Origin of the sequence: Collinsella sp. SGI.241, assembly GCF_050312955.1 — a bacterium.
Taxonomy (GTDB): Bacteria; Actinomycetota; Coriobacteriia; order Coriobacteriales; family Coriobacteriaceae; genus Collinsella.
This window is the reverse complement of record NZ_JBNPKM010000015.1, coordinates 1-49414: the sequence shown is the minus strand read 5'-3', so window position 1 is coordinate 49414 and position 49414 is coordinate 1. Positions and strand designations below refer to the sequence as shown.

40 protein-coding genes, 1 tRNA gene and 1 other RNA gene are annotated in these 49414 nt (G+C 59.1%); 14 read left to right on the top strand and 28 right to left on the bottom strand.

The window, feature by feature from the left end; genetic code table 11:
- Nucleotides 1-236: 236 nt before the first annotated feature.
- The 6 genes from bilS to tadA all read right to left on the bottom strand — a co-directional run bounded on the left by bilS (nt 237) and on the right by tadA (nt 8951).
- A complete protein-coding gene (gene bilS, locus ACQQ92_RS07385; protein WP_427727654.1) occupies nt 237-788 on the bottom strand; it encodes a flavodoxin family protein BilS in 552 nt (183 codons plus the stop codon).
- 111 nt (nt 789-899) lie between these two features.
- On the bottom strand, nt 900-2756 hold the full coding sequence (locus ACQQ92_RS07380) for an ABC transporter ATP-binding protein (RefSeq protein ID WP_427796156.1): 1857 nt from the start codon (nt 2754-2756) through the stop codon (nt 900-902).
- Nucleotides 2757-4640, bottom strand: coding sequence for an ABC transporter ATP-binding protein (locus ACQQ92_RS07375; protein ID WP_427796155.1), 1884 nt, complete (start codon nt 4638-4640; stop codon nt 2757-2759).
- Nucleotides 4641-4984: 344 nt separating this feature from the next.
- Nucleotides 4985-5076: signal recognition particle sRNA small type (gene ffs / locus ACQQ92_RS07370), an RNA gene on the bottom strand.
- Nucleotides 5077-5281: 205 nt separating this feature from the next.
- Nucleotides 5282-7021: a vWA domain-containing protein gene (locus ACQQ92_RS07365; RefSeq protein WP_427796154.1), complete on the bottom strand. Its 1740-nt coding sequence runs from the start codon at nt 7019-7021 to the stop codon at nt 5282-5284.
- A gap of 148 nt (nt 7022-7169) precedes the next feature.
- Nucleotides 7170-8951 carry a tRNA adenosine(34) deaminase TadA gene (gene tadA, locus ACQQ92_RS07360; RefSeq protein WP_427796153.1) on the bottom strand — a complete coding sequence of 594 codons (1782 nt, stop codon included), beginning with the start codon at nt 8949-8951 and terminating at the stop codon, nt 7170-7172.
- A 51-nt stretch (nt 8952-9002) separates the two neighbouring features.
- Here tadA and ACQQ92_RS07355 point away from each other — a divergent pair.
- Nucleotides 9003-9092: transfer RNA gene (locus tag ACQQ92_RS07355), tRNA-Ser, on the top strand.
- A 2-nt stretch (nt 9093-9094) separates the two neighbouring features.
- On the opposite strand, the gene ACQQ92_RS07350 is transcribed toward ACQQ92_RS07355, so the two are convergent.
- On the bottom strand, nt 9095-9679 hold the full coding sequence (locus ACQQ92_RS07350; protein WP_195838605.1) for a TetR/AcrR family transcriptional regulator: 585 nt from the start codon (nt 9677-9679) through the stop codon (nt 9095-9097).
- Nucleotides 9680-9890: 211 nt separating this feature from the next.
- On the opposite strand from ACQQ92_RS07350, the gene ACQQ92_RS07345 reads away from it, so the two are divergent.
- On the top strand, nt 9891-10442 hold the full coding sequence (locus ACQQ92_RS07345) for a LemA family protein (protein WP_427719860.1): 552 nt from the start codon (nt 9891-9893) through the stop codon (nt 10440-10442).
- A gap of 549 nt (nt 10443-10991) precedes the next feature.
- Here ACQQ92_RS07345 and ACQQ92_RS07340 read toward each other — a convergent pair.
- Nucleotides 10992-12044, bottom strand: coding sequence for a branched-chain amino acid aminotransferase (locus ACQQ92_RS07340; protein ID WP_427728837.1), 1053 nt, complete (start codon nt 12042-12044; stop codon nt 10992-10994).
- Between the two features lie 333 nt (nt 12045-12377).
- Here ACQQ92_RS07340 and ACQQ92_RS07335 point away from each other — a divergent pair, with 333 nt between their 5' ends.
- From ACQQ92_RS07335 to ACQQ92_RS07325, 3 genes are all read left to right on the top strand, one after another.
- Nucleotides 12378-12830 (top strand): helix-turn-helix domain-containing protein, encoded by a 453-nt coding sequence (locus ACQQ92_RS07335; RefSeq protein WP_138340479.1) that lies wholly within the window; start codon nt 12378-12380, stop codon nt 12828-12830.
- Nucleotides 12831-12962: 132 nt separating this feature from the next.
- The gene (locus tag ACQQ92_RS07330) at nt 12963-14606 is read left to right on the top strand and encodes a serine/threonine-protein kinase (RefSeq protein WP_427728836.1); all 1644 of its coding nucleotides are present in this window, start codon (nt 12963-12965) and stop codon (nt 14604-14606) included.
- A gap of 110 nt (nt 14607-14716) precedes the next feature.
- Nucleotides 14717-15565, top strand: a complete 849-nt coding sequence (locus ACQQ92_RS07325; RefSeq protein WP_427728834.1) for a hypothetical protein — start codon at nt 14717-14719, stop codon at nt 15563-15565.
- 147 nt (nt 15566-15712) lie between these two features.
- Here the strand turns inward: ACQQ92_RS07325 and ACQQ92_RS07320 are convergent, their stop codons facing one another.
- Nucleotides 15713-16360: a VTT domain-containing protein gene (locus ACQQ92_RS07320; protein ID WP_427728832.1), complete on the bottom strand. Its 648-nt coding sequence runs from the start codon at nt 16358-16360 to the stop codon at nt 15713-15715.
- A gap of 223 nt (nt 16361-16583) precedes the next feature.
- On the opposite strand from ACQQ92_RS07320, the gene cysE reads away from it, so the two are divergent.
- Nucleotides 16584-17288 (top strand): serine O-acetyltransferase, encoded by a 705-nt coding sequence (gene cysE / locus ACQQ92_RS07315; RefSeq protein ID WP_370450655.1) that lies wholly within the window; start codon nt 16584-16586, stop codon nt 17286-17288.
- Nucleotides 17289-17396: 108 nt separating this feature from the next.
- On the opposite strand, the gene ACQQ92_RS07310 is transcribed toward cysE, so the two are convergent.
- The 4 genes from ACQQ92_RS07310 to ACQQ92_RS07295 all read right to left on the bottom strand — a co-directional run bounded on the left by ACQQ92_RS07310 (nt 17397) and on the right by ACQQ92_RS07295 (nt 22098).
- On the bottom strand, nt 17397-19412 hold the full coding sequence (locus ACQQ92_RS07310) for an ABC transporter ATP-binding protein (RefSeq protein ID WP_427728830.1): 2016 nt from the start codon (nt 19410-19412) through the stop codon (nt 17397-17399).
- 1 nt (nt 19413) lies between these two features.
- The gene (locus ACQQ92_RS07305; protein ID WP_427728840.1) at nt 19414-21138 is read right to left on the bottom strand and encodes an ABC transporter ATP-binding protein; all 1725 of its coding nucleotides are present in this window, start codon (nt 21136-21138) and stop codon (nt 19414-19416) included.
- On the bottom strand, nt 21138-21626 hold the full coding sequence (locus tag ACQQ92_RS07300) for a MarR family winged helix-turn-helix transcriptional regulator (RefSeq protein ID WP_427796152.1): 489 nt from the start codon (nt 21624-21626) through the stop codon (nt 21138-21140). Before ACQQ92_RS07300 ends, ACQQ92_RS07305 begins: the two co-directional genes overlap by 1 nt.
- Nucleotides 21627-21807: 181 nt before the next feature.
- Nucleotides 21808-22098: a CDP-alcohol phosphatidyltransferase gene (locus ACQQ92_RS07295; protein WP_427728825.1), complete on the bottom strand. Its 291-nt coding sequence runs from the start codon at nt 22096-22098 to the stop codon at nt 21808-21810.
- Nucleotides 22099-22391: 293 nt separating this feature from the next.
- Between ACQQ92_RS07295 and ACQQ92_RS07290 the strand changes: the two genes are divergently transcribed.
- The gene (locus ACQQ92_RS07290; protein WP_427796151.1) at nt 22392-22913 is read left to right on the top strand and encodes a nitroreductase family protein; all 522 of its coding nucleotides are present in this window, start codon (nt 22392-22394) and stop codon (nt 22911-22913) included.
- A 239-nt stretch (nt 22914-23152) separates the two neighbouring features.
- Here ACQQ92_RS07290 and ACQQ92_RS07285 read toward each other — a convergent pair whose 3' ends face one another.
- The 3 genes from ACQQ92_RS07285 to ACQQ92_RS07275 form a co-directional block, all read right to left on the bottom strand.
- Entirely contained in the window at nt 23153-23572 is a 420-nt protein-coding gene (locus tag ACQQ92_RS07285; protein WP_427794361.1) for a hypothetical protein, read from the bottom strand.
- A gap of 239 nt (nt 23573-23811) precedes the next feature.
- Nucleotides 23812-25029, bottom strand: a complete 1218-nt coding sequence (locus tag ACQQ92_RS07280) for a helix-turn-helix domain-containing protein (RefSeq protein WP_427796150.1) — start codon at nt 25027-25029, stop codon at nt 23812-23814.
- Nucleotides 25030-25295: 266 nt separating this feature from the next.
- Nucleotides 25296-26330, bottom strand: coding sequence for a YeiH family protein (locus ACQQ92_RS07275; RefSeq protein WP_427796149.1), 1035 nt, complete (start codon nt 26328-26330; stop codon nt 25296-25298).
- Between the two features lie 193 nt (nt 26331-26523).
- Here ACQQ92_RS07275 and ACQQ92_RS07270 point away from each other — a divergent pair, with 193 nt between their 5' ends.
- On the top strand, nt 26524-27225 hold the full coding sequence (locus ACQQ92_RS07270; protein ID WP_427719781.1) for a GntR family transcriptional regulator: 702 nt from the start codon (nt 26524-26526) through the stop codon (nt 27223-27225).
- Between the two features lie 112 nt (nt 27226-27337).
- Here the strand turns inward: ACQQ92_RS07270 and glmS are convergent, their stop codons facing one another.
- Nucleotides 27338-29185, bottom strand: a complete 1848-nt coding sequence (gene glmS, locus ACQQ92_RS07265; RefSeq protein ID WP_427794357.1) for a glutamine--fructose-6-phosphate transaminase (isomerizing) — start codon at nt 29183-29185, stop codon at nt 27338-27340.
- Nucleotides 29186-29514: 329 nt separating this feature from the next.
- Between glmS and ACQQ92_RS07260 the strand changes: the two genes are divergently transcribed.
- Complete coding sequence (locus tag ACQQ92_RS07260) at nt 29515-30627, top strand: LacI family DNA-binding transcriptional regulator (RefSeq protein ID WP_427794356.1); 1113 nt, start codon at nt 29515-29517, stop codon at nt 30625-30627.
- A 112-nt stretch (nt 30628-30739) separates the two neighbouring features.
- On the opposite strand, the gene ACQQ92_RS07255 is transcribed toward ACQQ92_RS07260, so the two are convergent.
- Nucleotides 30740-31393, bottom strand: coding sequence for an HAD family hydrolase (locus ACQQ92_RS07255; RefSeq protein WP_427796148.1), 654 nt, complete (start codon nt 31391-31393; stop codon nt 30740-30742).
- Between the two features lie 167 nt (nt 31394-31560).
- Between ACQQ92_RS07255 and ACQQ92_RS07250 the strand changes: the two genes are divergently transcribed.
- Together ACQQ92_RS07250 and ACQQ92_RS07245 are read left to right on the top strand one after the other, a co-directional pair.
- Nucleotides 31561-32439, top strand: a complete 879-nt coding sequence (locus tag ACQQ92_RS07250) for a hypothetical protein (RefSeq protein WP_427796147.1) — start codon at nt 31561-31563, stop codon at nt 32437-32439.
- 203 nt (nt 32440-32642) lie between these two features.
- Nucleotides 32643-33626, top strand: coding sequence for a DNA/RNA non-specific endonuclease (locus tag ACQQ92_RS07245; RefSeq protein WP_427728804.1), 984 nt, complete (start codon nt 32643-32645; stop codon nt 33624-33626).
- Nucleotides 33627-33753: 127 nt separating this feature from the next.
- Here ACQQ92_RS07245 and ACQQ92_RS07240 read toward each other — a convergent pair whose 3' ends face one another.
- The 4 genes from ACQQ92_RS07240 to ACQQ92_RS07225 all read right to left on the bottom strand — a co-directional run bounded on the left by ACQQ92_RS07240 (nt 33754) and on the right by ACQQ92_RS07225 (nt 38582).
- On the bottom strand, nt 33754-35829 hold the full coding sequence (locus tag ACQQ92_RS07240) for an elongation factor G (protein ID WP_154517778.1): 2076 nt from the start codon (nt 35827-35829) through the stop codon (nt 33754-33756).
- 297 nt (nt 35830-36126) lie between these two features.
- Complete coding sequence (locus ACQQ92_RS07235; RefSeq protein ID WP_427719752.1) at nt 36127-36891, bottom strand: amino acid ABC transporter ATP-binding protein; 765 nt, start codon at nt 36889-36891, stop codon at nt 36127-36129.
- A 38-nt stretch (nt 36892-36929) separates the two neighbouring features.
- Nucleotides 36930-37568 carry an amino acid ABC transporter permease gene (locus ACQQ92_RS07230; protein ID WP_427796146.1) on the bottom strand — a complete coding sequence of 213 codons (639 nt, stop codon included), beginning with the start codon at nt 37566-37568 and terminating at the stop codon, nt 36930-36932.
- A 153-nt stretch (nt 37569-37721) separates the two neighbouring features.
- Nucleotides 37722-38582 (bottom strand): transporter substrate-binding domain-containing protein, encoded by an 861-nt coding sequence (locus tag ACQQ92_RS07225; RefSeq protein ID WP_427719754.1) that lies wholly within the window; start codon nt 38580-38582, stop codon nt 37722-37724.
- 349 nt (nt 38583-38931) lie between these two features.
- On the opposite strand from ACQQ92_RS07225, the gene rlmD reads away from it, so the two are divergent.
- A complete protein-coding gene (gene rlmD, locus ACQQ92_RS07220) occupies nt 38932-40380 on the top strand; it encodes a 23S rRNA (uracil(1939)-C(5))-methyltransferase RlmD (RefSeq protein WP_427748231.1) in 1449 nt (482 codons plus the stop codon).
- 63 nt (nt 40381-40443) lie between these two features.
- Here rlmD and ACQQ92_RS07215 read toward each other — a convergent pair whose 3' ends face one another.
- The 5 genes from ACQQ92_RS07215 to tilS form a co-directional block, all read right to left on the bottom strand.
- Nucleotides 40444-41265 (bottom strand): phosphatase, encoded by an 822-nt coding sequence (locus tag ACQQ92_RS07215; RefSeq protein WP_154517764.1) that lies wholly within the window; start codon nt 41263-41265, stop codon nt 40444-40446.
- Between the two features lie 165 nt (nt 41266-41430).
- The gene (locus tag ACQQ92_RS07210; protein WP_427748229.1) at nt 41431-42615 is read right to left on the bottom strand and encodes a pyridoxal phosphate-dependent aminotransferase; all 1185 of its coding nucleotides are present in this window, start codon (nt 42613-42615) and stop codon (nt 41431-41433) included.
- A 189-nt stretch (nt 42616-42804) separates the two neighbouring features.
- Entirely contained in the window at nt 42805-44952 is a 2148-nt protein-coding gene (gene ftsH / locus ACQQ92_RS07205; RefSeq protein ID WP_427748228.1) for an ATP-dependent zinc metalloprotease FtsH, read from the bottom strand.
- Between the two features lies 1 nt (nt 44953).
- A complete protein-coding gene (hpt, locus tag ACQQ92_RS07200; protein WP_154517754.1) occupies nt 44954-45502 on the bottom strand; it encodes a hypoxanthine phosphoribosyltransferase in 549 nt (182 codons plus the stop codon).
- Between the two features lie 148 nt (nt 45503-45650).
- Entirely contained in the window at nt 45651-47189 is a 1539-nt protein-coding gene (gene tilS / locus ACQQ92_RS07195) for a tRNA lysidine(34) synthetase TilS (RefSeq protein WP_427748226.1), read from the bottom strand.
- A 48-nt stretch (nt 47190-47237) separates the two neighbouring features.
- Between tilS and ACQQ92_RS07190 the strand changes: the two genes are divergently transcribed.
- The gene (locus tag ACQQ92_RS07190) at nt 47238-48047 is read left to right on the top strand and encodes an MBL fold metallo-hydrolase (RefSeq protein WP_427796145.1); all 810 of its coding nucleotides are present in this window, start codon (nt 47238-47240) and stop codon (nt 48045-48047) included.
- Nucleotides 48048-48190: 143 nt separating this feature from the next.
- On the opposite strand, the gene ACQQ92_RS07185 is transcribed toward ACQQ92_RS07190, so the two are convergent.
- Nucleotides 48191-48622: an Hsp20 family protein gene (locus tag ACQQ92_RS07185; protein ID WP_427728790.1), complete on the bottom strand. Its 432-nt coding sequence runs from the start codon at nt 48620-48622 to the stop codon at nt 48191-48193.
- A 274-nt stretch (nt 48623-48896) separates the two neighbouring features.
- Here ACQQ92_RS07185 and ACQQ92_RS07180 point away from each other — a divergent pair, with 274 nt between their 5' ends.
- Complete coding sequence (locus ACQQ92_RS07180) at nt 48897-49367, top strand: hypothetical protein (RefSeq protein ID WP_427796144.1); 471 nt, start codon at nt 48897-48899, stop codon at nt 49365-49367.
- Nucleotides 49368-49414 lie beyond the last annotated feature (47 nt).

Genomic DNA, 49414 nt, shown 5'->3' with positions numbered 1-49414 from the left:
GCGCCGATTCTGGGACACACTTCCCGAAACCCTGCCCATCTGGAAAGCCCGTCCCACGCTCAATACATCCAGCGGATGCAGGAGAGCGTGTCGTTCAGGACGGCCTCGTCATCGGGGTGATGGAAAATGTCGCCCCACACGCTTGCCACGGTTGCTCCCGCGAGTGTCAAGAAAAAGCCTCGAGAATTTCGGGGCTTACGCTTCTGTATTATTTCGCACGCGCGGCAGCGATAGACCTACTCGCCCAGCACGGCCTTCTTGGCGGCTGCCGCCATGTTGTCCAGATCTTCCTTGGTCGGATGGTCCTTCGCGGCAACCCAGTTGTCGAGCAGCAACTTAGCGCGGGCGTTGTCGGAATCTTGCTCGAGCATGGCCTCGTAGCGCTGCTTGACCGCAGGGCCCATCTTGCCCTGGCACATCGCCCAACCTACAAGCTCGGCATCATTGGCCAAATTGGAGGTCACGCGATCGATAATCTGCTGATAATAGCTCTGGTCGGCGCCAAAACCGCAGGTGCCAAACAAAAAGACGCGCTTGCCGTGCAAGGTGGAGAGCAACGCCGCGACCGAAGGCGTGCACGCGCCCTTGTCACACCAAAAACCGACGAGCACCGTGTCGGCCGCGCAGGCGCCCTGCGCCTCGAGCGCAACCTGATCTGCATCCGCATCGTCGCTCAACGCCGCGGCATGGACAAACTCAACACCCGCAGCCTGCAGAGCGCGCTTGATCGCGCCCGAAACCATCCTGGTATTACCGCTCTTGCTGTTAACCACCAAAGAGCACGTCATAGTCACGTTGCCTCGTTTCCCCCAAAACTAAAGCCACTAATGCAATTTATTAGATGAATATCTTAGTACCAACGTGACAGATGTAAACCACCTGCCGCTAATCGGTGGCCCCTACTGGGCAAACTGACTGCGGTAAAGATCGGCATAGAAGCCGTCTGCCGCCAGCAGCTCGTCGTGTGTGCCGCGCTCGATAATCTCGCCGTCGCGCATCACCAAAATGCAGTCGGCGTTGCGAATGGTGCTCAGGCGGTGCGCCACCACAAAGCTTGTGCGACCGGCCATGAGCTCGTCGAATGCCGCCTGTACCTGCAGCTCGGTGCGGGTATCGATGCTCGAGGTCGCCTCGTCCAGCAGCAAGATCGCCGGATCGGTGAGCATGACGCGCGCGATGCACAGCAGCTGTTTTTGACCCTGGCTAAACGTGCCGCCGTCCTCGCCAATCACCGTGTCGTAGCCCTGCGGCAGCTGCACGATAAACTTGTGCGCATGCGCGCGCTTGGCAGCTTCGATAACCTGCTCGCGCGTGGCATCGGGACAGCCGTAGGCGATGTTATCTGCCACCGTGCCCTCGAACAGCCATGTATCCTGCAACACCATGCCAAAGGCACGGCGCAGGCTTGCGCGCGTGTAGTCACGCGAGGAACGGCCATCGACCGCAATGCGGCCGGCATCGATATCATAAAAACGCAGCAGCAAATTGATGAGCGTTGTCTTGCCACAGCCCGTAGGGCCGACCAGGGCAAAGCGCATGCCGGGCTTGGCCTCGATGCAGATATCCTGCAGCAGCTTGCGGTCGGACACGTAGCTAAAGTCCACATGCTCAAAGGCGACCTCGCCCTGCGGTGCGGCAAGCTCTACAGCGTCCGACGCGTCGGGCTCCTGCTCGCGCGCATCGAGCAGCGCAAACATGCGGCGCGCCGAGGCATACGCCGTCTGGATCTGCGTAATGACGTTGGTGACCTCGTTGAACGGCTTGGTGTACTGGTTAGCATAGGACAGAAAGATCTGCACGCCGCCCACCGTAAGCGCCGCCGGCACGCCCGTGATCACGCCCACGCAGCCGATCACAGCGACCACGGCATAGATGATGTTATTGATAAAGCGCGTGCCGGGGTTGGAGAGCGAACCCATAAACTGCGCGCGCTCGCCCGCGGTGTAGAGCTCGGCATTGAGGGCATCGAAGCTCGCTTGCGCGTTGGAGCCATAGGCAAAGGCGTCGACAAGCTTCTGCTCGCCCACGTATTCCTCGATATGACCACCGAGCTGGCCTTGGATGCGCTGCTGTGCCGTAAAGCTTTTGTTGGAGAGCTTGGCAATAGCACCGGCTGCAAAAATGGAAAGCGGCGTGACGAGCACCACCACGAGCGTCATGGTCAGGTTGATGGAAAGCATAAACGCGAGCGTGCCCACGATGGTGATAACGCCGGTGAAAAGCTGGGTAAACCCCTGCAGCAGGCCATCGCCCACCTGATCGACGTCGTTAACCACGCGGCTCATGAGGTCGCCGTGGGCGTGGCTGTCGATAAAGCTGAGCGGCATGCGGCTGAGCTTGTCGCTCGCCTCCACGCGCATGTCGCGCACCGTCTCGTAGGACAGGCGGTTTACGCAGTAGCCCTGCAGCCACTGGAAAGCCGCAGCACCTACGACGACAATCGCGAGCTTGGTGACAAGCGGCAGCAGCGCGTCGAAGTCCACCTGCCCGGCGGCGATCAGGTCGATGCCCTCGCCGATGAGGATGGGCGTGTAGAGCTGCAAGATCACCGAAGCGGCGGCACTCAGAAACGACGCTACAAACGAAATGCGGTGCGGACGAACATAGCCCAACAGGCGGCGGGTCACCGCACCCACAGGATAGCGCTCGGGATCGCCGGGCTGGCGCGGACCGTCGCCCAGGTCGTTGAGGTTATCGTTGCCGGACACGTTGGCCGTCATCGTGGCGACCGAACCGGAAGAAGTGTACGGATTCATTTAGCAGCCCTCCTTTGCGCAGACGGATGCGGGGGCGGTCGGGGCGCCTGGGACGGGCGCGGGGCTTGGAGCGGGCGTGGGCGCCGCACCCCCCTGCTGACCCTCGAGCTCCTCGCGGCGAAGCTGCGACTGGCAAATCTCTCGGTAGAGCTGGCAGCTTGCATACAGCTCATCGTGCGTGCCCAGGCCCGCGACCGAGCCATGGTCGAGTACGCAGATCATGTCCGCATCGCGCACGGTCGAGACGCGCTGGCTCACGATGATGGTCGTCAGCGGCAGCCCGCCCTCGGCGGCACCGCACACGCTTCGTTCACGAATGGCACGGCGAAGCGCTGCGTCGGTCTTAAAGTCGAGCGCCGAGGCGGAGTCATCCATAATCAGAACCTGCGGCGAGCCCACTAAGGCACGCGCGATAGTCAGGCGCTGACGCTGGCCACCGCTAAAGTTCTTGCCGCCCGCCTCGACCGGGGCATCGAGGCCCTGCGGCTTGTTGCGCACAAACTCGCTGGCCTGCGCCATATCGAGCGCCGCCCAAAGCTCCTCGTCGGTTGCCGCCTCATCGCGCCAGGTCAAGTTGCTGCGGATGGTGCCGCTCACCAGCGACGCGCGCTGCGGAACGGTCGCGACCACACGGCGCAGCTGGTCGAGCGGCCAGGTGCGCACGTCGGCACCCATCACGCTCACGCTGCCGGTGCTCGCATCGTACAGGCGTGGGATAAGCGAGACGAGTGTGGACTTGCCACTACCCGTGCCGCCGATAATGCCGAGCGTTTTGCCCGCCGGCAGCTCCAGGGTCACATCGTTGACGGCGTTGGCAGCGCCCGCGCCAAACGAAAAGCTCGCATGGTCAAAGCTCAGTGCGGGAACCGGAACAGCGCCACCCGCCAGTTCGCTCGGCTTGGGCAGCGCGACCGGCTGGTTGCCCTCGTCGGTGATGCTCGGCTCACAATTGAACACCTCGTTGATGCGCGACGCGCTGGCGCTCGCCTTGGTAAAGACTACGACCAGGTTGGCGACGTACACGATGGAGGTGAGCGTCTGCGTCATGTAGTTGACGAACGCCATAACCTGGCCCTGCGTAAGCTCGCCCACGTTGACCTGGATGCCGCCCACCCACAGGATGGCGCACACGCCCAGGTTCATCATCAAAAACGTGACGGGGTTAAGGATCGACGAGAGCTTGCCCACCGCGATGGCAACATGCGCCTGCTCATCGGCGGCTAGGGCAAAGCGCTCGCGCTCGTGATCCTCGCGTACAAAGGCGCGGACCACGCGGGCGCCCGAAAGTCCCTCGCGGCAAATGAGTGCGATGCGGTCGAGCTTTGCCTGCAGCTGCTTGTAGTACGGAATGCAGCGAGCCATGACAAACCAAAACACCAAGCCGATGGCGGGCGTGCAAATCAAAAAGATGATGCCGAGCTTAAGGTCGATGGCAAGGGCCGCGCACATAGAGCCCACCGCCAAAAAGGGCCAGCGAATGAGCATGCGCACGCCCAGCGCCACGGCAAGCTGCACCTGGTTGACATCGTTGGTGATGCGCGTGATGAGCGACGGCGTGCCAAAGCGATCGAGCTCAGCATAGCTCAGCTTATTGATGTGCTGGTAGAGTGCGCCGCGGATGTCGGTGCCCATGCCTTGCGAGGTGAGCGCCGCCATCTTTTGGCAGACGAGCGTAAACGAGATGCCGATCACAGCCATGGCGGCGAGCACCATACCGTAGTGGACGACGGCGTTGGCATCGCGTGCGCCAATACCCTTATCGATCATCTGGGCAATCACGAGCGGCGTAAGCAGGTCAAAAAACACTTCGATCAGCTTGCACGCAGGACCAATCACCATATACCGGCGAAACTTACCACCAAAACGCCTGAGCAGCTCAATCATAAAAAGGCGCTCCCTATCATCATCTCTCTTCAATCTGATTCATGATAGTACGGCGAGCCCTGGAGATGCGTAAGCAACTCGTTACAGATGTAAGGGCGACGGTCACTAGCGCCCAAGGCATGTAGCAGCCGATGTTTTGGCAACGCCAGCGAGCGCCGCAAGACACGGGATTCAATTCTTCAGATAAATGCGCCCTCTACGGGTGATTTTTGGACGAAGTGGTCCCGGTGCCGGCGGGCTGTTTGGTAGTCGAGCGATCCCGCAGGCAAAGCCGAGGACCAGCGAGACACCAAACAGCCCGCCGGCACCGGGACCGCATCGCGGCACCAAAAAGCGCCCGTGCGCTCGATGGATTCGGATGCCCGGCAGAGGCTCCTTATGGCTGCTTCCTTCCGGACCTGACCAGATTCGGAACATGTCGTCATCCGAACCCATCGAGCGCGCTTGGCGCTCGGTATATATTACCTGCTCCCGTCCAGCAGAGCAAGATGCCCCGCGGTCAAAAGGAAAACCACATGAGTGCACGGCAGCAAAAAGGCGCGGTCGCAAGCATGCGACCGCGCCCCATCAGTTGCTTCGCAGAGAGCATTCAAGCGTTGCGCAAGCGCTGGGAAGCGAAACGTCGTTCGGCGTCAACGCCGTTAGTGATTACGGCGCTTGAGGATAATGCCGGCAACGCAAACGGCTGCACCGGCTACGACCAGCCCAACGACGGGCAGAATTGAGAAGGTATCACCCGTCATCGGCATGGTGCCCTTCTTGCCCTTCGTCGTCTTGACGGGCTTCTTATCGCTCGGCTTCGCGGGCTCCTCGGGCTTGGGCTCCTCAGGCTTCTGCTCGGGCTCGGGAACCGTGTACTCGACCGTCGGAACCGGGAACTTATACGCTTCGCCGCGTATGCCGTTGCCGTCCACGGGATGCAGGATCGCGCTCTCGTTGACGTTAAGGGTATGGGTGCCAGGCTCGGTGGGCACGTTGACCAGGCGCTCGCTGTACTCGAGCACGACGGGCTTGCTCGGAGATGCAGCCTCGTTCAGCGTAAGCTTGAGCATCTCCTGGTCGCCATTCACGTAGTCCAAGGTGAACCTATAGGAGCCGTTCGCAAGCTTGCCAAAGCCGTAGGCACCGTCGTCGATTTTCTCGGGGGCAAGCTTCTCGCCGTTGGCGGTCAGGCTGATCTTGGCAGGGTCGTTGATGAAGTCAAAATCAGCGCCAATAAAGTCCTCGACCGTCGAGCCGGCGGCAATCTTGTCCACGAGCTTTGCCTTGATCTCGGCAAAATCGGTGTCGAGCTGGCCATTGTTGGAATTCCTGGTGAGGTACTGCAGGAATACCTGGCCATCAAAGTCGGCGGCGTTCTTGTAGTAGACGTTCATGTCGTAGCCGGCCTTGACCATCGACTGGAACGTGTCGTCCGTGCTCCAGAACGCGACGTCGATGTTGCACGGCGCGTTCACATCGACGGGGATGGGGTTCGTGGTGCCGTTATTGCGTGCGTCGTCGGTGTACTCGTAGTCGTACTGAGCCCAGTTCTTGTCAGAGTTCTCGTACTGGTCGCGATAGTACTTAAGATACTCGCCGAGCTTCTCGGGGCTCTTCATGGCCTGCGAGAAAATGAAGTTAGAGCCGTCGGAGAACTTCTTCCAGTCGTTCTTGAGATTGTACTCGCGAGACTGCCACTCCCAGATACCGCCCATTTTGTTCGATCCATAGGGGTATGCAGCGTGGGTCTCTGGATTCGTCTGCTTGGTTGGATCGCCAAACGACCTCGTATACGGTTTGGTGTAATCGCCATTCTTGCAGTAAAGGTAGGTTGCACCGTCACTAATAAGGATCACGTGCTTGTTCTCGGCCTTAACGGCAGTATCCGCGTCGAGGATGCTCTTTGCGGCAAGAAGGCCAGCGTCCATGTTAGTGCCCGAATGCAGGCTGGAGTTCATTGCGTTCAGGATGTCATCATAGCCCGTGACGACATCCGTCAGCGGCTGCTGGATGTTACCGACCCTGTTGAAGAGGACTACGCCGACCCTGATGTCCAGACCATCATCCTTGGCCTTCTGGCTAATCTGACCCAGGAACTCCTTGGCTTGGTTGAAAATGTCCGTCTGCGCGGAAGCGCCCGACTTATCGAGCACAAACACAACGTCGGACGGCTCGGCCTCTTGCTTGCCCGGGAACGAGAGCGTGACCTTGGTCTCCAGGTTCTCGTCAAGCTCGGTCGCCGTCTTCTGGTTCCGCTCTAACGTGGACGATTGACCGGCGCCCCCCCCCGCGGCATCGTCTGCGAATGACATGGTCGCCGGAGTGGCCATGCCTAACGTCAGCGCCAACACCGCGCCAACCGTAACCGCGCGCTTAAGCGTATTTCCCAATCTGTGCATCCTAGCCCCTTTCATATAATTTCCGTTTGCAGACAGGTGCATACGACACCAGTGATACAGCAATAGTATAGACCGTAAAATGCCAACGTAATTAACATATATTTACAAATAACGAGCTGGACAGGCAAATCAGATTGGATATTTATATCTATATGCGACCAAGATCGTATGCTCGGGCAGCCCCCTCGCCCGCGCACGCCAAATTGGCTACAGCCTCCTGCATGCCAAGCGCTTCCTCAAGGCTCATGGGCTTGCGGCATATCGGCAGAACCAGATCGACGCCCTGCCCATACACCGCATCCAGGTTGACGGCACGACCGCCCACGACGGCGACCACCGGCTTGCCATATCGCTTCGCACGGCGAGCCACGCCCACCGGTGCCTTACCGGCGGCGGATTGCTCGTCCATATTGCCCTCGCCCGTTATGACCAGGTCGGCATCGCGCACGCGCCCGTCAAACCCCACGAGGTCGAGCACCGTCTCTACACCCGAGTGCAACTCGGCGCCGAGCGACAGCAGTGCGGCACCCAAGCCACCCGCCGCGCCCGCGCCGGGCACGCCGAGCACCGAGCCAAATGCCCGTGCGCCCTCGGGTGTGCGCAGAAGCTTCTGGGCTCGCATCTCGAAAATCGCCGCATCGAGCAGACGACCGTAGCCGACCATCCAGCCGTCGTACCCGCGTAGCGCCTCGACGTCACCCGTCGGCAGGCCTTTCTGCCCGCCAAACACCGTCAGGGCTCCTCGGCGCCCCACGAGCGGATTCTCAACATCGGAAAGCACCACGATACGCACGCCATTCAGCGCCCGAAGCGCTGGCGCCAAATCGATACTCACCACGTGCTCGAGACCCGCAAGACCGGGGGCGACATCGCAGCCCTGATCATCGACCACACGCGCGCCCAGCGCCTGCAGCATACCGGCGCCGCCATCGTTGGTAGCGCTGCCGCCCAAGCCAATATAGATAGTCTTTGCCCCAGCACGGACCGCGCGAAGCATGAGCTCGCCCACGCCATAGGTCGAAGCCGCAAGCGCCGCCGATTCCGTGCAGGGCGAATACCCAATACCCGCCGCCTCGGCCATCTCAACTACAGCCGACTCGTGCTCGCCGTCCACCAGCATCCGGGCAGACACGCGGTCGCCCAAGGGGCCTGCAACCTCGCAGGTCACAAGCTCGCCGCCGCGCGCGGCGACGGCGTCGAGCGTTCCCTCGCCACCATCTGCCAGCGGCAAAGCGCTCAGCTCGGCATCGGGCCACACCTGGCACACGCCTTCGGCAACGGCCGCCTCCGCCTGCGCGCTCGAAACGCTGCCCTTAAAGGAATCGATCGCCAACAGCACGCGGCGGGGTCGGCGCTGCACAGGACCAAAGTTGAGTGTCTCGTCGGCGAGATTCCCAACACCCGCAAGTGCCTCGGCATGGACGGCATGCGCCTCAAGGCTTAGACTGCAGCCGCACGCGGCGCCATCCACACCGCGCAAACCGGCAAAATAGCTGCTCAGTACCCTGCGACACTCGTCTGCCAGCACGCCGGCGGTCACATTAAACCGATGGTTCAGGCGCGAATCGGCATTGAGGTCATACAGCGAGCCCACCGCGCCCGCCTTGGCATCGGCCGCACCATACACACAACGCCCCACGCGCGCGTTAACCATAAGCCCCGCGCACATGCAGCAGGGTTCGAGCGTCACGTAGACCGTACAATCGGAAAGGCGCCAACGCCCAAGCGTCTGAGCGGCGGCGCACAGGGCCAAAAACTCGGCATGTGCCGAAGGGTCCTGGTCGAGCTCACGGCGATTATGCGCCCTCGCGACAATCTCGCCCGCACGCACCACCACAGCACCAATCGGCACCTCGCCCACTGTCGCAGCGGCGCGCGCCTCCGCCAGCGCCTCGCGCATGAACTTCTCGTCGATTTCGGTGATCGTCATCGTTCGCCTTCCCTGTTGCAAATTCAAAACGATGCTATCATTACGACTCACGGAGAGATGGCAGAGCGGTTGAATGCGGCGGTCTTGAAAACCGTTGAGCGCGAGAGCGTTCCGGGGGTTCGAATCCCCCTCTCTCCGCCACCTTAGTGATTCACCGGCGTCATGGTGCGCTCAAACAGCGCATCGACCACGTCGGCCATCTCGGGTCGACGCTCAAGATCGTGGCCCGATTCCCACCAATTTGTGAACACTCGAATAATGCCACCGGCGATAAATTCCGATGTCGTCTCGAGCGAAACGGGCGCCAGGGCGTCTTCGGCAAGCGAGCTCATCACGCGCTCACGGATGGAATGCGCGATGCGGTCGCAAATCATGCCGGTCAGCATGCCCGACATGCTGCTCGCCAAAAGGTTATCCATGAGCTGCTCATGCGCCAGTACCATATTCATGGCATCGTCAAAGACCTCATGGCGAAGCGCCTGTACATCCACAAGCGGCTCCGCGTCCGCTGCGTCGGTCTGGTTTTGCGGCAAGCCCGTCATAAGCTCATCGATATAGAAGGCAAAATAATCGTTTTTATCGCGAAAATGCTTATAGAACGTCGTGCGGCGAATCAGGGCCCGGTCGCAAAGCATGGCAACCGTCAAATCCTCAAACCGATACTCTTCCAAAAGCTCGGTAAAGGCGTCGAACAGGGCACGATAGGTTTTCTTGATGCGAAGGTCCATCCATATCGCCATCCTCAAGGCGTAGACAGCATTCCGTAATTTGTCGCATATCTTACACCTGTACCAACCGTTCGATATTGGCGCCCCCTCCCTGGTTGAAACAAAACGCTTACCGGAAAGTTCGGCACCGCCAAAGGTTGCGGGTATACTAGATACGTTATACCAACAACGGCCGGCGCAAAACGCCGCTGCCATTCGAAACGGAGACATCATGCTTCCCGTCATCATCGGTATCGTTGTTGTCGTTGTGATCGTCTGCGCCATCGCCGGCATCTACAACAACATGGTTACCAAGCGCAATCGTATCGATAACGCCTGGCAGAACATCGACACGCAGTTGCAGCGCCGCAACGACCTGATCCCCAACCTGGTCGAGACCGTCAAGGGCTACGCCAAGCACGAGCAGGACACGCTCGCCGCCGTGATCAACGCGCGCAACACCGCCGTAAGCGCCACCACCCCCGAGGCCAAAATGGAAGCCGACAACGTGCTGACCGGTGCACTGCGCCAGCTCTTTGCCGTGGCCGAGGCCTACCCCGACCTTAAGGCGAACACCAACTTTATGCAGCTCCAGGCTACGCTCGAGGACACCGAGAACAAGGTGAGCTACGCGCGCCAGAGCTACAACGACTGCGTGCTCAGCTACAACAACGCCATCCAGACGTTCCCGGCCGTTATCTTTGCCGGCATCTTCCAGTTTAAGGAGCGCCAGGGCTTCGAGGCCGCCGAAGCTGCCCGCCAGGCACCGACCGTCAAGTTCTAACAGATCCGCAGCGTATCCTTAATCGGGTATATGCATAAACCGTCCCGTCGAATGCATACTTCGGCGGGACGGTTGCTTTTTGCCCACAGGTACCCCAGAGGGCGGCGTGCAAATTTTGGAGTTTTCAGCATCCTGGAGCCCAAAGGAACAGGAACGGGCCCACAAAACCGCGTTGAAAACCCTGATTCTGAGCCCTCAGCACCTCAGGGATCACTCATTTTCTACAGGATGCGGCTCACGGCGCCTGACTTTCGCCCAAAATCCCGTATGCATGCGCACCCGGCTGCTGAAAACTCCCAAAAATGTACGCCCCGTCCCACCCCAGGCGAGCGGCAACCGGAAAACCGCGCACGCACCTCTTCCTGGTGCGCGGTTTTCCTACAGAACTGCGCGGGGTCACTAGGGCCAAGCTCCTTATGGAGCCCACACCCAAGCGCACTCCGCAGGACGAAGGAACCCCCGCCGCACGAAGTGCGCAGCGGAGGTTCTTTCATGCCCGAGGACGCGCCGGAAAGAAAGGTCGCCCTCGGGCCGAACATACAAGACAGCTTACGCGACGGTGTAAACCCAGTTGTGCTTATCCTCAACAGCACCAGACTGAATACCAGTCAGGGTCTCGCGAAGTTTCTTCATAACAGGGCCGATCTCGGTGCAGCCAGCCGGGAAGGTCACGGTCTCGTCGGCACCATAAACCTTGTTGTCAATCTCGCCGACCGGGGAGATAACAGCAGCGGTGCCGCACAGACCGCACTCGACAAAGGTGCCGGCCTTGACCTCGGCCCACTCGACGGGACGCTGATCAACAGTCATACCCAGGTCCTGAGCGACCTGAACGAGCGAGCGACGGGTGATGGAGGGCAGGATCGAGTCGGTGTGCGACTGCGGAACGACGAGGGTGCCGTCCTCTTTCACGAACAGGACGTTGGCGCCACCGGTCTCCTCGACATAGGTGCGAGACTCGGAGTCAAGATACAGGTTCTCGGCATAGCCCTCGCGATGGGCCTCCATCGTGGGCTTAAGGGACATGGCGTAGTTCAGGCCGGCCTTGATGTTGCCGGTGCCATGCGGGGCTGCACGGTCATACTCGGAAACGCGCAGCTTAACGGGCTTAAGGCCGCCCTTAAAGTACGGACCGACCGGAGTCACGAGAATGCGGAATGTGTACTCAGGAGCAGGAGCCACGCCAATCACGTCACCAGAGCCAATCATAAACGGACGCACGTACAGGGTCGCACCGGAGCCGAAAGGCGGAACCCAGGCAGCGTTGGCAGAAACGACCTGCTTGACGGCCTCAACGAACTTGTCCTTGGGGAACGGGGGCATCTCGAGGCGCTGGGCAGAGTTATACATGCGCTCAGCGTTCATGTCGGGACGGAAGCAGACGATGCTGCCATCCTCGGCGGTGTAGGCCTTCAGGCCCTCAAAGACCTCCTGGCAGTAATGGAAGATGCCGCCGCACTCGGAGACATGCATGGTGTGGTCGGTGGTCAGGCCGCCCTCGTCCCACTCGCCATCCTTCCAATGAGCCTCGTAGCTGTAATCGGTCTTCATGTAGCCAAAGCCGAGGCTACCCCAATCGATATCCTTCTTCTCGACAGTCATATGTCGCTCCTTACATACACAGTTGCATACTCGCGAACCCGCACGCAAGGACCGAGGCCGACCGTGTCGCAACGTCGCACGCCCGGAGCGTAGAGCCGGACGGGACACGCGGGCAACATCGAAGCCGATGGCACGTCGATTCGCATGGACGAGATTGTACTCCCCGCGCGCGTCGGATAAAACGTTTTTCTTTAACTAAGTAAAGTATTTTCATTTGCTTCGGAATTCACCAGGGTAAATAGGCGTCCTCCAAGCCGCGGCGTCCACTCGCCCCATGCGCCCCGCGACCGCCCTATCGATATACTCTAAGTCGAGACGATGATTGGAGCCCCCTTGGCTACTCAGAACAAACGCGAACACTTGACGGAAGACCTGCTCAAGCGGCTGTTGGCCAGTTCGAGCATCGACGCCTATCTGGACGAAGGCGAAACCGTCGACCAAACGCTTCCCTCGTACTTGCGCTGCCTCATCGACGAGCGCCGCATCAAGCGCTCGGACGTCGCACGCAACTCGGGCCTTAACCCGACCGTTGTGTACGACATCTTTGCCGGCAAAAGCCGCCCCGGCCGCGACCACGCCATCATGTTGGCACTCGGTATCGGCTGCACGCTTCGAGAGACGCAGCGCCTTCTGAGACTCGATAGCGTCGCCGAGCTTTGGTGCAAGGATCGCCGCGACGCCATCGTCATCTGGTGCATCGAACGCGGCATGAGCCGAGCGTGCACCGACGACGAGCTCTACCGCCTGGGTGAAAAAACGCTTCTGGGAACCAACCCACTCAAATAAACGCCCACGTCCGCGCGAGCCCCGCGGCTCTATCGTCTCCATACACGATTCAGTTGCCAACTGAACAAACAGAACAATCGTTGGCATATTATTTTTGGGGCATTTGCCCAGCTACCATGAAGGGAGGACGGCTTGAACGACAACCAGCTCATGCATGCCATGAGCCTTGACGACACCTATCGCGTCGAGCAGGTGCTCGCACGCGGCGAAGACGGCATTACCGAACTCGTCACGATTGACGGAGCCGGTCCCTTCGTGCGAAAGAAGATTCGACAGGAGCTTGCCCGCCGCAATGTATGGTCGGCACTCACAGAATGCAGCTCGCCCCGCCTTCCCCGCGTCGAGGCGACCTACGAACTACCCGAGCACTTTGTTGTCGTCTACGACTTTGTGCCGGGTCGGTCGCTTTCCAAAGTTATCGAAACCGATGGGCCGTTGACGCCGGAAGAGACGACATCGCTTGGCATCGAGCTTTGCGAGGCGGCCGAGGAGCTCCACAGACACGGCATCGTCCACCGCGACATTTCCCCCAACAATATCGTGGTTGCCGCGAACGGCGCGCACCTCATCGACCTCGGTATTGCCCGCATGCGCGTCGAAGGGGCAAGCAAGGACACGACCTCCCTCGGAACTTGGGGGTTCGCCTCGCCCGAACAATACGGCTTTGCCCAGACCGATGCGCGAAGTGATGTCTACTCCATCGGACGCGTTCTTGGCTTTGCGCTTACGGGTGTCCGGCCCGATGACGAGGCTTACGAGCAGATTCTTAAGAAGAATCTTGATAATGCACCCGCGACGCTCGCCCACGCCATCACGTGCGCCTGCTCGTTTGAGCCAAGCGCGCGATTTCAGTCTGCAGCAGAGATGGCAGGGGCGCTCGCCGGCTCGTCTCGACCGGGAAACGACAGGGCATCTTCTGGCACAGATGGGCATGCCGACCATGCCCAAATGGCAGCGGGTACGCATGCGTCTAAGCGCAACCCAAGCAAAAGCAGGACGCGGACCTTTGGCGGCTTGTTGCTAAAACTGGCACTCGTCACCGCGATGCTTGCCGGGCTGATGGCAGTCGGCGCGATTGCCATCTCGACGTTCCACGCCGACCGAGAAAGCAACAACGGGCCCACGTCCTCATCGCAAGCCGGCCAGTCTGACGGCGTTTCGACATCCAAAAAAGCAAATACGGCAAGCGACGCCAGCCTTCTGTCCGCCGAGCTCTCGATTGCGGAATCAGGCTGGTCGGTTGATGGGCACGGATACGTCCACTTTGGCATCGGCCTTAAAAACTCCGACGGCCCTGCCGCTATCGCATTTCCCACCATTAAGGTCTCCGGATACGATGCGGACGACAACCTGATCTTTACGGATGAGAAAACCTACAGCGCCATCGAGCCCGGCCAGACCGTCTACTTTGGCGATCAGACGGGAAATGGCACCGCTCCCGCGCGCGTTGAGTTCGAGGCGGTCACACCCAGCGGCGTTGCACTTGCCACCGCCACCGAAGCACCGGTGTACGAAATTTTCGATAGCACCGAATCCGCTGGGGCAGACGGCATGCAGTCATTCTTGGCAAAGCTCAAACTCCAAAGTGCTCCGAGCGGCTTTGATAAGACCCAAGTGTTCCTATCGGCTATCCTGCGCGATAAGCAGGGCAATATCGTTGCCGGCTATAACAATTTTTGCGACTGCCCCTCCGTCGGTTCCACGACCCCCGTTTCGGTCGACGTCCACAATCCGCCCACGCACGCAAGCTGCGATATCTACGCCGCCCAATGGTAGGACCGGGGCGCCGTTCGCCGACAGCATATCCGATTCAGTTGGCAACTGAGGAATCCAACCCTTCCCAGCACGACAATACTCATGTCGGGATATCGAAGGAAGGAATTTTCATGAACAAGACTCTTGTCATCATCGGTCTCGCAAGCTCATTGGCACTAGCGATGAGCGGTTGCTCGGCTCCAGCCCAAACCGGCTCAACCGCAACCCAAGACGAAGCACAAAAAGCCGAGTCATCCGCACCGGTTAAAATCAAATCGTCGGATGACCCCCATATTCAATATGTCAAAAACTATGTTGGAATGAACGCGCGCCAGGTGGGTTATACGGCACTCGATGAAATGCGACACGATCACTATGGAAACGGTACGCTCAAAATCGTGTTCCTCACGCCGGATGGTTCCCATATCGACCTGGGGTCGGACGAAAACGATTGGGACGACTCCGCACTTCAAGACTGGAAAGTCGTTTCGCAGAGCCTTGACCCCAATACCGAGTTTACCTATACGTTCTCAAGCGACTCGGACGGCGAGGATACTACCATCGTTGCAACGCAAACCATTGATGAAATCGTGCTATCGCTCGGCAAAGTCGGCAGCTCAACAAAGAAGGCCACCAAATTAACCAAAATCAATCCCGCCACAGACAAATACACTTATTTCATTAAAGATTATGTAGGCAGGAATCTTGCAGACTGCGGTTACCTCTCCCTTGCAGACACCTTCAACGATTCCTATGGTCCAACCTATATCCAGCTCGATATTGTTTCCGAAGATGGCGCCTATGTAGACCCGACCGACTCCTCCGCTCTTGCGAACTACGTCGTTGTCTCTCAAAATGTTGCGCCCAACTCCGAGCTCAAGTTGGTCTACAGCACCAATTCCAACGGTGAGGAATATCCCAACCTGGTCAGTTCGAAATCAATCGATTCTGTCGCATTGACCGTTAAGAAAATCAAATAGCTCCGAATAGCTATTAGCGCACAAAAGGCGCCGCCGCGAGCTCCTTCTGCTCGCAGCGGCGCCTTTGTCATAAAGCCCAATCGCACCCCATGCTTGTTGGGCACTATTCTTGTCGACACCCATTTGGAGAGTCGCAACAAGCGCGGATTAGGCGTTCTTCTTCCCGAGCTTAGCCTTAACCAGGCCGACTACAGTCGGGATGATCGACACGGCTACGATGCCAATGATCAGCAACTCAAAGTGCTCCTGCACAAAGGGGATGCCACCAAAGAAGTAGCCCAGCAGTGTAAAGACCGTCGACCAGGTAATGCCGCCCAGCACGTTGTAGATGACAAAGTTGCGCCAGTGCATGCCGCCCATGCCGGCAATGAAGGGCACAAAGGTGCGGATAAACGGGAAGAAGCGGCCGAGGAAGATGGCCAGGTGACCCCACTTGTCCAAGAAGTCCTCGGACTTTTTGATACGCTCGGGCGTCATGGCCTTGACCTTGCCCGAAGCGATGATCTTTTTGCCAAAGAAGTGACCGATCATAAAGTTGCACTGGTCGCCCAGGATGGCAGCAGCCCATGCTACGGCCAGCAGGGCCACGATGTTAAAGCCACCGTTATGGGCAAAGAAGCCCGAAGCAAACAGAAGTGAATCGCCGGGAAGGAACGGGAAGAACACCACGCCTGTCTCAACGAAGATAATGAGGAACACGCAGCCGTAGGCCATAAGCGGGCCGGCGGCGATCCAGCTGGCAATCGCGGTGCGCGGGTCTTTGAGTAGCTCGGCGATAAAATTGATGAAACCCATGAAGTAAAACCTCTCAGTTGTGGGCGCGGATACGTCCAAGTTGACTAGTATACGGTTGCGGTGCCCCCTCGTGCGCAACCCCACAAAAGCATGACTCCATTACCAGCAAGTTTGCATAACTGACACCTGTCATGCAAAGCCGCCAAGATTATTCTTCCTAATCCCTAGCGAATCGCTATACTTTATTGAATCGCATTGCCATGGCGCTAAGGGAGGGCGGCCGGTGAGCTTTATCAATACCATTCGCGAGGACATCAAGACCGTCCAGACGCAGGACCCCGCCGCGCAAAACGGTCTGGTCATCTTCCTTTCCTATCCTGGCCTGCACGCCAAGTGGAACCACGTGCCCGAACACTGGCTGTGGGAGCACGGTCATCGCTCGCTCGCCCGTGTGCTCTCGCAAATCACCCGCCACATCACCGGGGTCGAGATTCATCCCGCTGCACAGATCGGCAAGCATTTCTTTATCGACCACGCCATGGGCGTCGTCATCGGCGAAACCACCATCGTGGGCGACAACTGCGTGCTCTACCAGGGCGTCACGCTTGGCGGCACCGGCAACGAAACCGGCAAGCGCCACCCCACCCTGGGCAACAACGTCACCGTGGGCACGGGCGCCAAGGTGCTCGGCAACATTCGCATCGGCAACAACGTCAAAATCGGCGGCAACTCGGTTGTCGTCAAGGACGTGCCCGACAACTGCACCGTCGTGGGCGTGCCGGGGCGCATCATCAAGCGCAACGGCTGCCGCGTGTTCGAGGAGAGCTTCGACGCCAAGCAGCACCGCGAGTACATGCCTGACGATGCCGCCGAGCAGTCCGCCCTCAACCGTCAGGGCATCACCGAGAACGCCCGCCGCGTCAAAGAACTCGAGCAAGAGGTAGCCGAGCTCAAAGCCCTCGTTGCCAAACTTGTGGACGAACGCTAGACGCGGACGGCCAATGACAACATTCACGCCAGCGCAAAGGCGCGCCAGGGAATCTATCCCCGGCGCGCCTTATTTCCGATGCGACAAGGGGGCCGTCCCCATGTCGCATTATGCGAACTGGCTCAGATAGAGGTCGGCGTAGGCGCCCTCGGCAGCCAGCAACTCCTTATGCGTGCCCTGCTCGATAATGTTGCCGTGATCCATGACCAAGATCAGGTCGGCGTCCACGATCGTCGACAGGCGATGCGCGATCACAAAGCTGGTGCGCCCACGCATAAGCGCGTCCATAGCGCGACCGATGGCGAGCTCGGTGCGCGTATCCACGCTCGACGTCGCCTCGTCCAGGATGAGAATCGCCGGGTTGTTGAGCAGCACGCGTGCGATGGTCAACAGTTGACGCTGCCCTTGGCTAATGCTCTCGGCATCGTTGGCCACCCGCGTGTCATAACCCTGCGGCATGGTGCGCACAAAGAAGTCGACCTGCGCGGCGCGCGCAGCCGCCACGATCTCGTCGCGCGTCGCCTCTGGACAGCCGTAGGCGATGTTTTCGGCAATCGTGCCATCGAATAGCCAGGCGTCCTGCAGCACCATGCCAAACTGCTGGCGCAGCTCGCCGCGGTCCATACCGCTCGTGTCCACGCCGTCGAGCGTAATGCGCCCGCCATCGATCTCGTAAAAACGCATGAGCAGGTTGATGAGCGTGGTCTTGCCCGCGCCCGTGGTTCCCACCACGGCGATCTTCTGGCCCGGCTCGGCGGTAAACGACACGTCACGCATAAGCGGCTTGTCGGGCGAATAACCAAAACGCACGTGCTCAAAGGAGACGCGGCCCTCAATGCGACCCGGCAGCCTGGCAGCCTCACCCGGCAGCGGATCGGCTTCCATCTCGGGCTCATCGAGCAGGTCGAACACGCGCTCCGCACTCGCCAGCGCGCTCTGCAGCGAGTTGAAAGTGAACGACAGCTGCGTCATGGGTTCGGACGCCCCGTAGATAAACTGGAAGAACGCCTGGAACACGCCGACGGTCATGTGGCCGGCGACCAGCATGCTGCAGCCCACCAGCGCGATCACGATCTGCGCCAAACGGCCGATAAAGCGAACCGCAGGGCCGACGGCATTGATCATAAAGTCGGCCTTGGTACTCACGCGCGCTAGCTCCCTCGAGGCCTCGTGCACCTCGGCAGAGCTCTGATGCTCGCGGTTGAATGCGCGAATCACCAAACGGCCTGAATAGCCTTCCTCGACCGCGCTCGTGATTTTGGACACCCACTCCTGACGCTCGCCCGTCACATCATGCGTTCGGCGCGAAACCACCTTGGTCACCAGCAACGATACCGCCGTAAAGCCCAAAAAGACCAACGTGAGCTTGACGCTATAGACAAACATCATGATGATGGCACCCGTCACGGTACCGATCGATACCAGCAGCTGCAGCAATCCGCGCTGCATACTCTCGGACATCTTGTCCAAGTCGTTGGTCGCGCGGCTGACCACTTCGCCGGGTCGATGCGCGTCAAAGTAGGCGAGCGGCAGGCGGCTGAGCTTCTGCGCGATGCGGTTGCGCAGACGCAGGTTGAGTCGCTCGGCGACGCTCGACATCAAAAAACTCTGCAGCGCATAGAACGATCCGGCGGCTGTCCAGATCAAAAAGTAGACAAAGATGGTCTTACCGCACTGGTCCCAGGTGATGCTGAAGGTAGTTCCGCTGGCAAACGCCACCTGTATATGGCCCCACAGCTCGTCGATAACATGAGCGCTATATGCCGGCGCGGCGGTGTTAAAGATGACGTAGAACACAATGCTCGCGAATACAATATAGAAGCGCCAATGGTCGCCGGCGGCCTCGCTCCACAAGCGGCGCACCGTCGCCCAGGTATCCCGGGGCGTCTCGTCCTCTTCTTCGTCGTCCACGTCGCGCATACGCTCTGCCTCGGCACGGGCGCGCTCGTCCTCGGCACGCTCGTTTTCCTCGTACAGCGCCTGGCGACGAGCCTCGCGCTCGGCCGCGGCCCTGGCGGCGGCATCCAGCTCGGTCGACGCGACAGACTGCTCGACCGCTTCCTCGGCCGCGTCCACAACGACGGCATCGATAGCGTCGCTGCGCTTCTTGAGCTCCTCGGTCATGCTACTCACCTCCCTTCATCTGCGATTCCGCGATGGCGCGGTACACCTCGCAGGTTTCCATAAGTTCCTCGTGTGCGCCCAGGCCCACGACCTCGCCATCCTTGAGCACGACAATCTGGTCGGCATGCAAAATCGTCGAGATGCGCTGCGCGATGATGAGCACCGCGGCGTCGCGCGTCTCGTCCTGCAGCGCATGGCGCAAGGCCGCATCGGTTTTAAAGTCCAGGGCCGAAAAACTGTCATCGAAGATATACAGATCGGCATGCTTCATGAGCGCACGGGCAATTGCCAGACGCTGGCGCTGGCCGCCCGAAAAGTTCGTACCGCCCTGGGCAACCGGAGTATCGAGCCCCTGTGGCTGATCGAGCACAAAGGTGCTCTGGGCAACCTGCAGCGCATGAAGCATGTCCGCCTCGGTCGCGTCCTCGTTGCCAAAGCGCAGATTGCTTGCCACGGTGCCCGAGAACAGCCACGCCTTCTGCGGCACATAGGCGATGCGCCCGCGAATCTCATCTTGCGAAAGCTCGCGCAGATCGATGCCGTCCAGGCGAATGGCGCCCTTGGTGGCATCGTGGAAGCGCAGCAGAAGCTTTGCCACCGTCGACTTGCCCGAGCCCGTCGAGCCCACAATCGCGGTCGTCTGACCGCGACGACAGGCAAAGCTCAGGTCGCACAGGGTGTCCTCGTCGGCATCGTCAAAGCGAAACGACATGTGGTCGAACACGGCAACAGCATCCGCATCGTCCTCGGAGGCAGGCGTCCCGTCACCCAGCGTACGCTCGCCGTCCACAATGCTCGGCTCAATCTCCAACACCTGCTGCGCACGGTTCAGGCACGCGGCAGCACGCGGAAGCGTCAGCACCACCATCTGGGCCATCATCACAAAGAACAGGATCAGAATTGCATACTCCAGCACCGCCGAGATACTCGCGATCTGCATCGCATGGGCGCCCACCCGGTTACCGCCCACCCACAGCACCGCCACCTCGGCGATGTTCATCAAAAAGAAGCTGGAGCTGTCAAGGCCCACAAACAGGTGGTTGACCTTTATGGCGTTGGCGGCGTAGTCGCTAAACACCTCGTCCAGGCGCCGCTCCTCGTGATGCTCTTTATTAAAAGCACGAATAACGCGCACGCCCACAATATTCTCGCGCAGCACCACGTTCATGCGGTCGATAAAGCCCTGTAGGCGCATAAAAATCGGTGCCGCATTGGCAACCGTAAAGACCGCCGCAACCAGCACGATCGCAACCACGACGCCCAGAAGCACGCCCATAGCCGGATCGATAAACCAGGCGAAGATGATGCCCGCCACCGCCAGGAACGGCACGGGCAGCACCAGCTGAATCGTCTGAAGGACAGCCTGTTGAATCACGTTGATGTCGTTGAGTGAGCGCGTGATCATCGATCCGGTGCCAAAGCGCTCAAAATCGCTGGCAGACAGCTCGAGTGATTTGTCGTAGACGGCATTGCGGATGTCGCAGGCCACGTTAGCCGCCAGACGCGCCGAAAGATAGCAGCCCAGCACCGTGCCGCCGCTAGCCATGCTCGTCGCGATAAACATGTATAGGCCGTTGCATAAGATGTAGTCGACATCGCCCGTGGTAATGCCGGTGTTGACCATGTTCGCCAGCATCGTGGGAACCAACAGCGTACCGACGTTATCCACCAGCAGCGCCAGCAGCGTCACTGCGACAAGCCCTCGATAGGGCTTCAAAAACCTCATTAACAGTCGCACGACTCACCCTCACCTTGATTCTCGGCAGCGATATGCTGCTTAAAGACATCGCACTCATCGCCGAGCGCATGGGAAAATTTTTCGATTAGGCGCATGATTTCGCGCTGTTCCCAGAGCTCGAGCACTTCGAAAGCCTGTTGCTCGGCTTCTTGCGCCGGCAGCGCATATTGCTCGGCAAACCGCATGCCCGCTTCGGTCAAACGCACAACCTTGTTCTTACGGCTGCCTTCGGCAAACTCCAACGTTGCGAAGCCCCGCGCCGTCAAGGTTTTAATTGCCGAGTTGATGGTCTGCTTGCTGTAGAACCATTCGCTTGTCAGACGGCTTACGGCAATACTGCCGCCTGCCGTGCTGGTATCGACGAGCATCCAGTAAGCGCAGTCCGAAAGGCCGCAGGCGCGCGAGAACTCCGAATAGATATGGTCGAGTCTATTGAGCAACCGGTCGAAGTCGACCGGCGTAACCGCACTATTCATCTATCCCACCATTCGATTGTCCGATTTTTGACCAATTTCGTGTCTCTAGATTAGTCCGAGCTTTGACTATCGTCAACAGGTTCTCCGCAAATGCCTACGCTTTTATGGCCTATCGGCAGAAAAAGACCGCCGGCGCGGGGGCGGCGCCAGCGGTCACGTGAAAATCGGATTTCATTGCCTGTTAAGCGGCGACGGCCTCGTAGACCGTAGCGCCCGAGAAGCTATCGTGCAGGCTTTTGCCGCAGATCCAAGGCAGCTCGACGACCTCGCAGAGCGTGTTGACCAGCTCGGAGCAGTCAGTAAAGTGGCCCTTATCGTTGAGGGCCTCGCAATCCTGAACACGCCAATAGCCATCGGTGTGCGTGATGTAGTACTCGTGATCGTCAATCCTCACAAAAGCGCGCGTCTTGGAACGCAGCAGCTTCAGAAATCCTTCGAAATCGGTCTCGACGACATCTCCAGCCTGGAACATGATAGTTACCTCCTGGCCCGGCGCCACCACGGCGCGTTGATAAACGTTGGTACTTCTTTAGTAAAACCTTTATCAGAGGTTATGCGTTCGTCATTTAGGCAAGTGGTAAAAACCGCAGGGCAGACGGGATAAAACGTTTAACCATCCCATTGGCTTGTCACATTTTAAAGGTACTTTTATGCAAACCTACTTTCCCAATTGGAATCTATCCTTTTGCCGGGCACTTGACCGTCTATCGTTTGAGCCCGACGGGTATGAACGGGGCATCTGCAACGCCACCGCAAGGAGACACCATGGAGACTATCGAAGCACTCATTCACCGCCGCAGCTGCCGCAAATACAGCGATCGTCCCGTCGAGGCCAAAAAGCTTGCACGTATTATCGAAGCCGGCCAATATGCACCGAGCGGCATGGGCCGCCAGCCGGTGACGTTTGTCGCCGTCACCGACCCCGCGACCGTCGAGCGTCTCTCACAGCTCAACGCCCAGGTTATGGGCAGCAACAGCGACCCCTTCTATGGCGCCAAGACCGTTGTGGTGGTGCTGGTTGACCGCAGCGTGCCCACACATCTGGAAGACGGCTCACTCGCCATGGGCAACTTGCTCAACGCCGCCTATGCACTGGGTGTCGATTCGTGCTGGATTCACCGCGCGCATGAGGTCTTTGACTCGCCCGAGGGCCTGGAGCTGCTAGCCAGCTGGGGCCTGCCCGCCGACGGCAGCCTGCGTGGTGTCGGTAACTGCATTCTGGGCTATGCCAAGGACACGCTACCCGAGGCAAAGCCGCGCCGCGACAACGTGGTGTATGTTAGGTAATTTGTTCCGCCGTTCTACCGAACGGCGGACCACTTGACGCTGCGCGGGCCGCATTCACGCCAATTTGACGTTCAGTTTCGAGGACGCGACCAGAAGGTCAGCGCCCTCTCATTTCGCGTCACCTTGGCGCAAATGCAGCCCGCTCGCTGTTGGCGACTGACATCGAATGAGCTGCTGCTGGCATTCGACACTTGGGCAGCTAAAAGGCCCCGTCCCATATTTGCTACCCCCCTAGCAACTTATCTTGCCGATGGATTTGTCGTCGTTTCATTCGTTCGAGTCGCTTCGGCGCCATCGCCCTGTTCGCCTTCATCCTTTTGAGCATCGGCAATGGTGGCAGCGGCTGCGACCATGCCGCGCTGGGGCGCGACGCCCGTCTGGGTCTGAACGCCCTCGACAACTTCTGTGCCTGCATGCGCGAGCTCGGGCGACTTAAACATTGCGTCCAGATTGGCCCCGCCGCCGGCGTAGCCAAGCGCCGCGAGCGCGATGACAATCACCGCAACAACGACCGCGATCGGAACATAGCGATGCCAGCCTGCGGGATTGAGGCCGCTACGGCGAGCAGCGCCACGGCTAATGTAGCCGAGCGTTCCATCGTGCTTGAGCTTTGACCCCACCACACGCTTACGGCCCCACAGCGATGATTCGGCCTGCATGGCCAAGCGAGCGCTTGCCGAAGGATAACCATATTTAGTGCGTTTGAACGAGCCGTCGAACCCCGAGGCGCTTTTGCCCCACGTCCGTGAAGTCGTGCGACGGTTGACCGGCGCCGCGGGCTTTCGAACCCGATTTGTTTTTGAAGTCTCCGCCATACTCCCCGCACGCCGTAACACAGTCGAAACAATACTGCTTTGGACTGTATCACACGCGCCGAGCGCGGTCACGGGCGCCTCGCTTAACGGTCGTCGTCCTTCAGCAGGCGCCACAGGGTCGTACGGCTTATCCCTAGCACTTCGGCAGCTCGGGTCCTGTTGCCGTGAAGGTGACCTACGACCAGCCGTGCGATATCGCGCTCGGTATCGGCCAGTGGGCGCAAGATATACAGATCGCTATCGAGCGTCGGGGCACCAAAGGTCGCGGTCTTGATAACGTCCTCCTGAGCGAGCACCTCCTCCGCCACCGCCCGCTCGGCCGTACCCATCCTCACTAATATATAAAGTCGTTCCGAAACCTCACGAAGCTGTAGATAGTTACGGGGCCATCGATAGGCATCGAGTGTCTTTGCCGCCCCGGACGACAAGGCAGGTGTTGCCGTCTCAAACATATCTGCCAGATACTCCAGATAGCGCGCAACCTTTTCCGACGCGCCGCCCTGCTCGGCAATCGCCGGCGCCACACTCACTGCACAGGCCAGACGCTCGGTTACAAAAGCAGCCTGATCGCTTTCGCCGCCGCCTGGCATGTCGTTTGCCGTCAACACCACATGGCAACGAGTTGCGAGCGCCGTGTCGATCATTGCGGACACGAGCTCGCGCAGGCGTTGGGGGCCAACGGCATGCCAGCCGCCCATGCAAAGTGTCAGCCCCTTTTGGAATAGCGGCGATTCGGAACTTTTGAGCAGATGGCGCCAACCGCGATCCGTAAGCTCATCGAGCGCAACGGACACAAAGGGCTGATCGGCATAGGGTCCATCCAGGTACAGGCGTTTTGCAATCTGATCCTGTCCCGCGCCCAGCTCGCCCTCGAGCATAAGGGGCACTCCGCGCGCATAGCTCTCCCGTACGGGGGCAGCGACCGCTGCCGCGTTTTCGACGATGCCGTACGCGCTCGATTCGTAGCGGGCCTCAACTTCGTCGGCGTTGAGCCACTCGATGCCCGCATGCGCCGCGGCGGCGCGCACCTCGCGGACCACGATGACCCAAAGGCCCCCGCCCTCTTTATCGGTGGGGCGAACGGTCAGGCTCAGGCGCGTACCCGCACGCCCCATAACCAGACGCGCGCCGTCTCCTATGCGGTCGAGGCGCTCAGCGACAAAAGCCGCCACATCCCGCTCAAGCGCCGCGTCATTCATGGTCGAGATCGCGACGTCCCCACGCGCATCGATTGCCAATGCCGAGGCCCCGGCAGCAGCTAGGGCATCGGTCAAGATGTTCAGCTTGGCATCGCTATCCATGATTTGCCCCTGTCCGCGGCGACGTGCAACCGCCGACGGTCGCACGACCGAGTGTTTCAAAATTGAACGATATTGCTCACCAAACACTATAGGGCAGAAAGCGCCGTCCTGCGAGTATAGGTGTTGCCCCGCATCGCCATCCTGGCGGGGCGATAAGAGCTCTTCGGGATCTATTAACCTGCGGACAAGCCATACCCGCAAGAGCTCCTATCGCTCCACCGCGAGGATGCGGCCACCAGCAACCAGCACGTAAATGGGCTACTTCTCTACCAGATTCCCAGCACGTGCTGCATTCCCAAACCCATGCACGCAATGCCAATCCAGCAGCAAAAGCCCAATGCGATGGGCTTGCCGCCTTTTTTGACCAGCTCGACGATATCGGTATTAAAGCCAATAGCCGCCATGGCCATCACGATAAAGAACTTCGACAGATCCTTGATGGGCGCCGTAACGGACGCGGGAAGCTGAAACACTGTGGTGACCACACTCGCCAGCACAAAGAACAGCACAAACATGGGAAACGCGCGCTTAAGGGAAAACGTGCTTTTGGCGTCGCCGCCGGCCTTGCGCGCCAGATGCATCTGCCAGCATGCGAGGACCAACGTGATGGGAATAATGGCCAGCGTCCTGGTGAGCTTGACTACCGTAGCGCTCTCGAGCACATTGGCGCCGGGATGCATACTGTCCCAGGCGCTCGCCGCAGCCGTTACAGACGAGGTGTCGTTGATAGCGGTACCGGCAAACAGGCCAAAGCCCTCGTTGGTTAGCCCAAGCATGCCTCCAAGCGTTGGAAACACGAGCGCCGCGATAACGTTAAACAGGAAGATGACCGAAATAGCCTGGGCAATCTCGCGATCGTCGGCATCGATGACGGGCGCGGTCGCGGCGATGGCGGAACCGCCGCAAATCGACGAACCCACACCCACAAGCGTCGCGATCTTGCCCGGCACGTTCATAACGCGGCAGAGCACAAAGGCGATGATGAGCGAGGTCAAGATCGTAGCCACGATAATCGGCAACGACTGGGCGCCTTTGGACAGAATCTGCGAGAGGTTCATGCCAAAGCCAAGCAGGATAACCGCGTACTGCAAGACTTTTTTAGACGTATAGGTGACGCCGGCGGCGAGCTGTTCGCGACGATTCTTGGGAAAGACGAGCGCCAGAACCATGCCAAAGAGGATGGCAAATACCGGCCCACCGACCACCTCAATCTGTTTGCCGAGCAACGACGCAGGGATGGCGATGATCAGGCAGAACAAGACGCCCTTCCAGCGCTCGCGTACGATATTTACCAGTTGCATATGGGATTCCTTCTTTCTATTTCACGTTTGCGACGGCTTATGATACGGCAACATTGAGCACAGCCATGCGCAAAAACAGACTAAGATGCCGCAATAGTTCTCGGGCAACAACCGAATTACTCACCGCGGAGAGCTGATTCGCGGCATAATTAACAACTGACATATGAGTGTGATAGAACAGTTGCGAGGCGCTATGGAAGAATCGATGCACGTCGGCGAGCAGGAAACGAGCCTACAGGACCAGTCCTACCACACCATTCGACGCAAAATAGTCTACCTGGACTACAAGCCGGGCGAAAAGCTGGGCGTCAAGCAGCTTTGTGACGACCTGGATATGGGGCGCACCCCTGTGCGCGAGGCACTGGTGCGTCTGGCGCAAGAGGGCCTAGTGCGCACCGTGCCCCAAAGCGGCACCTATGTCTCGCCCATCAACCTCACCCTTGCCGAGAGTGCCTGCTACATTCGCGAACACCTGGAAAAGCAGGTGATTGTGGAGTGCTGCGCCCGTGCCACCTCGGTAGGCATCGAGCAGCTCGACCGAGCCATCGCGCTGCAGGAAAAAGCCATGGCCGAAGAGGACCGCATCGGCTTCTTTTTAAGCGACAACCTCATGCACCGCATGATCTTTAGCATCGCGTGCCGCAGCACCGTGTGGTCGTGGCTCGAGGCGACCAATGCCGACCTGGAGCGCTTCCGCTGGCTGCGCGCCGCTACGCAGGCGCTCGACAATCAGGAGATTGTTAACGAGCACAAGCAAATCCGCCGCGCCATCGCCGGTCGCGATCCTATCGAGGCAAGCTTTTTGGTCAGCAAGCACCTGCATATGATGTTCCGCAACCAGACCGAGGTCCTGGACCAATATCCCGAGTACTTCGAGACCAGCAAGCTCCGCTAACCTGCCAAAAAGGGACAGGTTTATTTTGGCAGGTTTTATCTGCGCAAATGCAACAAGGCCCGGCTCCGCTGCAACGAAGCCGGGCCTTAGTTGTTAGGACGTAGGAACTCGATTACTCTACTGTGACACTCTTGGCCAGGTTGCGGGGCTGGTCAACGTCGCAACCGCGCAGGATGGCAACCTCGCGGGCGAGCAGCTGCAGCGGAACGCTCGCCGTGATGGGGCTGAATACGTCGCGGACGGCCGGCACGCGAATGACGCAGTCGGCGATCTTGTTGATTTCCTCGTCGCCCTCGGTAGCAACGACGATGACCTTGGCGCCGCGCGCCTTGCACTCCATGAGGTTCGACACCGTCTTGTCGTATGTTGCGCTTTTGGTTGCAACCGCGATAACGGGGAAACCCGGGTCGATCAGCGCGATAGGGCCGTGCTTCATCTCGCCGGCAGCATATGCCTCGGCATGCAGGTAGCTGACTTCCTTGAGCTTGAGCGCGCCCTCGTAGGAAATGGCGGCGCCCATGCCGCGACCCACGAACAGTGCAGACTGCGCGTCCTTGCAGACAAGCGCGGCCTCGTGCACGGCCTCGGTCTGCGTATCCAGGATCCACTGGATCTGCTCGGCCGTATCGGAAAGCTCGCGGAACAGCATGCGCGCCTGCTTGGTGGTCAGACGGTACTTAACCTGCGCCAGCAGCAGGGCCAAAAGCGTAAGGCTCACGACCTGACCGATGAAGCTCTTGGTCGAGGCAACTGCAATCTCCTTGTTGGCCTTGGTGTAGATAACGCCGTCGCTCTCGCGCGCCACCGGGCTGCCCAGCACGTTGGTGATGCCAAAGACCTTGGCGCCCTTGATGCGTGCATCGCGAATGGCTGCAAGGGTGTCGGCCGTCTCGCCCGACTGGGACACGGCCACGACAAGCGTCGTCGGCGTGATGATGGGGTTGCGATAGCGGAACTCGCTTGCCGCCTCGACCTCGGTAGGAATACGAGCCCAACCCTCAATAAGGTTCTTGGCGATAAGTCCGGCATGGTAGCTGGTGCCGCAGGCAATCACATACACGCGGTCGATATCGTTGAGCTCCTCGAGCGAAAGGCCCAGCTCGTCGATATCGAGCTCACCGGCGGGGGTCATGCGGCCCACCAGGGTATCACGCACGACGCGAGGCTGCTCATGGATCTCCTTAAGCATAAAGTCGGGATAACCGCCCTTTTCGGCCATATCCAGGTCCCAGTCGATATGGGTAAGCTTGGGCTCAATCACGTTGCCAGCCTCGTCGGTATACTCGACGCCTGCGGGCGTAAGCTTGGCAAACTGACCGTCTTCGAGCACCACGACATCGCGGGTGGCATCGATAAGCGCGATCACGTCGGAGGCAACGTAGGAGCCGGTCTCGCCGACACCGACCACAATCGGGGAGTCCTTGCGGGCCACGGCGATCACGCCGGGCTCATCGGCAGAAACGGCGGCCAAACCATAGGCGCCCACCACGTGGGTGCAGGCCTCGCGCACAGAAGCCATCAGGTCGTGTGTCTCGGCATAGGCCTCTTCGATCAAGTGCGCAAAGACCTCGGTGTCGGTCTCGCTCTTAAAGTGATGGCCGCGGCCCTCCAGCTCCTCACGCAGCTCGGCGAAGTTCTCGATGATGCCGTTGTGGACGATGGCGATGCGACCGTCGCAGCTGGTGTGGGGATGGGCGTTGACAACGGAGGGCTTGCCGTGGGTAGCCCAGCGGGTGTGGCCGATGCCGCAGGTGGCGTCGCTGTCGACATTGGTAAGTTCGCTCTCCAGGCCCGCGACCTTGCCCACGCGGCGAATGACGTCGAGGTGAGCCGCCGTGCCCTCGCCCACCTCGAGTGCGACGCCCGAGGAGTCATAGCCGCGATATTCCATACGCTTAAGGCCCGTGACAAGGATGTTCTTTGCAATATCAGAGCCGGTGTAGCCGACAATTCCGCACATAGGATAAATCCCTTCGCTCGCGTGACTGCAAAACGTCCACGCACAAGGGGCGCTGAGACGTATAACGTTCGAGTATTGTACTCACGCAAGCGCAAGCTGATATACCAGAAGTGGTATCTCAACTTAGATACCACCCGATGCACACACGTTCAGCCGGTCCAAACCACCACAAAGGTGCCTGTCCCCTTCGTGGTGGTCGCGTTGGCAATAGCGTTTCCCCAGATAAAACCTGCCAAAATAAACCTGTCCCTAATTGGCAGGTTTTGACACCCTAGGGACGGGCGATGCTACAATCTGGCTTGTACTTGAAACGCATCAAAGGGGCCGCTATGGCAAAGGTAAAAATCAGCGACGTCGCGCGCGAGGCAGGGGTCTCGCTGGGCACGGTTTCCAACGCGCTCAACCATCCCGAAAAGCTGCGCCCCGAGACCCTCAAACTCATCAACGAGACCATCAATCGCCTTGGCTACCTGCCCAACCAAAGCGCCCGCCAGCTCGCAGGAGGCACCACCAAGTCCTTTGGCCTGGTCCTCCCCCGTCTCGACCACGGCTTCTCGCTCCAAATTGCCAGCGGCGCCCATAACGAGGCCCGCAAGCACGGTTACGACCTGCTCATCGCCAACGCCGATAACGACGATATTCTCGAAGACCATTACCTGCGCTACTTTATGGGCACACAGATGTCCGGCGTCATGGTTCAGCCCATGGCATCCCCCGATTGGCACCCCGCCATGACCAAGATGCCCGTGCCGATTGTCCACCTGGACATCCACTGTTCCGAGCCCGGTTACTACGTGGCCGCCGATAACGAGGCACAGGGGCGCATTATCGCCGAGCTCGCCATTGCCCGCGGCGCACGCCATATCACCGTTGTGGGCAGAGCAGCATTTATGCAGCTCACCCTGCGCGTGCTTGGCATTCACAAGGTCCTCGCCCTTCATCCCGACATCAAAATTGAGGTCATTGACGCCGGAGAATGGAATACCGCTGCCGACGGTTACGGCATCGGCGCCCAGATTGCCGAGCGCTCTGCTGACGAGCGTCCGGATTTTGTCATCGGCCTAACCGACGTATTGGCCTCGGGTGTTATCTCAGCGTTGATCGACAAAGGCATCTCCGTCCCCAAGCAAGTTCGCGTGGCCGGCTGCGACGGTAACCCGCTTGCATGGAGCGGGTCGGTCCCTCTCACCACAGTGGCGCCGCCGGGTTACGAAATTGGCCGCAAGGGCGTGCAGCTGCTCGTGGAGCAAATCGAGAACAAGGCGCCGACAAAAACCAAACGCGTCCGTATCGGCTCCGCCGCACGCACCGTCACCGAGGTCACAGCCGCCGAGGACATCAACCGTCAGGAACTCGTGCGGCCGTTCCTCTTAGAGCGCGCCAGTACCCAGGCAAGCAGCCAAGCCGAAGCCACCGCCATCAACCTCGGCGCGTATCTATAGCACGTCGGCCAATATGACAAACGCCGCTTAAGCAAAAGAGGCCCGGCCATTGCCGGACCCCTTATGCTTAAGCGTAAATGTGGGCAATTGCCCGTTTCAACGCCGCAATTGTCTAACGCACGGCCTTGACGACTGCCGCCGCCAGGTCGAACAACGTGTCGAGCACGGCCTCACAGCCATCCACCACGTCCTGCGGCAGCGGAACAATGTCAGGAACGGCAAAGACATGGCAGCCGGCCGTGATGCCAGAGACGCAGCCGTTGCGCGAATCCTCGACCACGGCGCATTCCTCGGGGGCAAAGCCCGCGCGCTCGCAGGCAAGCAGATACATCTCGGGGTCGGGCTTGCCGTGCACGACGTCCTCGCCGCAGGTCACCGTCTCAAACTTGTCAAAGAGGCCGACCGTCTTAAGATTGCGCTCGGCCGCGACGCGGCGTGACGACGTCGCAAGGCCCACGTGATAGCCCGCAGCCAGCAGCTCGTCTAGGCACTCAGCGGCGCCGGCCTTAAGCTCCAGGTCGGTCTTGACCATCTCGTCGCGAATCTCCTTGTGGCGATGATAGATCGCCTCAGCGGTTTCTCCGCTGCCGTAACGCGCCTCAAGGATGTCCATGACATCGGGCAGCGTGCGGCCGATAAACTGATGGATCAGCGCATCATCAATCGCGAGCCCCAGCTCGGCGGCGCCTGCCTTCCAGGCCTTAATCCCCAAACGCTCGGTATCGACCAACGTTCCGTCCATGTCAAAAATTACAGTCTTGATCATATCGGTCCCCTCACCGGATTGCATTACGGCCACTCTAGCGCACTTTACAAACTTGTATATAACGTATATAGCATATTGCACTATCGTTACATAGGCAGAAGTCATATGACGAGCAGTCCGATAGGATTATAGTTTTCGACCGAGTACTCAATGGTAAGGATTGTTTTATGCTTTCAGACACTATCGCACCTGCAAAGGAGCTTCAGGACAAACTCGCGGCGCTCGAACAGCTGCTTTTGGCATACGGACGCGTCGCCATCGGCTTTTCCGGTGGCGTCGACAGCAGCTTTTTGGCCGCGGTCTGCGCCCGCATCATGCCTGCCAGCACGCTTCTCGTTCACCTCACCACGCCGCTCATCGGCACGCCCGAACAGACCTCGTTTGAGCGATCCGTTGAAAGGCAAACCAATGAGGGACCGCATTTTAAGCTCCCCGTGCTCAATCTTTCGGTCGATCAGCTGCAGCTCCCCCAAGTAGCCTGCAACGACGCCAACCGTTGCTACCACTGCAAGCACGCCGGCTTTACCGCCATCGTCAACCACGCTAAGTCGCTCGGCTTTCCCACCGTCATCGATGGCAGCAATGCAAGCGATCGCGGTGACTACCGTCCCGGCATGCGCGCTGCCAAAGAACTCGGCGTACGCTCCCCTCTTATGGAGGTCGGCTTTACCAAGGACGAAGAGCGCGAGCTGCTGCGCGCATGGGGCTATCCCGTTTGGAACCTGCCGGCGGGAGCCTGTCTTGCCACGCGCGTCCCCACGGGCGAGAAACTTACGCGCGAAAAGGTCGATTTAATCCGCGCCTGCGAGGACTACCTGCACGATCTTGGTCTGTCGCAGGTTCGCGCGCGCTTGGTCGGCGGCTGCATGCATATCGAAGCCGCTCACGCAGATATCACCAAGATTGCCGCCCTCGGCGGTGCTACCGTCAATGCCGAGGGCAAGACCCCGCTGCCCGCCGCCATCGAGTCCGCGCTGCGCGAGCTGGGCTGCGCCCACATCTCCCCCGAAGTCACCCCCTACATCCACGGCAATATGAACCAGTAACCTGCCAAAAAGGGACAGGTTTATTTTGGCAGGTTTTATCTGGGGAAACGCCGAATAGCCCCACATTCACAACCGCCGCAGCTCCATATGAGGCAAATGAATCCGTAGCGTTTGTCCCAAATCTTAAGTATTTGTTCGACAGAACGGCCCCTGCCGGCTCCTGCTAGACTGGTAGACTCCCAACCGTCCGTCCAGGAGTCACCATGTCGCGCAAGTCCGCCTACAAGCAAGCACTTTCTATCGGCACCGCTGTGGTGCTGGGGTTTGCGCTGTTTACGGGATCGCTCGACGGGGCGCCCAGACTGCTCTCGCCGCAAAGTGATGAACAGGCGGCGGCTCTGGCCGAGAAGCAAGACGAGAGTCCCAGCCGCACCGACGACGAGGCAGACCTGGTTGCCCGACTCGAATCGGGAACGGCAAACTCCACAGACTCCCAAAACAGCCCGAACTCTAGCGACAAGCCACATTCCGCCGCACCCGACACCGGTGATGACGTTTCCGCGGACAGCGCCGCCACCCCCATCGACGAGGTCGAAAACCCCAATCTCGACCGCGCCCGCGGCGTATACCTCAGCAGCATTCCCGACTACGCGGGCAACCCCTATGTTGCCCTGCGAGCCGACAGCACGCACCCGTTGGGCACACCATCATTCACGCTCGATGAATACGAGCGCGCTACAGAAGAAGGTTGCTTTAAGAAGTTCTCCAAGCTCGACAGCCTGGGCCGCACCCGCAAAGCGCTCGCTTGCGTGGGCCCCGAATCGCTCGGTCAAGGCGAGCGCGGCGATATCTCGCGTATCCATCCCGCCGGATGGCGCCAGCAGCGCTACGACTTTATTCCGGGCCAGAGCCTCTACAACCGCTGTCACCTCATCGCCTGGTCGCTCTGCGGCGAAAACGCCAACCGCAAGAATCTCCTCACCGGCACGCGTTATCTCAACGAAACGGGCATGCTGCCATTTGAGGAGCAGATTCTCGGCTACATCCGCGAGACGGGCAACCATGTGCTCTACCGTGTCACGCCCATGTACAACGAAGAGGAACTCGTCTGCCGTGGCGTGCGTCTTGAGGCACAATCGGTCGAGGACCACGGCAAGGCCCTCTGCTTCCACGTATATTGCTACAACCTGCAGCCGCATGTGCAGATCGACTACGCTACCGGCCGCAATCAGGCCTCGGGAGACTAGGGCCGGCCAAGCTGCCCCAAAACCTAAATGGACCGTTTTCCTCCATCCCCCAGGGATCAAAAAGGGCCGCCTGGATTGCCCAGAGCGGCCCTTGCATCGGCATGTATGTTACAGACAACGCCCAACGCTACTTGGCACGGCCCTCCTCATAGCGCTCGACCAGCTTGGCCTGAACGTCATAAGGCACCTGCTCATAGCCCGCAGGCTTCATGGTAAAGTCGCCCGTGCCGCGCGTGATGGAGCGCAGACGCGTCGAGTAATCCGTCAGCTCGGCGAGAGGCGCCTGAGCGATGACCACGGTGTCTCCGCGCTCATCGGTCTCCATACCCGTCACGCGACCGCGCGATGCCGAGATGTCGCCCATCACGGCGCCGGCGTAGCTCTCGGGAATAGTCACCGTGATTTCCTCGATGGGCTCCAGCACCACCGGGTCGGCGTCGGCGCATGCCTTGCGCAGGCCGATGCGAGCCGCCGCGCGGAACGCCATCTCGTTGGAGTCGACGCTGTGATACGAGCCATCGTACACAGCCACGCGAATGCCCGTAAGCGGGTAGCCGGCAATGATGCCGTCCTTCATGGTCTCCTGAACGCCCTTGTCCACGGCGGGAATGAGCGAGCGCGGAATGCGGCCGCCTACGACCTCGTCCACAAACTCATAGCCGTCGCTCGTACCGTCGGGCCCAATGAGCGGCTCTACGCGCAGCCAGCAGTCACCATACTGGCCGGCGCCGCCGGTCTGCTTCTTGTGGCGGCCCTGGGCAGTTGCCGTGCGGCGAATGGTCTCGCGATATGGGATGCGAATCGGCACGCTCTTGGCCGCGACCTTGGTACGGTCCTCAAGACGATTGAGCAGGACCGAAACCTGCGCCTCGCCCACCGCCGAAATGATGGTCTGGCCGGTCTCCTCGTCACGGTCGATGCTCATGGTCGGATCGGCCTTGCATGCCTTCTCGATAAACGTGTAGAGCTTCTCTTCGTCGCCGCGATTCTCGGCCTCGATGGCGATGCGGTACTGCGAGTTGGGGAACTTAAACGCCGCAGCCTCGACCTTGCCGGTAATCGAGAGCGTATCGCCCGTCTCGGCCGCCAGCTTGGGCGCCACGATGATATCGCCGGCATAGGCGTGACCGACCTCAGTCATGTCGCGGCCGCACATCACATACAGGTGAGCCAGACGATCGCTCTTGCGGGTGCGCGCGTTGATCAGCTCAAGGCCCGGCTCAAGCGTGCCCGTCAGCACCTTGATGAAGCTGATGCGACCCTGCTGAGGATCGGCCAGGGTCTTAAACACAAACGCCACCGGGCGGTCATCGTCGCTCGAGATCTTGAGCGAATCACCGTCGATGAGCGGCATTTCACCATAGTCGGTCGGCGCCGGGAAGTACGTGGCGATGTCGTCCATCAGCGAGTTGACGCCCTGCTCCTTAATGCAATCGCCCGCAAAGACCGGCACAAAGATGCGCTCGGCGATCGCCTTCGACAGCAGGCCTTCAAGCTCCTCCTGCGTCAGCGTCTCCTCGCCTTCCAAGTACTTCATCATCAGTTCGTCGTCAGCCTCGGACACCAGCTCACACAGATGGTCATGGGCCTCCTCGGCCTGGGCACGATACTCCTCGGGAATCTCCGACTCAACGGCTTCGGCGCCGTTGCAATGGCGCGCCTTCATGCGCACCAGGTCGATGATACCGTCAAAGTCCTCGCCCTCGCCCCAGGGAAGGGTCACGGCGCCCAGGCGCGTGCCAAAGCGCTCCTGCAGCAGGTCCATCGTGGTCGCAAAGCTGGCCTCGGAGCGCGACAGGCGGTTTACGAACACCGCACGCGCCAGACGCAGGTCCTCGGCGGCATACCAGAGCTTAACCGTCGTAGGCTGCGGGCCGGCCTCGGCGTCGACCACAAACAGAGCCGTCTCGCAGACGCTCATCGCGGCAAAGGCGTCGCCGATAAAATCGGGGTAGCACGGGGCATCGAGCACATTGATGCGCGCACCCTTCCAGTCGATCGGCGCAATGGTCGTCGAGATGGAAAACGCACGCTTGACCTCTTCGGGGTCATAGTCGAGCGTGGGCTTGGTGCCGTCGTGGCCGCCCAGGCGGGCGGTCTTGCCGGAAAGGTGGAGCATGGCCTCGGCGAGTGAAGTCTTGCCCACCCCACCTTGGCCTACGAGCACCACGTTCCTTACGTTACCGGTCTTGGGAGCACCCATGATGACCTCCTTGCAGGGCTGCGCGCAATGCGCGACGCCAACGGGGAGAGTTCGCGGTCGATGCCGTCCCGGGAGCAGCATGGTCGGCAGCCGATCCGGCTCACCCTCCAAATGTCCTATGCCACCACCCTACCCTCGCGGGCGACTGTCCATGCACACCTTTCGGCGCACGTATGAATACGGGCGGCGAGAGGAGGGGGCAAACGCCTGAGGCGGTTATTAAGCCCCATCGGCGCAAATAAAAACCGCCGCAGGCCATAAGACCTGCAGCGGTTTCGCCTCAATGTCAACTTGAGCCTAACCCTCGATACGGCTCAGGAACTCGCGCGTGCGCCGTTCGCGCGGATGGCCGATAACCTGCTCGGCAGGACCCTCCTCTACAATGCGACCGCCGTCCATAAAGACCACGCGATCGGCAACATCGCGCGCAAACTGCATCGCATGGGTCACGATCACCATCGTCATATTCTGCGCGGCAAGGTCTTTAATGACGCGCAGCACCTCGGCCGTTAGCTCGGGATCGAGTGCCGAGGTCGGCTCATCGAAGAACAAGATCTCTGGATCGAGCGCCAAGGCGCGCGCAATACTCACACGTTGCTGCTGACCACCCGAAAGCTCGCATGGCACCTTGTTCTCGTTGCCCGTAAGCCCCATCTGCGCGATCAACTCACGCGCACGTGCTTCGACCTGCTCGCGCGGGCGCTTGAGCACGCGGATCGGAGCGTCGGTAATGTTTTTCATCACGGTATAGTGCGGGAACAAATTGTAGTTCTGAAACACCAGGCCAAAGCGCGAGCGCGCCTGCTTGGGCACATCGCCTTTCGCATACACCGTGCCCGATCCCGCATCCGTCGCAACGGCTAGATCACCAAACGAAAGCGAGCCGCCGTCAAGCGTCTCGAGCAGCGTGGCGCAGCGCAACAGCGTTGACTTACCGCCGCCCGAAGGTCCGATAATCGCCACGACCTCGCCGCGCTTTACCTCGAGCGAGATATCCTTGAGCACCTCATTGCCACCAAACGCCTTGCGCGCGCTCGTTATATTCATTACCGTTCCGGACACGGGAACCTCCATGTGTTTGAAAAGCACGACGGAACAGGCTAGTCGTGGTAGTAGTCAAGTCGCTTTTCGGCGGCGCCCAGCAGCATCTCGACCACAAAGTTAAAGACCCAGTAGATCAGTGCCGCAATCGCAAACGGCACCATGCTCACTTGAGAGGCAACCAGTGCCTTGGCCGTCGAGAACATCTCCCCCACGCCGATGGCAAACGCCAGCGACGTGTCCTTGACCAGTGTGATGATCTCGTTGCCCATCGCCGGCAAAATGCGCTTGGCGACCTGCGGCATCACAATGTACAAAAACGTCTGCAGGCGTGAGTAACCCAGCACCTCGGCGGCCTCATATTGACCACGCGGGATAGACTGCAAACCCGAGCGATAGATCTCGGCAAAGTAGCCGGCATAGTTGATGATGAATGCCACAACGCACGCTGTCCACTTGGAATCGGGCGTGAGCGAAATACCAAAGACATAATACGGAGCAAAGTAGATGGCAAACATCTGCAGCATGAGCGGCGTACCGCGCATGACCGAAATGTAGATGCGCGCAATCCAACGCAGCGGCGCGATTCTGCTCATACGCATAAACGCCACGGGAATTCCCAAGGGAATCGAGCCCAACAGCGTGAGCACAAACAACTGCAAACTGACCAAGAAACCCTGGCCAAGCATCTGCATCATGACCTGAATAGACAACCCAAGCTCTCTTTCACAGCAACAGAACAGCAGGTGTTAATTGAAATAGGCACAGTGCCCAAGATTGCGAGCGACAAGCCCGACGAAGCGTACTTTGGTACGCGAGGAGGGTTGGAGCCGCAAGGTTGGGTGCTGTGGCTATTTCAAAACCCAGTTGTCGAAGGATAGACCGTAGCTCGCATACTTGTCGCACAGGTCCTTGACTGTACCGTCCTCATAGAGCGCCTTGAGCGACTCGGTCACGGCGTCGGCCGACTTGGTGTCGCCCTTTTTAAAGCCAACGGCGTAGTGCTCGCTGGACAGCGGCTTGTCAAGTTGCGTATAGGCATCGGGCTTGGCGGCAAGCTGATACTGGGCGATCGAAAGGTCGCAAGCCACCGCATCGACCGCGCCGCTCTCGAGCTGCATAAAAGCCGTGTTGTACTCGCCGATGGTATCGAGCGTGGCAAACGTCGCCGCCAGATCCTTCTGGTCACCTTCTAGCACATCCTGTGCGGCAGAATCGGTCTGGGTAATCACGGTCTTGCCGGCAAGGTCGTCCCAACTCTTGATGCCCGCATCCTTCTTGACCACCAGCACCTGCTCATTGAGCATGTACGGCTCGGAGAACGTGTAGTCGTCCTCGCGGCCCTCCATGGTAAAGCCGTTCCAGATGCAGTTGATGGCGCCCGAGTTGAGCAGCGTATCCTTGGCGTCCCAGTCGATGGCCTCGTACTTGACCTCCCAGCCCTGCTTATCGGCAACTGCCTTGGCCAAATCGAGATCAAAGCCGGTGTACTCGCCATCGTCGCCCACAAAGCCATACGGAGGATAGGACTTGTCAAAGCCCACCACGAGCTTCTTAGACTCCACAACGCCCTTGGCGTCCTTTGCCGCGGCAGAGCCGGCAGTGGAACCCTTGTCGGCACCACCGCCGCAGCCGACAAGACCAAGGCCAAGCACCGTGGCGAGCGAGCCGGCTAGACCAACAAACTGACGACGAGACATATCGGTATTCATGGTATTCCCCCTTGATGGCACTTTAGCTAAGTAAAGTGAGTCATGTAACGTTCAGAATCATACACTTTACCTTGATAGAGTACAAGGGAGAAGTTGCCCGGCGCGGGCGGGGAGCGGCGCGTAATTAAGTTTCCTGCTCTACAGTCCTGCGCAAGACGGAAAGCACATTAAGTGCTTTCCTTTGCGTGCGGAACTCGCGATAAACTTAATTACGCGCCGCTCCCCGCCCGCGCCGGGCAAACGTCGTTGGACTTATCACTAACGTGAAGTGGACGCTTGTATATCGTCTGCTAGCTTGGCACGGTACAATGCTTTCAGATTTCAATTTATAAATTAGTGGGGTTACTTCATGGCAGAATCTCGTGCGGAGCGTAAGGCTCGTCGTGCTTTGATCGAGGCGGCTGAGGGGTCGGAGGAGAAAAAATCTTCCAAGAAATCCAAGTCGTCTCAGGATGCGAAGGGCAGGCAAGCCAATGGCAAGGCTAAGGCCAAGCGCCCCAGCTTTTGTCGGGGCGAGGATAAGGCGCCTCAAGCTCGTTCCAAGCGCTCGCATAATGAGTCGTCCCGGTCCGCTCATAAGGCCGTTGATCCCAAGTCGCCCTGTTCCATCATGAAAGCTTGCGGTGGATGCACGGCGCTCAACAGGCCTTATAAGAAGCAGCTGGCGGCCAAGCAGGCTGCCATGGAAGAACTTTTTGCTGCTCTTTGCGAGCGTGAGGGCATAGCCGTCGACCCCATTCGCGGTATGGACGTTACCCTGGGCGACCCGGGCAAATATCCTGCGCCGCGTGGCTTTCGCCATAAGGCCGCCACTCCCTTTGCCCCCGGCAAAGGCGGCGCTGTCCGCTGCGGCTTTTTTGAGCGCGGCACGCACAGAATCGTCGCTGTTCCCGAATGCCCCGTCGAGGCACCGGGAGCCCGTCAGATTCTTAACGGCATTGCGCGTGAGGCCGAGCGCCTGCACATTCCCGCCTTTAACGAGGACAAGCATCTGGGCCTGCTTCGCTATGCCGTCGTTCGCTGCGGCTGGCGCACCGACCAGATCATGATCACCCTCGTTACCGCCCAGCGCGACCTGCCGCATGCGCAGGAATTCTTTGAGGCCATCGCCGCACTCGATCCGCGTATCGTCACCGTCGCCCAAAACATCAACGGACGCCCTGGCAACGCCATCCTGGGTGAGGAAACCCATATCGTGTATGGCGCTGAATGCATGCGCGACCAGCTACTCGGCTGCGAGTTTGATATCTCCCCCACCGCGTTCTACCAGACCAACCCGCAGCAGACCGAGCTGCTCTACCAGCTCGCTATCGACGGTATGGATCTGCACCAGGGCGATGTTCTCATGGATGCCTACTGCGGCAGCGGCACCATCGGTCTTTGCGCAGCTAAAGAAGCTCAGAACAAGGGCATCGGTATCATGTTACTTGGCGTGGAGCGCAACCCGGCGGGCATTGCCGACGCACGCCGCAACGCCGAGCTCAACGGTCTTACCCGCAGCGCCTGGTTTATGGCCGACGATGCCACCGACTACATCCTAGATGCCGCCGACAACAACGAGCGCGTCACCGTCCTTTCCATCGATCCGCCGCGTGCCGGCTCTACCCCCGAGTTCCTCGAAGCCGCCTGCGCGCTTAGACCTCGCCGCATCACCTATATCAGCTGCAACCCTGTGACCCAAGAGCGTGACCTGCACCAGCTCCTCGACGGTGGCTATCGCCTGCTCAAGATCACGCCCGTCGACATGTTCCCCCATACCGACCACACCGAAACTGTAGCGGTCCTCGAGCGCCGCTAATCCACCGGTACAAGAAGGGGGCGACCCGTCTGGGCCGCCCCCTTACTTGGTTTATGAACTCCGCTACATCCTCTTGCGCAGGTCACACACGCCGGCTGCCGCCATCTCGCGCAGTAGCGTCTCGCGGTCGCGTGTCACGATCAAATCCAGCGGAAAGTGAATCTCGTCGAGCATCTTGCGCGCTTGGTCGAGCTTACCAATTGCCATACCAATGTGCGCATCGGTCGAGACGCCAATTCCCACGCCCAGCTCGGCGCACCGCTCGGCAATCTTGCGGCACACGTCCCAATGCTCGGCATCCGCGCCATGCTCAAGACTGTGATTGTTGATCTCGATGATCTTGTGCTTAGCCTTAGCAGCAAGCAACACCTCGTCGATATCGAACGGCACGCCCGATCGACCCGTATGCCCCAGCATAAACACCTTGGGGTGCTCCAGAGCATTGATATACATCTCGGTCGTCTGGGCCAGCGTCGCGCCTTCAGCGAACTGCGGATTATGCACGCTTGCAACCAAATAATCCAAATTACGCGTAACCCGATCGAACAGCGAATGCTGACGGCTGTACGAATCGCCGGCAATATCGAGCGTGACAGGAGTGTCCTCGCCAAACAGGCTTCCGTCCAGCGAAACGATATCGGCCTCGGCGCCACGCAGCACCAACACGCCGCTCCAAATGCGCGGCCATATATCCTGGTTGATAAAGAACTGGTAACTGCGCAGGTCATTGGGGCAAGCCGTAACCATAGAGCTCAGATGGTCGGCAGATCCAAGAACCTGCAGGCCACGCTCTGCCGCCCAGTACACATTCTCCTCAATGGTCGAATATGCATGCGCAGAGAACATCGTATGGGTATGAATGTCACAGGAAAGCAGGTAGGGCATCAGGTCTCCTTATCTGGTATGGCCGTCGCGTATATTCATTGTACGCATAGCCTTCGATAGTCGTAAAACCGCTCCATCCCAAAGACACAACGTCCATGACAACGGGGTCCGGTTTAACACCAAACCCCGTTTCACGTAAAACATTGTAGGCAGAGCGCTCTGCTTTTAACGATACTCGTCCGCCAACTGTTTCCAAGCGGGTAGCGAATTGATAATCGTTTCGTAACTCACGCAATAACCCAAGCGGAACCAACCCGGCATGCCAAAGCTATCCGAAGGCACCGCGAGCAACTCGTACTTCTTTGCACGCTCGCAAAAAGCGTTTGCGTCGGGCTCGAGCGCCTTCACCCACAGATAGAAAGCGCCGTCCGGCTCAACGTAGGTGTAGCCGTACTCCGCCAATGCGTCGGTGAGCGCCGTTCGGTTGCGAGCATAGGCTTCGACATCACTCGGCTCATCGATGCAGTCGATAATCACGCGCTGGAAGAGCGCCGGTGCGCACACAAAACCCAGTGTACGGGCGGCACCGGCGACGGCCGGCATAAGGCGAGCAGCCTGCGGATTGGTGTTGGGAACCAAGATCCAGCCCACACGCTCACCCGGCAGCGACAGCGACTTGGAATACGAATAGCACACGACGGTGTTCTCGTAGATTGAGGGTACCCAGGGTACCTCGGCACCGTACACGATCTCGCGGTACGGCTCATCCGAGATGAGCATAATCGGATTCTCGGGATCACGCTTGGCATTGACCTCGCGCAGAATATTGGCCAGTCGCGTCAGCGTGTCACGCGTATATACGGCACCGGTCGGGTTGTTGGGCGAGTCGATAATGACGGCCGCCGTCTTATCAGTAATCGCCTTGAGCACGTTGCCCACACTCAGCTGGAACGTGTCTTCATCGGCGGGTGCCTCGACACACGTACAGCCGGCCTTCTCAATCCACACGCGATACTCCGGAAAGTACGGGGCGATAACAATGACCTCGTCACCGGGATTGGTAACAGCGTTGAGCGTGCAGGTGAGCGAAGCCGCCGCACCCACGGTCATAAAGACATCTTTACCCTCATAGCTCGTGCCAAAACGACGGTTGAGCGACTCGGCCACAGCGACACGACATTGCGGCAGGCCTGGTGCGGGCGTGTATCCGTGCAGTTGGTCGCTCGGCAGCTCCAAGGCCTTTTTGATGGACTCCGCCACGGCAGCGGGCGCCGGAACACTCGGGTTGCCCAGCGAAAAATCGAATACGTTCTCCGCACCGATCTGTGCCTTGCGTTCAAGTCCATAGCTAAAGATCTCGCGGATGATAGAGCTTTCCGCGCCGCGAGCAAACATGGTTTCGTTGATCATCTGTTCCCCTTTCGCATAGGCGGTATTGTACGCTTTAGTCAAGCAAAGTACCGCAGCAATGTTAATTGGGGACAGACTTAAATGCGTGAAAACGCTCATTTAAGTCTGTCCCCAATCAACAGATGGCCCCATATCGCTCAAAAGAAAAAGCCTCCGCAGGTTTCCCCGCGGAGGCTCTCGCGACAAAGACTACTCGTCGGCCTCGGTGTCGCCATCGGCCTTTTTTGTGTCAGCAGCCTCGACATCGTCAGCGCTATCGGATGCGACTTCGGCATCTTCCTGCATGGCCGCCTGCGCAAAAGCTGCGGCATCAGCTGCCAGCTCCTCCTCGCTCATACGAGGCATGCGCTTTTTGGTCGGCACGCCGCCCGCCTTGGCGTTGCGCTCCTCCTTGGCTGCCAGAATGTCGCCCTCGCGCTCAAGGTAGGCATCCCAGTCGTTGTCAAGCAGGGCGTTCACGGCGTCGCCTTCGACGGTCTCGCGCTCAAGCAGCACCTTCGCCATCAGATCGAGCTGATCGCGACGGGCATCCAAAATCTCAACAGCACGGCGATGGGCCTCACGCATGATGCGCTGAACCTCGATATCGATGCGGCGCGCCGTCTCCTCGGAGTAATCCTGGTGATCGGCATAATCGCGACCAAGGAACACCTGATGCTGCGCCTCGCCAAACACTTGCGTGCCCAGCTCCTCGCTCATGCCAAAACGCGTAACCATCTCGCGCGCCATCTTGGTCGCGCGCTCCAGATCGTTGCTCGCGCCCGATGTAATGTCATCGCACATGAGCTCCTCGGCAACGCGACCGCCCAAGAACACGGCAAGCTCGTCGAGCATCTCGTTCTTGGTCTTGAGGAAGTGATCCTCCTGCGGAAGCTGCAGCGTATAGCCCAGAGCCTGACCGCGGCTGACAATCGAAATCTTGTGAACCGGATCGGAGTGCTCCAGGATGTGACCCACCAGAGCATGACCGCTCTCGTGGTAGGCAATCGTGGTGCGCTCGGCTTCGGTCATCACGCGCCCCTTGCGCTGCGGTCCTGCAATCACGCGCTCCATCGATTCTTCGACCTCGTCCATCGAGATCACGGAGCGATGACGGCGAGCGGCAAGCAGCGCGGACTCGTTGAGCAGGTTTGCCAGGTCGGCACCGGTAAAGCCAACGGTCATCTGGGCGAGCTTCTCAAACTTAACGTCCTCATCCATTGGCTTGTTCTCGGCATGCACGCGCAAGATCTGCTCGCGCCCCTTCACATCCGGGCGGTCGACCGTAACCTGGCGGTCAAAACGACCGGGGCGCAGCAATGCCGGATCCAGAATATCGGGGCGGTTGGTCGCGGCGATCAGGATGACCGATTCGCTTTCCTCAAAACCGTCCATTTCGACCAGCAGCTGGTTGAGCGTCTGCTCGCGCTCGTCGTGACCGCCGCCCAGACCGGCTCCGCGCTGACGTCCCACGGCATCGATCTCGTCAATGAAGATGATCGACGGAGCCTGAGACTTGGCCTCCTTAAAGAGGTCGCGCACGCGGCTGGCGCCGACGCCCACGAACATCTCGACAAAGTCAGAGCCCGAGATGCTAAAGAACGGGACACCGGCCTCTCCGGCAACGGCCTTGGCCAGTAACGTCTTACCGGTACCCGGAGGGCCCACCAGCAAAACGCCGCGCGGGATCTTGGCACCCAGCTTGCGATAACGGTCCGGATCGCTCAAGAAATCGCGAATCTCTTCGAGCTCCTCAACAGCCTCGTCCACGCCGGCAACGTCTTCGAACTTGACCTTGGGACGCGTAGCCTCGTTGGTCTTGGCGTTGGTCTTGCCAAACTGCATGTTCCTATTATTGGCGCCCATCATCTGGCGCATAAAGTAGAACATGATGGCGATCAGGGCAATCGTCGGCAGTACGCTCATCGCCAAGTCGCCCCAAAAATCGGGGTCGTTGGTGTTGACGATGTACTTAGTGTCGGGATGCTCCGCCATGAGCTCGGCAAGCGAATCGGAGCCGACATAGGTCGAGGAAAAGCTCTTGAGCTCACTCGTGTCGCCCTTGTCCTTTTTCGCCTTCCAGTAATGACCCGTCACACTTCCGTCCTGAACCGTATAGGTCAGATCTTCGACGCGATCCTGCTTGATGGCGCTCACCATCTCGCTCGTCGCGAGCTTAACGGTATTGCTGGAGCTGGCAAAGCCGGAACCCATATTAAAGAAGGCATAGCCCAGAAGTGCGCAAGCCAAAAGAAAATACAGCCAGCCCGTACGTGTGGGTTTCTTGCCTCCGGGCATCCCCGGAATCTTAGGGTCCCGGGGTGTCTGGGAATTGTAGTCGTTACGGTCGTCGGGCATCTTACGAATAAACCTCCGGTTTCAAAATGCCCAGATACGGAAGGTTGCGATAGCGCTCGGCATAGTCGAGGCCGTAGCCCACCACAAAGGCATCGGGGCAATGGGTTCCAACATACTTGGGCGTAATGGCCGAGATGCGGTCCTCAACGTCCTTCCACAGGAAGGCGGCGACCTCCAGAGAAGCGGGCTTGCGGCTCTCAAGGTTCTTCATCAGATACTTGAGCGTCAGGCCCGAGTCCAGAATGTCTTCAACGATCAGCACGTCACGACCGCGGATATCGATATCAAGGTCTTTGATGATACGCACGATGCCCGAGGACTTCACACCGTCGCCATAGCTCGAAACGGCCATGAAATCGATATTGGTCGGCAGCTCGATCTTGCGCATCAGGTCGCCCATAAAGACCACAGCGCCGCGCAAGACCGCAATCAGCACCAGATCCTTACCCGCGTAGTCGCGCGTAATCTCCTCGCCCAGGCGAGAGACGATACCGTCGATATCCTCCTGCGTAAACAGAACCTTCTCGATATCCGGATGTTGAGAAGCCATGACAACCCTTTCTTGTGCTTAATCGCCCACACACCGCCGTATGGACGCGAACTACACATTCTAGCAGCGCACGGGGTATATTTTCCAGCCCGTGCACCATCAGCGCGGGAATACCGTCAACGCCGCACAGAAAAACTGGTGCGAGGGGCTAATCCGCGTCAACCACGCGAAGCAGATAGGCCACACGCGTCGCCGCCGTGCACTTAAAGCGTTCGTCCGCGCGAACTCCGGCGACCCACACCACGACACCCCCCGGTGCCGTCCTTACCATGGGCACGCCGGTGCGCTCGGAAACGGGAATACGGGCCTCGCACAACAAGTCGGATACCTTCTTGCTTCGGCCACTCATGCCTAACGGGCACATCACGTCTCCCGGTGCGGGACCGTCCACCCACAGGCGCGCCAATCGCCCCTCGGCAGGAACCTCGCCGCGCGAGCCCGCCAAGATCCGCTCGCTATCGCTGTTGGCAAAACCCAGGGCAGCCGCGTCCACCAAAGCTGCCACTTCCCCAGCAGCCGCAAGCTCACGGGCGCGGCGCACGATATCGCATCCCGGCTCAACGGCTATCGCTTCTGTGACCAGCATACGTCCCCCGCCCAACGACATACGGCCGGGTATGGTAATCCAGTCCGCAACCAAGCCCTCACGAGCCGCCGGTGCCTTAAACGCCAGCATGCCAAACTCAACACGTGCGTCAATCCCCGCCGGAAGCGTAACCGAACCCGCACCCTCGGCAACACAGGAGAGGACTCGCTCCACATGGCGCATCTCTGGGCGAGCGTCCGGATCGATGCGTTTAATCGCCAGTCGCACGATGCGCCGCGCGATTACCACCTCGGCCGCAGCAAGGCGTCTGGCATCAAGCACCAGCGCGCCCGCTGCCTCTTTGCGCAGGCAGCTTCGAAACGCCTGTGCCGACAACTGGGATAGAAACGCATCCTCATCACCCAAGATCTCACAGGCGGCACCAATCGTCTTGCACACGCTCGCATTACGCTGCGCCAGCACTGGCATTACCCGGTGGCGAACGTAGTTTCGCAGATACGAGATATCTTCGTTGGTCTCGTCCTCGCGCCACGGCTGACCATGCACCTGCAGATAGCCCACAAGCTCGCCATGAGTTAGGTCGAGCAAGGGGCGTACCACAATATTCCTTCGGCGGGGAATGCTCGAGAGCCCAGCAGGGCCCGACCCCTTAATGGCGTTCATCAAAAATGTTTCCGCGCGGTCTGAAGAGGTATGGGCAGTACAGATGCGCGCCGCCGTTCTCGGCGCCCCCATCTTGGCACAAAGCTCGCGAACATACCTTCGCGCCGCGGCATAACGCACCTCGCGCGCAGCCGCCTCGATATTGCCCGACTCCCCATCAAAATAGGCGTGCTCCACGCACAGCGGCAAGCCATATTGTGCGCAGAGCTCGCGCACAAAGGCCTCGTCGCCGTCGGACGCCTTGCCTCGCAGGTGATGGTTTACATGAAGCACATGTAGGCGCTCGCGAGCAATGGGGGCAACGCCGCGTCCATCTTGGATATCCAGCTTTGATGTGCACGCCATAAGAAGCAGTGCCGTCGAGTCCGCACCGCCTGATACCATGAGCACCACAGGAGCAGCCTGCCGCCTCGTCCGGGTCTCATCGACTGCCCCGGGTACGGCATGGTGTCCGTAATGCTGTGATACCGTTGGCATTCGCTTCCTCCTCTATTCGTCAGCACTCATTGTATCCTTTGGAATCTTATGTCTCGCCTGCACCTTCATATCCTCGGCAGCGGCTCTAAAGGCAACTGCGCACTCATCGAGGGCCCGCAGGGGCTCATCATGGTCGATGACGGACTGTCCCGCCGCGAAACGCTCAAACGCATGGCTGAGCTCGGCCTTTCGGCAGACGACGTGTCCGCCCTTGTTGTCACCCATGAGCACAGCGACCACATTAAGGGGCTTGAGGTGTGGTGTAAACATTGGAACGGACCGGTCTTTTCCAGCAGAGGCACGCTCGCATCAAAGGAAAGCCTCGCACATCTGTCTGTTGAGGAATTCGACCCAGGTGACGCCCTCTCTATTGCCGGGGTCCACATTCAAACGTATTCGACATCGCACGACGTCGTCAATCCTGTCGGCTACCGTTTTGATGCCCAGGGTGATTCGGTTGGCTTTGCCACCGACACCGGCGAGTTGTCGAAGCATGGCATCGATACGCTCAAGGACTGTCGCATTCTCGCGCTTGAAAGCAACCACGATGTAGCCATGCTGCGTCAAGGAGACTATCCTCGCTTTCTTCAGGAGCGCATCCTGTCTGCAAAAGGGCATCTCTCCAACGATCAGGCCGCCGATGCCGCACGCGCGCTGGTAACCGATCGCACCGAGCAGCTTATCGCGATGCACATTAGCCAAGACAACAATCGCCCAAGCCTTACCGTCAAAAGCTACGCAAGCTCACTTGGGGCAACACTCGACAACGAGCTTGGTAGCACCGCCACCCGCGTTGAGGGGCCACATAAACTCACAATACGTCCCGCCGGGCAATATCGGCCCATGACCATTCAGTAGGCCGTCTCAAATATTCAGTAGGCCGTCTCAAATATTCAGTAGGCCGTCTCAAATATTCAGTAGGCTGTCTCAAATAGAAAAGGGGGCCGGGAATCGCTTCCCAGCCCCCTTAGCTCAGGCACCGATGTTAATGGCCGATAACGTTAGTCGATGAAAATCTTCGTAACGTTCTTCTTCTCGACAATCTTAGGAACCGTAACGGTAAGGATGCCGTCAGCATACTTTGCAGAAAGGCCCTCGCTCGAAGCATCCTTCAGGTACACACCGCGCGTCGCGCTGTAAGAGCAAAACTCCTTCTGCAAGTAGTTCTTGTCCTTGTTCTCTTCGCTCTCCTCAACATTCACGCTAATGGAAAGACGACCCTCATTGAGCTCAACGTCGATGTCGTCCTTTGCAACGCCGGTCAAATAGGCCTTAACCTCGTAACCGTCGCCCTTGTCCTCAACATCAACGGGAAACGCCTTGGAGGCGATCGAGTTGTTTGCCAGATCGGTCATATCATCAAACAGATCGAACAACGAGCTAGCAGAGGGACGAACACCAAAAACCGAACGATAAGGAACCATGCTTGCCATGACTACCACTCCTTTAAGGGACTGCCGAGCCATCTTCTAGGTGGCAGGGACTTCTTTTGACGCTTTAATATATGCCCATCCATTTCTTATATATACATTTTGATATAAAGTTTTTTGAGTCTCTATCTATAAGCATATCTAAGTCTATGTGACTAAGGTTTAAGGAGGTCAAGGTTCTTTGAACCGTGCCTTAAATACCAAATGTGCCCTAGCTAAACAAAGCTGGGGCTTACAATGAGCGTATACACAATATTAATGACAACCTAAGGGCATCATGGACGATCAAGCCTCCGACAATTCGTATGATCAGATGCAGAACGATAAATCAACCTATCCGCAGACCATACGCTACCATCGTCCCCATATTTCCCAAGAGCCTATTGACGATACAGAGCCTGAATATGTAACTCGCAATCGTTATCAAACCCTTGAAGAATCTCAATCAGGTCGCAAACACATGGGCGTCGCACCGAGCGAATCGGCGTATCTCAAAGATGCCCCCTTATCCAAAAACAGCGCATGCAACCAGGAGCAGGCCCGAACACCCGCTAAGCAACAACGAAGAGAGCCTCGCCCTAAGCAGACCCTAACGCATTCTGCCCGCTATTTAGAGACGCCGAAGCAAGGAAAATCGATATTTATATCGTCTAACAGACGACGCAAACAGCACCGGCTCCAAATCGCGCTCTTGATCATTGCCATCGCGGCAATCGCGCTGGTCATTCGTTTTATTTTCTTCAAATAGAAAAGACAATTAAGCCGCAGGGGCTGTAAGTTTACAACGCCCAAACG

What these genes read in the sequence shown, in the direction of transcription:
- bilS (WP_427727654.1), bottom strand. Translation starts at nt 788, where the DNA reads ATGACGTGCTCTTTGGTGGTTAACAGCAAGAGCGGTAATACCAGGATG.
- ACQQ92_RS07380 (WP_427796156.1), bottom strand. Translation starts at nt 2,756, where the DNA reads ATGAATCCGTACACTTCTTCCGGTTCGGTCGCCACGATGACGGCCAAC.
- ACQQ92_RS07375 (WP_427796155.1), bottom strand. Translation starts at nt 4,640, where the DNA reads ATGATTGAGCTGCTCAGGCGTTTTGGTGGTAAGTTTCGCCGGTATATG.
- ACQQ92_RS07365 (WP_427796154.1), bottom strand. Translation starts at nt 7,021, where the DNA reads ATGCACAGATTGGGAAATACGCTTAAGCGCGCGGTTACGGTTGGCGCG.
- tadA (WP_427796153.1), bottom strand. Translation starts at nt 8,951, where the DNA reads ATGACGATCACCGAAATCGACGAGAAGTTCATGCGCGAGGCGCTGGCG.
- ACQQ92_RS07350 (WP_195838605.1), bottom strand. Translation starts at nt 9,679, where the DNA reads ATGGACCTTCGCATCAAGAAAACCTATCGTGCCCTGTTCGACGCCTTT.
- ACQQ92_RS07345 (WP_427719860.1), top strand. Translation starts at nt 9,891, where the DNA reads ATGCTTCCCGTCATCATCGGTATCGTTGTTGTCGTTGTGATCGTCTGC.
- ACQQ92_RS07340 (WP_427728837.1), bottom strand. Translation starts at nt 12,044, where the DNA reads ATGACTGTCGAGAAGAAGGATATCGATTGGGGTAGCCTCGGCTTTGGC.
- ACQQ92_RS07325 (WP_427728834.1), top strand. Translation starts at nt 14,717, where the DNA reads ATGAACAAGACTCTTGTCATCATCGGTCTCGCAAGCTCATTGGCACTA.
- ACQQ92_RS07320 (WP_427728832.1), bottom strand. Translation starts at nt 16,360, where the DNA reads ATGGGTTTCATCAATTTTATCGCCGAGCTACTCAAAGACCCGCGCACC.
- ACQQ92_RS07310 (WP_427728830.1), bottom strand. Translation starts at nt 19,412, where the DNA reads ATGACCGAGGAGCTCAAGAAGCGCAGCGACGCTATCGATGCCGTCGTT.
- ACQQ92_RS07305 (WP_427728840.1), bottom strand. Translation starts at nt 21,138, where the DNA reads ATGAGGTTTTTGAAGCCCTATCGAGGGCTTGTCGCAGTGACGCTGCTG.
- ACQQ92_RS07300 (WP_427796152.1), bottom strand. Translation starts at nt 21,626, where the DNA reads ATGAATAGTGCGGTTACGCCGGTCGACTTCGACCGGTTGCTCAATAGA.
- ACQQ92_RS07295 (WP_427728825.1), bottom strand. Translation starts at nt 22,098, where the DNA reads ATGTTCCAGGCTGGAGATGTCGTCGAGACCGATTTCGAAGGATTTCTG.
- ACQQ92_RS07290 (WP_427796151.1), top strand. Translation starts at nt 22,392, where the DNA reads ATGGAGACTATCGAAGCACTCATTCACCGCCGCAGCTGCCGCAAATAC.
- ACQQ92_RS07285 (WP_427794361.1), bottom strand. Translation starts at nt 23,572, where the DNA reads ATGCAGGCCGAATCATCGCTGTGGGGCCGTAAGCGTGTGGTGGGGTCA.
- ACQQ92_RS07280 (WP_427796150.1), bottom strand. Translation starts at nt 25,029, where the DNA reads ATGGATAGCGATGCCAAGCTGAACATCTTGACCGATGCCCTAGCTGCT.
- ACQQ92_RS07275 (WP_427796149.1), bottom strand. Translation starts at nt 26,330, where the DNA reads ATGCAACTGGTAAATATCGTACGCGAGCGCTGGAAGGGCGTCTTGTTC.
- ACQQ92_RS07270 (WP_427719781.1), top strand. Translation starts at nt 26,524, where the DNA reads ATGGAAGAATCGATGCACGTCGGCGAGCAGGAAACGAGCCTACAGGAC.
- glmS (WP_427794357.1), bottom strand. Translation starts at nt 29,185, where the DNA reads ATGTGCGGAATTGTCGGCTACACCGGCTCTGATATTGCAAAGAACATC.
- ACQQ92_RS07260 (WP_427794356.1), top strand. Translation starts at nt 29,515, where the DNA reads ATGGCAAAGGTAAAAATCAGCGACGTCGCGCGCGAGGCAGGGGTCTCG.
- ACQQ92_RS07255 (WP_427796148.1), bottom strand. Translation starts at nt 31,393, where the DNA reads ATGATCAAGACTGTAATTTTTGACATGGACGGAACGTTGGTCGATACC.
- ACQQ92_RS07250 (WP_427796147.1), top strand. Translation starts at nt 31,561, where the DNA reads ATGCTTTCAGACACTATCGCACCTGCAAAGGAGCTTCAGGACAAACTC.
- ACQQ92_RS07245 (WP_427728804.1), top strand. Translation starts at nt 32,643, where the DNA reads ATGTCGCGCAAGTCCGCCTACAAGCAAGCACTTTCTATCGGCACCGCT.
- ACQQ92_RS07240 (WP_154517778.1), bottom strand. Translation starts at nt 35,829, where the DNA reads ATGGGTGCTCCCAAGACCGGTAACGTAAGGAACGTGGTGCTCGTAGGC.
- ACQQ92_RS07230 (WP_427796146.1), bottom strand. Translation starts at nt 37,568, where the DNA reads ATGATGCAGATGCTTGGCCAGGGTTTCTTGGTCAGTTTGCAGTTGTTT.
- ACQQ92_RS07225 (WP_427719754.1), bottom strand. Translation starts at nt 38,582, where the DNA reads ATGAATACCGATATGTCTCGTCGTCAGTTTGTTGGTCTAGCCGGCTCG.
- rlmD (WP_427748231.1), top strand. Translation starts at nt 38,932, where the DNA reads ATGGCAGAATCTCGTGCGGAGCGTAAGGCTCGTCGTGCTTTGATCGAG.
- ACQQ92_RS07215 (WP_154517764.1), bottom strand. Translation starts at nt 41,265, where the DNA reads ATGCCCTACCTGCTTTCCTGTGACATTCATACCCATACGATGTTCTCT.
- ACQQ92_RS07210 (WP_427748229.1), bottom strand. Translation starts at nt 42,615, where the DNA reads ATGATCAACGAAACCATGTTTGCTCGCGGCGCGGAAAGCTCTATCATC.
- ftsH (WP_427748228.1), bottom strand. Translation starts at nt 44,952, where the DNA reads ATGCCCGACGACCGTAACGACTACAATTCCCAGACACCCCGGGACCCT.
- hpt (WP_154517754.1), bottom strand. Translation starts at nt 45,502, where the DNA reads ATGGCTTCTCAACATCCGGATATCGAGAAGGTTCTGTTTACGCAGGAG.
- tilS (WP_427748226.1), bottom strand. Translation starts at nt 47,189, where the DNA reads ATGCCAACGGTATCACAGCATTACGGACACCATGCCGTACCCGGGGCA.
- ACQQ92_RS07190 (WP_427796145.1), top strand. Translation starts at nt 47,238, where the DNA reads ATGTCTCGCCTGCACCTTCATATCCTCGGCAGCGGCTCTAAAGGCAAC.
- ACQQ92_RS07185 (WP_427728790.1), bottom strand. Translation starts at nt 48,622, where the DNA reads ATGGCAAGCATGGTTCCTTATCGTTCGGTTTTTGGTGTTCGTCCCTCT.
- ACQQ92_RS07180 (WP_427796144.1), top strand. Translation starts at nt 48,897, where the DNA reads ATGGACGATCAAGCCTCCGACAATTCGTATGATCAGATGCAGAACGAT.